The organism is Streptomyces dysideae (assembly GCF_001514305.1).
In the GTDB taxonomy this organism is placed as follows: domain Bacteria; phylum Actinomycetota; class Actinomycetes; order Streptomycetales; family Streptomycetaceae; genus Streptomyces; species Streptomyces dysideae.
The window spans coordinates 57,672-98,765 of record NZ_KQ949113.1; the positions used below are offsets into that span (position 1 = coordinate 57,672).

General features: G+C 71.0%; 32 protein-coding genes and 4 pseudogenes (1 of these 36 cut by a window edge). 21 read left to right on the forward strand and 15 right to left on the reverse strand.

What is annotated here, in order from left to right; all coding sequences use genetic code 11:
• From AQJ91_RS40140 to AQJ91_RS40160, 5 genes and pseudogenes are all read left to right on the forward strand, one after another.
• Positions 1-78, forward strand: the final stretch of a protein-coding gene (locus tag AQJ91_RS40140; RefSeq protein ID WP_067032401.1) for a LamG-like jellyroll fold domain-containing protein. It extends 1,764 nt beyond the left edge of the window; 78 of the gene's 1,842 nt are visible here — the last part of the coding sequence; its start codon lies beyond the left edge, outside the window; the stop codon is at positions 76-78.
• Between the two features lie 16 nt (positions 79-94).
• Positions 95-1,762 carry a PHP domain-containing protein gene (locus tag AQJ91_RS40145; RefSeq protein WP_067032404.1) on the forward strand — a complete coding sequence of 556 codons (1,668 nt, stop codon included), beginning with the start codon at positions 95-97 and terminating at the stop codon, positions 1,760-1,762.
• Positions 1,762-2,148: pseudogene (locus AQJ91_RS40150) on the forward strand (hypothetical protein); the annotation flags it as partial. The gene AQJ91_RS40145 and the pseudogene AQJ91_RS40150, both read left to right, overlap by 1 nt.
• Positions 2,149-2,346: 198 nt before the next feature.
• Entirely contained in the window at positions 2,347-3,231 is an 885-nt protein-coding gene (locus tag AQJ91_RS40155) for a PaaX family transcriptional regulator (RefSeq protein ID WP_234383334.1), read from the forward strand.
• Positions 3,232-3,364: 133 nt separating this feature from the next.
• Positions 3,365-4,261: an alpha/beta fold hydrolase gene (locus tag AQJ91_RS40160; RefSeq protein WP_067032407.1), complete on the forward strand. Its 897-nt coding sequence runs from the start codon at positions 3,365-3,367 to the stop codon at positions 4,259-4,261.
• A 19-nt stretch (positions 4,262-4,280) separates the two neighbouring features.
• On the opposite strand, the gene fxsT is transcribed toward AQJ91_RS40160, so the two are convergent.
• From fxsT to AQJ91_RS40200, 8 genes are all read right to left on the reverse strand, one after another.
• Positions 4,281-8,336, reverse strand: coding sequence for an FxSxx-COOH system tetratricopeptide repeat protein (gene fxsT, locus AQJ91_RS40165; RefSeq protein ID WP_199848149.1), 4,056 nt, complete (start codon positions 8,334-8,336; stop codon positions 4,281-4,283).
• Positions 8,323-9,621 (reverse strand): TIR-like protein FxsC, encoded by a 1,299-nt coding sequence (locus tag AQJ91_RS40170; RefSeq protein ID WP_067032411.1) that lies wholly within the window; start codon positions 9,619-9,621, stop codon positions 8,323-8,325. Before AQJ91_RS40170 ends, fxsT begins: the two co-directional genes overlap by 14 nt.
• 51 nt (positions 9,622-9,672) lie before the next feature.
• Positions 9,673-10,509: an AAC(3) family N-acetyltransferase gene (locus AQJ91_RS40175; RefSeq protein ID WP_067032414.1), complete on the reverse strand. Its 837-nt coding sequence runs from the start codon at positions 10,507-10,509 to the stop codon at positions 9,673-9,675.
• Positions 10,506-12,641 (reverse strand): FxsB family cyclophane-forming radical SAM/SPASM peptide maturase, encoded by a 2,136-nt coding sequence (locus AQJ91_RS40180; RefSeq protein ID WP_067032415.1) that lies wholly within the window; start codon positions 12,639-12,641, stop codon positions 10,506-10,508. Before AQJ91_RS40180 ends, AQJ91_RS40175 begins: the two co-directional genes overlap by 4 nt.
• 351 nt (positions 12,642-12,992) lie before the next feature.
• Positions 12,993-13,448 (reverse strand): MaoC family dehydratase, encoded by a 456-nt coding sequence (locus tag AQJ91_RS40185; RefSeq protein ID WP_067032418.1) that lies wholly within the window; start codon positions 13,446-13,448, stop codon positions 12,993-12,995.
• Positions 13,449-13,462: 14 nt separating this feature from the next.
• Positions 13,463-14,971, reverse strand: coding sequence for an acyl-CoA synthetase (locus AQJ91_RS40190; RefSeq protein WP_067032421.1), 1,509 nt, complete (start codon positions 14,969-14,971; stop codon positions 13,463-13,465).
• Positions 14,972-14,982: 11 nt separating this feature from the next.
• Positions 14,983-15,858, reverse strand: coding sequence for an amidohydrolase family protein (locus AQJ91_RS40195; RefSeq protein WP_067032424.1), 876 nt, complete (start codon positions 15,856-15,858; stop codon positions 14,983-14,985).
• Positions 15,858-16,775, reverse strand: coding sequence for an SDR family NAD(P)-dependent oxidoreductase (locus tag AQJ91_RS40200; protein ID WP_067032427.1), 918 nt, complete (start codon positions 16,773-16,775; stop codon positions 15,858-15,860). Before AQJ91_RS40200 ends, AQJ91_RS40195 begins: the two co-directional genes overlap by 1 nt.
• 237 nt (positions 16,776-17,012) lie before the next feature.
• Here AQJ91_RS40200 and AQJ91_RS40205 point away from each other — a divergent pair, with 237 nt between their 5' ends.
• The 4 genes and pseudogenes from AQJ91_RS40205 to AQJ91_RS40220 all read left to right on the forward strand — a co-directional run bounded on the left by AQJ91_RS40205 (position 17,013) and on the right by AQJ91_RS40220 (position 21,061).
• Positions 17,013-17,438, forward strand: coding sequence for a MarR family winged helix-turn-helix transcriptional regulator (locus tag AQJ91_RS40205; RefSeq protein WP_067032430.1), 426 nt, complete (start codon positions 17,013-17,015; stop codon positions 17,436-17,438).
• Between the two features lie 102 nt (positions 17,439-17,540).
• Positions 17,541-18,936, forward strand: a pseudogene (locus AQJ91_RS40210) (MFS transporter).
• Positions 18,933-20,309: an alpha/beta hydrolase family protein gene (locus AQJ91_RS40215; protein ID WP_067032432.1), complete on the forward strand. Its 1,377-nt coding sequence runs from the start codon at positions 18,933-18,935 to the stop codon at positions 20,307-20,309. The pseudogene AQJ91_RS40210 and the gene AQJ91_RS40215 overlap by 4 nt, the downstream one beginning before the upstream one ends.
• The gene (locus AQJ91_RS40220; RefSeq protein ID WP_067032435.1) at positions 20,306-21,061 is read left to right on the forward strand and encodes an IclR family transcriptional regulator; all 756 of its coding nucleotides are present in this window, start codon (positions 20,306-20,308) and stop codon (positions 21,059-21,061) included. Before AQJ91_RS40215 ends, AQJ91_RS40220 begins: the two co-directional genes overlap by 4 nt.
• A 137-nt stretch (positions 21,062-21,198) precedes the next feature.
• On the opposite strand, the gene AQJ91_RS40225 is transcribed toward AQJ91_RS40220, so the two are convergent.
• Positions 21,199-22,230, reverse strand: a complete 1,032-nt coding sequence (locus AQJ91_RS40225) for a saccharopine dehydrogenase family protein (RefSeq protein ID WP_067032437.1) — start codon at positions 22,228-22,230, stop codon at positions 21,199-21,201.
• A gap of 112 nt (positions 22,231-22,342) precedes the next feature.
• Here AQJ91_RS40225 and AQJ91_RS40230 point away from each other — a divergent pair, with 112 nt between their 5' ends.
• Both AQJ91_RS40230 and AQJ91_RS40235 read left to right on the forward strand, forming a co-directional pair.
• Entirely contained in the window at positions 22,343-23,314 is a 972-nt protein-coding gene (locus tag AQJ91_RS40230) for a helix-turn-helix domain-containing protein (protein ID WP_067032440.1), read from the forward strand.
• A gap of 180 nt (positions 23,315-23,494) precedes the next feature.
• A complete protein-coding gene (locus AQJ91_RS40235) occupies positions 23,495-24,901 on the forward strand; it encodes a glycoside hydrolase family 16 protein (protein ID WP_067032444.1) in 1,407 nt (468 codons plus the stop codon).
• A gap of 61 nt (positions 24,902-24,962) precedes the next feature.
• Here the strand turns inward: AQJ91_RS40235 and AQJ91_RS40240 are convergent, their stop codons facing one another.
• Both AQJ91_RS40240 and AQJ91_RS40245 read right to left on the reverse strand, forming a co-directional pair.
• Complete coding sequence (locus AQJ91_RS40240; protein ID WP_079085571.1) at positions 24,963-25,394, reverse strand: spore germination protein GerW family protein; 432 nt, start codon at positions 25,392-25,394, stop codon at positions 24,963-24,965.
• Positions 25,395-25,478: 84 nt separating this feature from the next.
• Positions 25,479-25,835, reverse strand: a pseudogene (locus AQJ91_RS40245) (helix-turn-helix transcriptional regulator); the annotation flags it as partial.
• Between AQJ91_RS40245 and AQJ91_RS40250 the strand changes: the two are divergent.
• From AQJ91_RS40250 to AQJ91_RS40285, 8 genes and pseudogenes are all read left to right on the forward strand, one after another.
• Positions 25,819-26,406: pseudogene (locus AQJ91_RS40250) on the forward strand (transketolase-like TK C-terminal-containing protein); the annotation flags it as partial. The pseudogenes AQJ91_RS40245 and AQJ91_RS40250 overlap by 17 nt on opposite strands.
• A gap of 19 nt (positions 26,407-26,425) precedes the next feature.
• Positions 26,426-27,592, forward strand: a complete 1,167-nt coding sequence (gene tal / locus AQJ91_RS40255; protein ID WP_067032451.1) for a transaldolase — start codon at positions 26,426-26,428, stop codon at positions 27,590-27,592.
• Positions 27,592-29,145, forward strand: coding sequence for a glucose-6-phosphate dehydrogenase (gene zwf, locus AQJ91_RS40260; RefSeq protein WP_067032454.1), 1,554 nt, complete (start codon positions 27,592-27,594; stop codon positions 29,143-29,145). Before tal ends, zwf begins: the two co-directional genes overlap by 1 nt.
• Positions 29,142-30,077 carry a glucose-6-phosphate dehydrogenase assembly protein OpcA gene (gene opcA / locus AQJ91_RS40265; RefSeq protein WP_067032457.1) on the forward strand — a complete coding sequence of 312 codons (936 nt, stop codon included), beginning with the start codon at positions 29,142-29,144 and terminating at the stop codon, positions 30,075-30,077. The genes zwf and opcA overlap by 4 nt, the downstream gene beginning before the upstream one ends.
• Positions 30,070-31,731 (forward strand): glucose-6-phosphate isomerase, encoded by a 1,662-nt coding sequence (pgi, locus tag AQJ91_RS40270; RefSeq protein WP_067032460.1) that lies wholly within the window; start codon positions 30,070-30,072, stop codon positions 31,729-31,731. Before opcA ends, pgi begins: the two co-directional genes overlap by 8 nt.
• 1 nt (position 31,732) lies before the next feature.
• Positions 31,733-32,611, forward strand: a complete 879-nt coding sequence (gnd, locus tag AQJ91_RS40275; RefSeq protein ID WP_067032462.1) for a phosphogluconate dehydrogenase (NAD(+)-dependent, decarboxylating) — start codon at positions 31,733-31,735, stop codon at positions 32,609-32,611.
• A gap of 6 nt (positions 32,612-32,617) precedes the next feature.
• Positions 32,618-33,211: a histidine phosphatase family protein gene (locus AQJ91_RS40280; protein ID WP_067032467.1), complete on the forward strand. Its 594-nt coding sequence runs from the start codon at positions 32,618-32,620 to the stop codon at positions 33,209-33,211.
• Between the two features lie 106 nt (positions 33,212-33,317).
• Positions 33,318-34,781: a membrane-associated oxidoreductase gene (locus AQJ91_RS40285; RefSeq protein WP_067032470.1), complete on the forward strand. Its 1,464-nt coding sequence runs from the start codon at positions 33,318-33,320 to the stop codon at positions 34,779-34,781.
• Here AQJ91_RS40285 and AQJ91_RS40290 read toward each other — a convergent pair.
• Both AQJ91_RS40290 and AQJ91_RS40295 read right to left on the reverse strand, forming a co-directional pair.
• Positions 34,768-36,570: a bifunctional sugar phosphate isomerase/epimerase/4-hydroxyphenylpyruvate dioxygenase family protein gene (locus AQJ91_RS40290; RefSeq protein ID WP_067032473.1), complete on the reverse strand. Its 1,803-nt coding sequence runs from the start codon at positions 36,568-36,570 to the stop codon at positions 34,768-34,770. The two genes, AQJ91_RS40285 and AQJ91_RS40290, sit on opposite strands and share 14 nt — an antisense overlap.
• A gap of 84 nt (positions 36,571-36,654) precedes the next feature.
• Positions 36,655-37,551, reverse strand: coding sequence for a shikimate dehydrogenase (locus AQJ91_RS40295; protein WP_407696997.1), 897 nt, complete (start codon positions 37,549-37,551; stop codon positions 36,655-36,657).
• 146 nt (positions 37,552-37,697) lie between these two features.
• Between AQJ91_RS40295 and AQJ91_RS40300 the strand changes: the two genes are divergently transcribed.
• Both AQJ91_RS40300 and AQJ91_RS40305 read left to right on the forward strand, forming a co-directional pair.
• Positions 37,698-38,363 (forward strand): TetR/AcrR family transcriptional regulator, encoded by a 666-nt coding sequence (locus AQJ91_RS40300; RefSeq protein WP_067032479.1) that lies wholly within the window; start codon positions 37,698-37,700, stop codon positions 38,361-38,363.
• Positions 38,364-38,575: 212 nt separating this feature from the next.
• On the forward strand, positions 38,576-39,934 hold the full coding sequence (locus tag AQJ91_RS40305; protein WP_067032483.1) for an MFS transporter: 1,359 nt from the start codon (positions 38,576-38,578) through the stop codon (positions 39,932-39,934).
• 63 nt (positions 39,935-39,997) lie between these two features.
• Here AQJ91_RS40305 and AQJ91_RS40310 read toward each other — a convergent pair whose 3' ends face one another.
• Both AQJ91_RS40310 and AQJ91_RS40315 read right to left on the reverse strand, forming a co-directional pair.
• On the reverse strand, positions 39,998-40,432 hold the full coding sequence (locus AQJ91_RS40310; RefSeq protein WP_067032485.1) for a VOC family protein: 435 nt from the start codon (positions 40,430-40,432) through the stop codon (positions 39,998-40,000).
• Positions 40,433-40,582: 150 nt separating this feature from the next.
• Positions 40,583-40,993, reverse strand: coding sequence for a VOC family protein (locus tag AQJ91_RS40315; protein ID WP_067032488.1), 411 nt, complete (start codon positions 40,991-40,993; stop codon positions 40,583-40,585).
• Positions 40,994-41,094 lie beyond the last annotated feature (101 nt).

Below are 41,094 nucleotides of genomic sequence, written 5' to 3' on the forward strand. Positions count from 1 at the left end.
CAGATCCTGCACGGACGGCTCGGCGACGTCCGAATCGTCGAACGGGCGCTGCCCGTCACCTCCTTCATGAACCACTGACCTCCGGAGGAACCTCATGACCGAGCAGCAGCTGCCCTCCTGGGCCGACCCGTCCGTCTCCCCCGCCGCCCTCGACCCGCAGGGCGTCTCTCGCCGCCAACTCCTGTGCAGCGCGGGCCTGTTCGGCGCGGCCTTCGCCCTCGGCCCGACAGCCGTCCCCGCCACGGCCGCCGACCGGCGCTACGGCGGCAACGACCCGCGCCTCGCCTACCTGGTCGGTGACCACCACATCCACACCGTCTACAGCCACGACGCCAAGTACACGTTCTCCCAACTGGCCGCGGCGGGCGCCGAGTACGGCCTCGACTGGATGGTGTTCACCGAGCACTCCAACTTCGGACACGCCCGGTACGGCGCCCCGCTGGAGCACGAGGAGATCCTCAGGGCGCGTGCCGAGAACCCGCGGCAGCTGATCTTCCAGGGCCTGGAGTGGTACATCCCGGCCGCCGAGCACTGCACGGTCTTCACGGCGCCCGGCCCGCGCGAGGTCGACCTCCTCACCCGGTTCGAGAGCGCCTACGACGGCAAGCTGCTCGGCTGCACCGACGGCTCCGGGGGCGGCACGGACACCGCCCGCAACGAGGCGCACGCCGTCAAGGCCATCCAGTGGCTCGCCGAACAGCGCCGTACCGGCTACGTCGACGACGTCCTGGTCCTCGCCAACCACCCGATGCGCCTCGGCATCGACTCCCCGCACGAGATGCGCAACTGGCGGGACGCGGCCCCCGAGATCATGATCGGCATGGAGGGCGCACCGGGCGCCCAGGGTGCCGCCGTCCCCGGCTGGCGGGGCTCCGCCTCCATCCGCGGCGAGTACGAGAACAAGCCGTCGGCCCAGTCCTGGTCGGGCTATCCGGCGGACGCGTATCTGACGTACGGCGGCTTCGACTGGGCGACCGCGACCGTCGGCGGGCTGTGGGACGCGATGCTCGCCGAGGGCAGGCCGTTCTCCATCACCACCAACTCCGACGCCCACCGGATCGTCTTCGACACCTGGAAGAACGGCGACTGGCTGCCGGGCCAGACCTTCGACAACACCGGCAGGCTCCCCGACCCGGTGAACACCAACACCCCGCAGCCCGGCAGCGACTTCTGGCCCGGCCAGTTCAGCCGCACCCATGTCGGCGTCACCCGCTACGGCTACCGCGCGGTGATGGCGGGCCTGCGCGCGGGCCGCGTCTGGCTGGACCACGGGCATCTGCTCGACGGCCTCGACGTCCGCCTCAAGCGGGACTGCGACTCCGGCCCCGGCGTCACGCTGGGCGGCCGGCTGCGGGTCCGCAAGGGCGAGAAGCTCACCCTCGACGTCACGGTGACGACCGCTTCCCGTCCCAACCCCCGTGGAATCGTCCCGGAGTTGGCGCACGTGGACGTGATCCGGGGTGCGGTGCGCGGCCCGGTTGCCGACCGGGACGCCTGGCAGGCGCCGGACACCAAGGTCGTACGCATGCTGGACGTGCAGGGACGGCAGGGGACGTACACCCTGCGCATCCCGCTGACCGCCGGGGACGAGTCCTTCTACGTCCGGCTGCGCGGCAGCGACGGCAACCGCCATGGTGCGGGCTACCTCGGCGCCTCGGTCGACCCGCAGGGGCCGATCCCGCACGAGCCCGGAAACGGTGACCCGTGGGCGGATACGTGGTTCTATTCCAACCCCGTGTTCGTCGACGCGGCAGGAGCCTGATGAAGCGTCATCTCGTCACCTTGGGTTGCTTGTTGGGTGCCTTCGCGCTCGGCGCGAGTACGGCGTCGGCCGCCGGTGATCCGCACTGGGCCGAGACCGGGACGGTGTACACCGACACGCTCGGCGGCGGGCAGGGGCTCGCCGGCCGGGCGGACGGTTCGCTGCTGTACCGGGGACTGGCGTCCATTCCGCTGGACCTGCGCATCAAGGGCTGGAACCACATCGGTGACCCGGACATCGCGAACGGACACACCTTCGACGCCTACCAGGGCCCGGACACGGCCACGTCGAAGATGTTCGCGGTCACCACACCGGCCGGGGAGCGCTACCAGTACGTCCATCAGGTGAACCCGGGCGAGAAACTGAACAACTCGTTCGCCCGGGTTGGAATCAGCCCGGTTTCCCCGAAGATCGGAGGTGTTGTGCTGGCTTGGTTCTCGCTCAGCACGCCCGAGACTTCATCACGGGCGTCGACTACGACGTGAACAGCGGCACCCTGCCCGCGGAGGTCATCCCGCCGGGGGTGCGCACTGGCGACGACGATCAAGTCACGAACTGGTCGGACACGTCGTACCGTGGGCCGCGTGACCGGTGAAGAGCCGCTGCGGCCCCAGTCCCTGATGCTGACGTTCCTGGGCGACCAGGTGCTCGGGCGGGACGTCTGTGTGTACTCGGGCAGTGTCATCGACGTCTTCGCGCGCGCGGGCGTCGGTGAACAGGCGACCCGCTCGACGCTGACCCGCATGGTGGGCCGCGGTCTGCTGCGCCGCCAGCGCGAGGGCCGCCGGATGTACTTCGGGCTGACCGAGCACTCGACGGCCGTCCTGCGCGACGGCGAGCGGCGCATGTGGCAGACCGGCGCCGTCAACCGGCAGTGGGACGGCAGCTGGACCCTGCTCGGCTTCTCCCTGCCCGAGTCCTGGCAGCGCCAGCGCCACGACCTGCGCTCCAAGCTCACCTGGAGCGGCTTCGGGCCGCTGTTCAGCGGCCTGTGGATCGCGCCGGGCGAGGTCGACGTGTCGGCGCTGGTGGCCGAGCTCGGTCTGTCCGCCCATGTGAAGGTGTTCCGCGCCCATGCCGATGCCGGGATGGACATCGGCGCGATGATCGAGGACACCTGGGAGCTGTCCGAACTGGCGGCGCGCTACGAGGCGTTCGTGGGGCGCTGGCAGCCGTGGGAGACCCGGCTGCCGGACGCCGAGGAAGCTCCCCCGGCCTCCGGCAGGGGGGACCTCGATCTCGCTTCGCTCGCGCTGCGTCTGCGTCTCCAGGCCGAGTGGCTGCGCATCATCCGCCGCGACCCCCGGCTGCCGGTCAAGCACCTGCCGGACGACTGGCCTGCCGAGCAGGCCGAGAAGGCGTTCCGGTCGGTGCACGCCCGGCTGACCCCGCTCGCCGACGAGGCCGCGGCCCGCCTCCTCGACCTGGTGCCCGTACGGGAACCCGACGGCGAGTCGACCGGAACATGACACCCCGTCCGGATTTGCCGCCCCGGCGACCGGAAACACCCGTACACACCGGGATGATCTGGGCCACCATGGGGAATGGCCGTGGCACAGCCACGCGGCGCACCATCGCGACGGGGCTCGAGGGGAGGCGACGGTGCGGAAAGAGGTGTACACGGGGGACGGCCGGCGATTAGCCGTCGAGGTCAGCGGCGATCCGGGCGGTTCACCGGTGTTCCTGCTGCACGGCACACCCGGCAGCAGAGTCGGCCCGGCCCCGCGGCCGATGCTGCTCTACCACCAGCGGGTCCTGCTGATCACCTACGACCGTCCCGGCTACGGCCCCTCCGACCGGCTCCCGGGACGCAAGGTCGCGCACGTCGCCGCCGACGTCGCCGCCATCGCCGACGCCCTCGGCATCGATCGCTTCGCGGTGGTCGGCCGCTCCGGCGGCGGACCGCACGCCCTGGCCTGCGCCGCCCTGCTGACCGACCGGGTGACCCGGGTCGCGGTGCTGGTGAGCCTGGCCCCGCGCGACGCCGACGGACTGGACTGGTTCGCAGGCATGGCGGCCTCCAACGTCCGTGAGTACTCCAGGGCGCAGTCCAGCCCGGACCGACTCGCGGCCAGTCTGCGCAAGCGTTCCGTCGCCATCCGCGCCGACCCGGTGCGGCTGCTGGCCCAGCTGCGCCGGGACCTGACCGAGTCCGATCTGCGGGTGGTCGCGGACGCCGGGATCCGGGCCATGCTGCTGCGCAACTACCGGGAGGCGCTGCGGGTGTCCGCCGACGGCTGGGTGGACGACGCCCTGTCGTTCTGCAGCCCGTGGGGGTTCTCCCTGACCGACATCTCCGTCCCGGTGCTGCTGTGGCACGGCGAGCAGGACGTGTTCTCGCCGGCCAGCCACACCCGCTGGCTGGCCGAACGCATCACCGGCGTGACCGCCATCCTGCAGCCGGCCGCCGCGCACTTCGCGTCGCTGCGGGTGTTGCCGGACATCGTGACGTGGCTGCTGGGCGGCCGGCCCGTGCTGCCCGCCGACCACCACCGCTGAGCTGCCGCCGGGCGGCGGGTCAGACCGGCAGCGGCTCCAGGTCCCGGTGGATGCGCTTGCCCTCGCGCACGGTCAGGGTGTGCGGATGGTCCTCGCCGAGGAGCCGGGCCAGATCGGTCCGGGCGCTCTCCTGGAGCTGGTCGGCCTCCGGGATCCGGCCCAGGGCGCGCAGCGTGACGGCCAGGTTCGCGCGCGAGACGACGGTGTCGGGATGGCCGTGGCCGAGGCCGCTCTGGAAGCCGGCGACGGCCATCCGCTCCAGGTCCTCGGCCTCGTGCAGCTCGCCCAGTTCCGCGAGCACGTTGGCGAGGTTGACGGCGCAGGCCAGGCTGTAGGGGTGGTGCGGTCCGAGGACGTCCCGCAGCGTGGCCAGGTTCTCCGCCAGCAGCTCCCGCGCCTTGCCGACCTCGCCCGAACCGCGCAGGAAGATACCGAGGTTGTTGACGGCGGCCAGCGTCGCCGGATGCCGCATGCCGGGCGCTGTCTGGTACTGCGGCACTATGTCCTGCGCCAGCGCGAGGGCCTCGTCGCGGGCGCCGGTGGCGTACAGGTCGGTGGCGTGGTTGAGGGTGCAGTCCAGGACGTCCGGTGTCGAGGTGGGGATCTCCCGGGTGCGGTAGTGCTCGCGGGTCTGCTGGGTGATGGCGCGGGCCTCGGTGACCTGCCCGGCCTTGCGCAGGGAGACGGCGAGGCTCTTCGCGGTGCGCAGGGTCTCCGGGTAGGTGTCGCCGAACAGCTCCTGATAGGCGTTGTAGCCGCGCCGCAGCAGCGAGATGGAGGTGCCGTACTCGCCGACCTCCCGCAGGTCGCGGCCCAGGTTGGTGGCGCTGAGCAGGGTCTCCGGGTTCTTCTCGCCGAGATCGTTGCGCCACCGGTCGTAGATCTCCTGGTCGACGTCGCGGGCCTCGGCGTAGCGGCCGAGCTGGCGCAGGCAGACGGCACGGTTGTTGTTGGCCTTGAGGGTGCGTGGGTGGTCCTCGCCGAAGCTCTCCTTGAAACCGGTGTAGGCCGCCGTGGCCATCTCCAGGGACTCGGCGAAGCGGCCGATGCTGCCGAGGTCGGTGGCCAGCCCGCTGGTCGTCATGAGGACGTGCGGATGGTCCGGGGACAGCAGTCGGCGCTGCTGGGCCAGGGTGTCCGAGCCGACACGCTCCGCCTCGACGTACTTGCCCAGGGAGCGCAGCACGTTCGCGATGTGGAAGCGGAGATAGAGGATCTGGATCCGCAGGTTCCTGGCATACCGTTCCTGCGCCGCCAGCGCCCGCAGGTCCTCGGCGTCCGCGCGGCCGGTCCGCTCCTTGTCCGCCGCGGTCCGCTTCTCCAGTGCGGCGATCTGGTCCCGGCGGTCGTTCAGCTGGGCCTCCCAGGACTCCCGCAGCTGCTCGCCGAGGGCCATGGCGGCGTTCAGGTCGCCACGCTTCCACAGGTAGCGCACCCGGTCGATGAGCAGTTGCCGGGTCTCCGGCTCGTCGCAGGCGCCGGCCTCGGAGGCCTCGAGGTGCGGCCAGATCGCGGCGAACACCGAACGGTTCTCCGGGGCGTCGATCGGCTCCTCGCCCGAGGGCCGGGCGCCGGCCAGGATACGGTGCACCACGTGCTGGGCGTCCAGCTGCTCCTGTGGGGTGAGCTGGGCCCGGATCACGGCCTGCACCAGTCGGTGCACCTGGATCGACTCGGTGGCCCGGTCCACCTTGGCGAGCGCGAACCGGCCGATCTCGCGGATCACCCGGCCGAGGACCATCTTCTCCTGCAGTGAGACGTCCTCGACGGCCAGGACGCGGATCATCTCGTCGCCGTAGAGCAGCTTCATGGAGATCGGCTCGGCGGCGAAGAACGCGCACAGCTGCAGCAGGCGTACGGCGGCCGGGGAGCGCTCCTTGAGGCGTTCGATGGAGACGTTCCAGGTGGCGGCCACCGGCTGCGGGTAGTTGGAGGGCTGGCTGAACGACAGGACCAGTTCGGCCTGTTGCTCCAGTTCCGCCAGATAGGTGTCGACGGGCGTGCCGGTCTCGGCGAGCCAGGCGCCGGCCTGGTCGAGCGCCAGGGGCAGGTCGCCGACGGCCGCGGCGACCCGGTCGGCGTCCTCGGCGCTGAGGTCGGCGGCCCGGCGCAGCAGGTGCTCGACGCTCTCCTCGCGCAGGAACGGGTCGACCTCCAGGGCCTCGCCGTACTGCAGCCAGGTCTGGTTGCGGGAGGTGACCAGGACGTGTCCGGTGCCGCCGGGGAAGTGCCGGCTGACCTCCTGCGGCTCGTCGGCGTTGTCGAACACCAGCAGCCAGCGCAGCGCGGCACTCGACTGCCGTAGATGGTCCCGCACCTCCTGCGCGGCCTGTGCCGCGTCGTCGCCGACCCTGAGGCCCAGCCGGCCGCCCAGTTCGGCGAGGGAGGAGATGACGAGCTCGTTCTGCTCCGAGGGGATCCACCACACCAGGTCGTAGTCGGCGGCGAAGCGGTGCACGTACTCCAGTGCGATCTGGGTCTTGCCGACGCCGCCGAGGCCGTACAGGGCGTACGGCGCCGGGGAGCCGCTGGTGGTGCTGGAGCCGAGGCTGTCGCGCAGCCGTTCCAGCAGGGCACTGCGGCCGGTGAAGGAGGCGTTGCGGGGCGAGACGTTCCAGAACTTGGGCGCGGTGCCCGGGAAGCGGGCCTCGGTGGGCGGGCCGTCGGCGGGGCGCTCGGCTGGCAGGGCCGGTTTGCCGAGGGCACGCAGCAGGACGGCGGCGGCCTGCGGCTCCTCCAACCGGACCAGGTCGGCCGACGACCACTCGCTGAACGACGGCACGGGCCGGAAGTCGCCGACCCGGACCGCGACCAGCTGGCGCCGGCCGGAGGGGTCGCCGCCGGTCGCGGCCTCCCACACCTGGCGGGCCCGCGCCGAGCGCTGGTAGGCGGCGGAGAGCACCACGACCGTGCGGTCGGCCGGTTTGTCCGCGCCGTCGCCCTCGCAGCCGACGTACGTGAGGACCGTCCGGAATCCGGCCCGGGACAGCAGGGCGGCGATCCAGTCGGCCCACATGCGGTCCTCGGAGACGTAACTGATGTGCAGATCGGCCGGGAGCGTCGAACGGCTGCGGGTGAACGCCTTCTTGTAGCGCAGCCGCACCTCCTCGTCCATGCGTGGCAGCGTGGTGACGGCCTGGTCGCTGATGACGCCGGTGAGCCGTTCGAAGGCGGCCAGCAGCGAGGAGGCGTTGCCGGCCTCGTCGCCGAAGGTGGCAAGGGTCTCCTCGTAGGCGTAGTAGGGGCGGTACGGGATCTCCACCGACCCCCAGTAGCTGGTGAGTTCGGCCTCGGACATGCCGGTCGGGAACCGGTCGAACTTGGCCCGGGCCAGCGAGCGCCCGGCGTCGGCCTTCTCCTTCTCGCCCTCGTCGATCCGCATGGGCACGGGCAGGATGCGGATCCGGCGGCTGCGGAAGCGTTCGTCGATGTGGCGGGCGACGGCGGCGGCGCCGTCGATGCTCTGGTCGCTGAGGGTGAAGCAGTCGACGAGGACGTCCGGCAGATGCGCGGTGCAGATGTCCGCGATGTCGGACAGGCCGGTGCGGCTGTCGATGAGGACGTAGTCGTAGTGCTGCCGCATGTCGTCGCGCAGCGCGTCGAAGAACAGGCCGCCGCCGAGGTGTTCGTAGAAGTTGTCCCAGTCGAAGGTGGAGACGATCGCCGAGTAGTCGCGGTTCTGCCGGCCGGCCGAGACCAGGTCGAGGGTGCCCTGGCCGGGGAACGTCCACTCCAGGGAGACCGCGTGCCGCTGGATACGGGCGTACTGGCGGTGCCAGTCGGGTGCGCGGCGCTCGGTCTCGGCGGGGTCGGCTGCGGCCGCCCACGCGTAGTCGGTGAGCAGTTCGATGACGCCGGTGGTGGCACCGGTGGTCGCCGGGTCGAGGAAGGGGTGGAAGAAGCGGTGCAGGCCGGGCGCTTCCAGGTCCCAGTCCACGGCGAGGACGTGTTTTCCGTTGGCGGCGAGGATCCAGGCGGTGTTGGCGAGGGCCATGGTCCGCCCGGTGCCACCCTTGTACGAGTAGAACGTCACGACGCGGCCGTCGCGGCCGTCACGTCCCTCAAGGCTGCTCATCGCGGTCTTCCTCCTCGGTGTACGGGCGGTGCACCGGTGGTTGGCTGTCCTGGTCCCCCGAGATGCTCAGCCGGAAGCGTGGGGTGCCCCGGCCGGGTGGTGGCTGGGCCGGGGTGTTCTTGAGGTGCTGGGCCGCGGCCCACTGCACGACGTGCGGCAGCAGCGCGCCGAAGGACTCGTGGTCGGGGATGCCGCCGACGGCGGGCCGGCAGGCCTGCCGGCCCTGGGTCATCTTGCGCGGCAGGGTGGCCTCCGCGTCGGCGGCGAGGGTGTGCTGGGCGTCGCCGCTGTCGGGGTCGTCGCCGTTCCACGGCACCATGAGGCCGGTCGCGGGCCGGTGGCTCACGTCGAACTTGCCGAGCCGGGTGCGCTGTTCGGGGTCGCGCAGCACCCAGCGGTCGAGCAGCATCACTTCCGGGCCGGCTGCGGTGGATCCGTCGGCCTCGTGGTGCCAGGTGTCGAAGGGCTGGAGGTCGGGGCGGTAGTCCAGGCGTTCGGCGATCTCGGCGGCGAGCGCGGCCAGCGGTCTGGGGCTTTCGGGGTGGAAGGGGTTCCAGTCGAGCGCCGAGTGGCCGTAGTAGTCGGGGCTGCGGCCTTCGGGCAGCCGGCGCAGGGAGTTGGCGGCCACGGTGATCCGCAGGGTCCGGCGGGCGCGTACGGGTGCGAAGGCGTCGGGCACCGTGTCCAGCGGCGTCCGCTGTCCCGGCTCCACGACGACGCGCTGCCCGACGGTGATGATGCGGCGGGCGAGTTCGAGCACGGCCCGCTCGTAGTGGCGGCGGTAGGCGCTGACCTTCATCAGGCCGTAGAGCCCGAAGTCGCGGTACCGGTCGCCGAGTTCGGGATGCGTGTATTGCACCTCTCTGACGGACTCGGGGAGTTGGCGGTCCTCGACCGGAGCCCACAGCGCCGGCACCACCGCGCTGGGCGTGCCCCCGCGCCCCTCGGTGACGTACCGGGCGGTCCGCCGGCCGAAGACGGTCCACTCCTTGCCGCACCAGGAACTGCGGAAGTAGCGCGGCGAGTACAACGGGACGAACACCCGGCAGCCGGCCAGCGAGTCGGCCAGCTCGGTCGTCCAGATCTGCCCCGTGCGCATCGACCGGTCCATGAACCCGGAACCGCCGGGCGGCACATCGGTCATATGCATGATGTGACCGCACAGATCACGGAAGAGTTTGCGGACCCACAGGTCCGGATCCGAGTCGTCGGCCTCGTCCGGCGGGACATGCGCGTAACTCAGGAAGAAGTACGGGCCCTTGCGACCCGCCCGTAACGGCTCCATCGACTCCACATGATCCCCCGATCCCGCCCCCGTCCCCCGAGGCGTGGACACTCAGTGTAAGAAGCCGCACGCGTTTTGCAGCCGCTTCGTATCACGGAGGCGGGGACGTTTTCCGGCCAGCCAGCCGGTGGCGAAGTCGACCGCGTCCGCCAGGGGCAGCGAACGGGTCTCGGCATCCCCGATCCGGCCGTGCCGGACGCCGGGCGACGGCAGCGCCGCGTCGTACGTCTCGTACGCCGCGCCCAGGTCGCCGAAGTCGCCGTCGTCCAGGTCGACGTCCTTGTACGAGATCCACTGGCGCCTCCCGTCCCGCAGGACCACGCAGCGGTATTCCCGCCGGGGTGCGTCGGCGATCCGGTACTCGGCGAGGTGGAAGGCGCTGCACACGTCGTAGCCGACCCCGACGAGCAGCACCCGGGCCCCGGCCGTGTACAGCCGGGCCAGCGGTGAGGACTCGCCCAGGTGGCAGTCCTCGTCGTGGCCCGCCATCAGCTCCTCGGCGCGGCCGCCGACGGCGGCGAACGACGTCTGCGGATGGGCGCTGCGCACCGCCCCGGCGCGGCGCCGCACCGCTTCGGCCAGCTGCCCCATGCCCTGCGACGGAGTGGTCAGCGGGTCGAAGGGCGGCATGGCGGCGTGCTGGGCGGCGCGCTGACGGTACGTCATACCCCGGGTGCGTGCCCGGTATTCGGGCGAGGAGTCGGAGTTTCCCGCGGTGAACGCCGGGACGACCAGGGTCCCGTCCGGGCCGAGGGCGTCGAGCAGCGTGCTCAGGACGGTGTCGGCGTCCGCGCCCACCCGGCGCAGGGAGGCGTGCGCCAGCACGGTCGCACCGGCCCTGACGCCCAGGGCGTCGAGGTCGGCGGCCGGTGTCCGGACCGCCGTCATCCCCAGCTCCGGCTCATCCCGTCGACGAACCGCCGGCCGAGCTCGGTCAGCGAGGGCGCCGCCGCCAGCTCCGCCAGCCGCACCCCGGTCCGCCGGGCCGACCCGTCTGCGCCGCCGAGGGCGTCGGTCGCCGTGCGCGCGTAGGTGTCGGCGAGCAGCACGCCGGTGCGAGCGTCGGCCTCGTCGTAGAGGTCGCACAGGTCGAGCAGGGCGTCCAGCACCCCGAGCCGGAATCCGCGCACCAGGTCGGCGGCGAGCCGTACGGGATCGTGGTCCAGGGCGACCCCCAGGGCCACGAACCCCCCTGCGGCCGAGGCGGGACGCGGATCCACCGGGCCGACGACCGGGGTCACCACCCGCACACCCGCCGCCATCCCGGACGCCACCTGTGGGAGTGTCTTGCGGATCAACGCCCAGGCCTGGGGCAGCACATGCCGCCACCGCTCGATCTCGTCGTCCGTCAGCCGGCCTTGCACGGGCCGCTCGAAGCAGTCGCGGTACGGATCCACGTCGTCCAGCACGACCTCGAACCCGTCGGCACGCAGCCACCGCAGCGGTTCCCATGCGGGACCGCCGATCTGATCCGACGTCAACTCGACGGTCGCGGCTCCGGTTTGGGTACGCAACCGCCCCAGCCCGGGGAGGTGAGCGAAGCCGTCGCGCACCGGCACCGTGGCCCGGTCGACGGCGCCGACAGGCAGCGCCGCGGCGGCCACGAGCGAGGCGAGGTGATCGGCCGGAGCGGCCCCGTCGAGGCATCGCACGGCCCAGGTACGCGTATAGGGATGGGACAGCAGCGGCATCACCAGGGCACTGTCCCGCCGCCCGAGCCCGAGCGCCAGCCCCCACGCGGAGGCCCACAACTCGCCTCCCGTCTCGCCCAGTTCACTGTCGGCCATGGTCAGCAGCTCACGGGTGACCGCCTGCCGCTCCCAGGCCAGCTCCGCCACGGCGGCGCCGTCGTCGCTGCCGTCGGCCAGCGCGTCGAAGCCCTCGACCGGCCGGCCGGCTCCGGCGCCGGTGCGGGCGTCGATGGAGCGGATCAGCGTCTCGAGGTCCGCGCAGTAAACTGATGGGTTGTCAAACTCTGTGCCATCACCGCGATATCGGTGCGCGTACAGCCCGCCTCCACAGGAACGCACCACGGGACAGGACCGGCACTTCGCACTCAGCCCGGCCAGCCCGCGCTGTCGTGCGGCGATGCCCGGATGGCGGGCCACGTCGTCAAAGGTGTTCCGGAAGACGTCCTCGCCGGTGACCGGGGCGCCGTCGAAGGCGGTCTTGAGGGAGTCCGCCTGCTCGAACGTTCCGTCCGTCTCGACCACCACGACATCGGCCGGCGCGAGTCCCAGGGACTCGGTCAGGCTGAGGCCGCCGCCGAGGGTGCTGATGACGGAGTCGAACATGCGCACGGGCATCGGGCGCCCCTGAGCGTCCCAGCGGTCGTAGACGGCCATGAGCCAGTCCGCGTACGCCGTGTCCACGCCCTCTGGACGCGGCGGCGGGTCGGCCCAAGTGGCGTGCGGGAGAAGGAAGTCGATGTGCGGTGGTTCCTGCGCGGCCAGTGCGTCGTAGGCGGCGACGGGATCGTTGCGTACGTCGACCGTCGCCAGCAGACCCGCGTACAGATGGCGGTAGCGGTCCTGCCGGAGGAGGGAAAGCGCCGCCAGCACCTTGTCATGACTGCTGCGGCCATTGGAAAATAGGCGGTGCAGGTCATTCGCCGCCTGATCGCCGTCCAGGGACACACCCACCCGGACGTCGAATTCCGCGAAAAGATCGAGAAAGCGTGGGCTGAGCCGAACGCCGTTGGTGTGAATGCGCAGATCGAGTCGCGACACCCCGTGCAGTGCACTGCGAAATTCCTCGCAGATACGGCGTAAGCGTGCCGGTCCGGCCAGCAATGGCTCGCCTCCGTGCAGGATGACCTGCACGGAGGGCAGCGCATGGCCCTTGGCGTGGTCCGCCAGACGCAGCGCCGTCCGTGAAATGACCTCGTCCGAGATCACTTTCGGTCGGGCGCTCCAACTCTGGTCGGCGTGCTCGTACACATAACAGTGGTCACATGCGAGGTCGCATCGACTGTGCACCTTGAGGACGAGTTGCCGAAGTGGAACCAGCGGGCCGGTCATTCTGGAATACTCGACATCATCCGATCGACGAAGAGAATGTGACGCCGTCGGCCCTGCGGTTCTGCGTGGCGGAAAGGGCGCGGCGCCTTCCTCGGGCGTACTTCGGTTCGCACGGAGCGTCGAGTCGCGTCGTGGCCGTGTGGGGGGCGTCGGCGACAGCAGTCGACGGTGACGCGGTTCTTGCTGAATTGATCACGGTGTCCCCTGGTCGGGAAGGTGGAGGTGCACAGCAGAGGTGCACTACAAGACGGACTCTGCACCGCGCGGGCGCGAGCCTGGCAGCATGTTAGTCACAAGGTGACGTCGGTCACGATACCCGCCGTACGCGGCGCGCGCCGGTCGAGGGGTGCATCAGGCGTAGAACCGCGAGAGGCTCTGCAGCACCGCCGCCGGCTTGCTGCCGCCCTCGATCTCGATCGTGCCGTCCACGGCGATCTGCACCCCGCCCGGCACCTCCTCGACCTCCGCCAGCCGGCCGACCAGCCGGATGCGGGAGCCGGCCTTCACCGGCGCCGGGAAACGCACCTTGTTCAGGCCGTAGTTGACCTTCGTGGTGACGCCCTGCACGTCCAACAGCTCGGTGAACAGGGGGATGAACAGGGAGAGGGTGAGGTATCCGTGCGCGATGGGGGCGCCGAAGGGGCCCGCCGCGGCCTTCTCCGGGTCCACGTGGATCCACTGGTGGTCACCCGTGGCGTCGGCGAACGTGTTGATGCGCTCCTGCGTGACCTCGATCCACTCGCTCGTGCCCAGGTCGCTGCCGGCGAGCTTCTTCAGTTCCTCGATGCCGTTGACGGTGATGCTCATGAGTAACCTGTTCCTTAAGAGAGTTGGTGGTTGCCGAAGCGCTTGCGCACCCGGGTCTTGAGGAGCTTTCCGGAGGCGGTGCGCGGGAGTTCCTCCGCCAGCACCACCGACTTGGGGATCTTGTACTTGGCGAGCTGCCCGGAAAGGGTGGCCAGCACCTCGTCGGGATCCAGCGAACAACCCGCGCGCGGCACGACGACCGCCCTCGGGACCTCGCCCCACTTCTCGTCCGGCACTCCGATGACCGCGCACTCGACGATGTCGGGGTGGGTGAGGAGCAGGTCCTCGATCTCGGCGGGATAGATGTTCTCGCCACCGGAGATGATCATGTCCTTGATGCGGTCGACGATGGTGACATAGCCGTCCTCGTCGACGCGGGCCGCGTCACCGGTGCGGAACCAGCCGTCGGCGAAGGCCGCCGCCGTCTCCTCCGGCAGCCCCCAGTACCCCGGCATGACGCTCGGCCCGCGCACCTGGACCTCGCCGGTCTCCCCCGGCTCGACGGGCCGGAGGTCGGGGGTGACGACCCGCACGTCGGCGAAGAAGTGCGGGACGCCGGCCGAGCCCGCCTTGCTGACGGAGTGCTCCCCGTCGAGGAAGAGCACGCCGAGCGCCTCGGTCATGCCGTAGCCCTGCAGGAAGGTCAGACCACGGTCCTGGTACGCCTCGATGAGCGGGGTCGGCACCGGGGCGCCGCCGCAGCTCAGCATGCGCAGCGAGGAGAGGTCCGCCTCGGGCCAGCGCGGATGGCGGGTGATCTGGTCGAACATCGCCGGGACGCCGAACATGTAGGTGATCCGGTGCCGTTCGACCAGGTCGAGCGTGTCGCCGGGGTCGAAGGCCTCGACCAGGACGCAGGTGCCGCCCTTGAGGATCACGGGCAGGGTGAGCACCGTCAGCCCGGCGATGTGGAACAACGGCGCCGAGACCAGGGCCCGTTCGTCGGCCGTGAGGTCCTTGTCGATGAGGAAGTTGACGGCGTTCCAGGTGGCGTTGGCGTGCGTGAGCATCGCCCCCTTGGGGCGGCCCGTCGTCCCCGACGTGTAGAGGATGAGGCAGGTGTCGTCGGCGCCGACCGGCTCGTCGATACGGTCGTTCGCGGCCTCCGCGACCGCCGCCTCGTACTCGGGGCCCACCTCGATGTACGCCCGCACGTCCGTGCTGCCCGGCAGTCCCGCCACCAGCCCTGCGTGCGAGGGGCCGTAGACGAGGACCTTGGCGCCGGAGTCGGACAGCTGGTAGCCGATCTCCGGTCCGGCCAGGCGGATGTTGAGCGGTACGAAGACCGCGCCGAGCGTGCCGGCCGCGAACAGCGTCTCCAGGAAGGAGGGGTGGTTCGGGCCGAGGTAGGCGATCCGGTCGCCGCGGCGGACGCCCCGGGCGCGCAGGGCGTGGGCCAGGCGGGTGGTGCGGTCGTGCAGTTCCGCGTAGGTGATCGTCGTGTCGCCGTGGATCAGGGCGGCGCGGTGGGGTGTCTTGCGGGCCCGGCGTGCGGGCCACGACCCCAGTCCCTCGTTGCGCATGGTCACACCCCTTACGGTTTGGCCAGCCCGAGCAGGCGGGCGGCGTTCTCCTTGAGGATCTTCGGTCTGACCTCGTCCTTGATCGGCAGCTTCGCGAAGTCGGCGAGCCAGCGGTCCGGGGTGAGGACGGGGAAGTCCGAGCCGAAGAGGACCTTGTCCTTGAGCAGCGTGTTGGCGTACTGCACCAGCTGCGGCGGGAAGTACTTCGGCGACCAGCCGGACAGGTCGATGTGCACGCCCGGCTTGTGCGTGGCGACGGCGAGGGCCTCGTCCTGCCAGGGGAAGGACGGATGCGCCAGGATGATCTTCAGGTGCGGGAAGTCGGCCGAGACGTCGTCGATGTGCAGTGGGTTCGAGTACTTGAGGCGGATGCCGCCCCCGCCGGGCACGCCGGCGCCGATGCCGGTCTGGCCCGTGTGGAAGAGGGCGATGGTGCCCGTCTCCTCGATCACCTCGTAGAGGTCGTACGCCACCGAGCGGTCGTTGGGGAAGAAGCCCTGGATGCTGGGGTGGAACTTGAAGCCCTTCACCCCGTACTCCTCGACCAGCCGGCGGGCCTGCTTGACGCCGGCCTTGCCGCGGAAGGGGTCGATGGACGCGAAGGGGATCAGCACGTCCGGGTTGGCGGCGGCCGCCTCGGCGACCTCCTCGTTCGGGACCGGCGCGGTGCCGGTCGCCGACTCGGCGTCCACCGTGAAGATCACCGCGGCCATCTTGCGCTCGCGGTAGTAGTCGGCCGTCTCCTGAAGGGTCGGCTTCCGCTTGCCCTCGACCTTGAAATAGGCGGAGGACGCGTCGTGCAGATCGTCGTCCAGGGAGGAGTTGCCCTTGGCGGACACCTCCGCATGGGTGTGGACGTCGATCGCGACGAGTTCTTCGAGGTCCATCACGCCTCCGGGAACCTGGGCGCGGGCACGCCCACCGTCTGCGGCTCGGCGCCGACCGAGGTGTGCCAGGCGGTGGCCAGGGTGTCGGGGGTCCAGCCGCCGTCGGCGTAGGCCGCGCTGATCTCCTGCGGATGCGACCAGAGTGCCACCTTGTCGCCGCCGATGCCGATGGCCTGGCCGGTGATGCCGCGGGCGGCCTCGGAGGCGAGGAAGGGGACGAGGGCGGCGCAGTCCTCGGGAGTGCCGAAGCCCTCGCCCTTGCGCAGGAAGTCCGGGAGCGGCTCGCCGTTCTTCATGGCCTCGATGTACGGGGCGAAGACGGGGATGGTCTCGGTCATCGCGGTCGCGGCGACCGGCACGATCGCGTTCACGTTGATGTTCGCCCGGCCCAGCTCCATCGACCAGGTGCGGGCCATGGCGGCGATACCGGCCTTGGCGGCGGAGTAGTTCGTCTGGCCGAAGTTGCCGCGCTGGCCGGCCGGGGAGCCGACCAGGATCAGCGAGCCGCCCTCGCCCTGCTCGCGCATCCGTACGGCGGCGGCGCGGGCGCAGGTGAAGGTGCCCTTGAGGTGGGTGGCGATCACCGCGTCGAAGTCCTCGTCGGTCATCTTCCACAGCACCTTGTCGCGCAGGATGCCCGCGTTGGTGACCAGGATGTCGAGCCGCCCGAACTCCTCGACCGCACGGCTGACGAGCCGGTCCGCAGCCTCGGACGTGCCGACCGGGACGACTTCGGCGACGGCGGTGCCGCCCGCCTCGGTGATCGACTTGACGGCCTGCTCGGCGACGGCCTCGTCGACGTCGTTGACCACCACGGAGGCGCCGTGGGCGGCCAGGGCGTGCGCGTAGGCGAGGCCGAGGCCCCGGCCACTGCCGGTGACGACGGCGGCCTTGCCGGTGAGATCGATGCTGGGCACGGGCGGGTCCCTTCACAAAGCGGTACGGGTGCACCCCGGTGACACGGGGGCGATGCGGCTACGTGATCGAAGCTAAGAGCAATAATTGTTGTCGTCAATAGTTGTTGCCATCCTCAACGTAGGTCATGCTGGAATCGGCACTGAACACCGCCCCGGTCCGGGGCCTCGACCAGGGAGCCCGCCATCACCCGCCAGCAGCACGCCGCCAATCCCCCGATCGACGCTCAGGAGCCATGGATGCGCGGGCTGCACGCGGACACCGGCTATCTCCTGTACCGGCTGGGCCTGCGCTCCGGTCAGCTGTTCAACGCCTTCCTCCAGAAGGAGGGCCTGCGGCTGCGCCACTACGCACTGCTGCGCTTCCTCGCCACCTCCGAGGGCGCCCTCCAGCGCGAGCTGAGCACCCGGCTCGGCTACGACCCGAGCGCGATCGTCGGCCTGGTCGACGACCTGGAGAAGCTGGGCTTCGCGGAGCGCCGGCCCGCCCCCGACGACCGGCGCAGCCGCATCGTCGTACTGACCGGCGACGGCCGCGCCTTCCTGCGCGACACCGACGAGGCCGGCCTGCGCGCGACGAACGAACTGCTGGACCCGCTGGACCCGGCCGAACGCGAGACCCTGCACGTGCTGCTCCGGCGGATCGCGGAGGACGGTCTCAGCTGATGTTGTGCAAGTTATTGACGGTCGCATGATAGGTGCCTAACTTCTCCGAGGCGTCGGCGCGTCCCCCGCCGGTGACACCCCCACGGCACCAGGGAGCTCATCGTGCAGCCATCCCCTACGTCCGCCCGCCAACCGTCCCCCGACACACGGCAGTTACGCCGTGTCGCCCTGTCCGGACTGCTCGGCACCGCCGTCGAGTTCTACGGCTTCCTCGTGTACGGCACGGTCGCCGCGCTCGTCTTCGGCGACCTGTTCTTCCCCAGGGCCGACCCCGCGGTCGGCACGATCGCCGCCTTCGGCACCTTCGCCGCCGGTTATCTCGCCCGCCCGCTCGGCGGCATCGTCTTCGGCCACTTCGGCGACCGGATCGGCCGTAAGTCGATGATGCTGCTGGCCATGGCGCTGATGGGCTGCGGCAGCTTCCTCATCGGCGTCCTGCCCACCTACGACGCGATCGGCGTGTGGGCGCCCGTCCTGCTCGTCACCCTGCGGGTCGTGCAGGGCCTCGCGATCGGCGGCGAGTCAGGCGGCGCGACCCTGATGGTCGTCGAGCACGCCGAGCGCACCCAGGGCGCCCGGCGCGGCCTGTGGTCCAGTTTCACCCAGCTCGGTGCCCCGCTCGGCTCGGTGATGTCCGCCGGGATGGTCACCCTGGTCGCCGCGCTGCCCGACGACGAGTTCCGCGCCTGGGGCGATGGGGGTCCCCCCGCTCGAGCGAAGCCGAGAGTGGGGGAGGGTGCCGTTCCTGCTGAGCATCGTGCTGCTGGGCGTCGGCCTGTTCGTGCGGCTGAAGGTCGCCGAGAGCCCGCTGTTCGCCCAGGTGAAGCGGGAGCGGCTGGACAGGCCGCCGGTCATGGAGGTGCTGCGCCGGCCGAAGCCCGTGCTGCACGCCGCCTGTGTCGGCATCGGCGCGTTCACCGCCCAGTCGCTGCTGACCGGATTCATGATTTCGTATGCGGTCGACCACGGGTACACCCGGCCGCAGGTGCTCACCGCCGTGACCGTCGCCTCCTGTGTGGCGCTCCTGGTCCTGCCCACCGCGTCCGCGCTGTCCGACCGGGTCGGCCGCCGCCCGGTGGTCCTGGCCGGCGCGCTCACCTCGGCCGCGCTCGCCTTCCCCGTGCTCGCCCTGGTCGACTCCGGCTCCCCCGGCCTGCTGATCCTCGCCCTGGTCCTCGGCCACGGCATCGCCCAGTCCACGATGTACGGCCCACTGGGCGCCCTGTTCAGCGAGATGTTCGGCAACCGGGTCCGCTACACCGGCGCCTCCCTCGGCCACCAGGCGGCCACCCTGCTCGGCGCCGGGTTCTCGCCGCTCATCGCCAGCAGCCTCCTCGCCTCCAACGGCGGCGGCAGCACCCCCGTCTCGCTGCTGCTGTGCGGCGGCGCGGCGATCACCGCGGTCACCGTGTGGCGACTACGCGAGACCCACACCGACACACTCGACTCCGCCACGTCCCGCACCACCACCCCCACACCGGAAGGCACACTCCGTTGAGAACCCACTTCCGCGTCGCCCTACTGACCGCCACCCTGTGCGCGGCGACCGCCCTGCCCGCGCAGGCACAGGCCGCCACCGACAGCCACCTGGAAGGCCAACTCCCCTCCGGTGCCACGTACTTGATGGACATACCCGCCGACTGGAACGGCACCGTCCTGCTCTACAGCCACGGCTACAGCCCGGCCGGCCTCCCCAACCCCGCCCAGAACGCGCCCGGTTCGGCCAACCGCGACAAGCTCCTCGCCGAGGGCTACGCGCTCATCGGCTCCTCGTACGCCACCAGCGGCTGGGCGGTGACGGAGGCGGTGCCCGACCAGCTCGCCACGCTGGACCTGTTCACCGAGAAGTTCGGCACGGCCCGGCGGACGCTCGCCTGGGGCACCTCGTACGGCGGCTTCGTCACGACCACGCTCGCCGAGCGGCACGCGGACCGGTTCGACGGGTCACTGTCGATGTGCGGGCTGGTACAGGGCGGCGTCGCCAACTGGAACAGCACACTGGATCCCGTGTACGCGCTGAAGACACTCCTCGCACCCGACGCGGACATCCCGCTCACCGGGTTCGCCGACCAGGCGGAAGCGGTCGGCGCGGCCGACGCGCTCGCCACGAAGGTGACCGCCGCCCAGCAGACTCCCGGAGGCCGCGCCCGCATCGCCCTGGCCGCCGCCCTGCACAACATCCCCGGCTACAACGACCCCGCGCAGACCGAGCCGGGCCCCACCGACTGGCAGGCCCAGCAGGCCAACCAGTACCCGGCCGTCATGGGGCTCCTGCGGCTGCCCGCCTTCAGCTGGCGGCAGGAGGCGGAAGCCCGGGCCGGCGGCAGCATGTCATGGAACACCGGCGTCGACTACACCGCGATGCTCGGCCGCTCCCCGCTGTACAAGGAGGTCGGCGAGCTCTACAAGGAGGCGGGACTGTCCCTGCGCGCCGACCTCACGGCCCTGAACCACGCACCCCGTGTATCCGCCGACGCCACGGCCGTACGCTGGATGCGCGACACCAGTGCCTTCACCGGCCGCCTCACCGACCCCCAGCTGAACATCCACACGACCGGCGACGCGCTGATCCCGGTACAGGCCGAGAGCGCCTACCGGCGGGCCGCCGGCGCGGCGGGCTCGGGAGCGCTGCTGAGCCAGGCCTACGTCGACGCCCCCGGCCACTGCACCTTCACCACCGGCGAGACGCTGGGCGCCCTGCGCACCCTGGAACACCGGCTCGACACGGGCCGCTGGGACACCTCGCCCGCCACCCTCAACTCCCGTGCCCAGCAGGAGGATCCGACGACCGAGGCCCGCTACGTCCGCTACCGCCCGACCGCCTACCCCCGCCCCTACGACCGCGCCCACCCGGGAGACGCCCGGCCATGACCACCCGCTCCGCGCCCGACCGGCTGCTGTCCGTGCTCGCCGCGTTCGACCACGAGCACCCGGCGCTGTCCCTGACGGACATCAGCCGGCGGGCCGGGCTGACCCTGACCACCGCGCACCGGCTGGTGGCCGCGCTCACCGGGTGGGGTGCCCTGGAGCGGGACGAGTCCGGCGTCTACCACGTCGGGCTGCGGCTGTGGGAGGTGGCCGCGCTCGCCCCGCGCGGGCTGGTGCTGCGGCAGATCGCGCTGCCGTATCTGGAGGACCTGTACGAGGCGACGCACGAGAACGTGCAGCTGGCGGTGCGGGACGGGTCGGAGGTCGTGTACATCGAGTGGATCTCCGGGCGCTCCGCGGTCGGCGTCCACATCCGCGTCGGCGCCCGCTGGCCGCTGCACGCCACCGGGGTCGGGCTCGCGCTGCTCGCGCACAGCGATTCCGGAGTCCAGGACGAGTACTGCAACGGCCCGCTGGCCTCCTTCACCCCGTACACGATCACCGAGCCGGTCCGGCTGCGCCGCGCACTGGCCGACGTACGGCGCACCGGGGTCGCGGTGAGCAGCCGCCAGATCACCGACGACGCCCTGTCCGTCGCCGCCCCCGTGCGCGGCCCGGACGGGACGGTGGCCGCCGCCGTGTCGGTCGTTGTGCCCCAGGCCGACGCCCAGGTACCGGCGCTGGTGCCGGCGGTACGGCTCGCGGCGCGGGGGATCTCGCGGGCGCTGGGGTGGCAGCCGGAGAAGGGAGCGTAGGCCGGGGCGGATATCCCTCGCACCGGTGAGGACGGGACGCACCGTCCCTCGGAATAACTGGGACATGAACGGTTCGGGCTGCGAGTCACCGACGGCACCGGAACCACGGGTGCCGACCAATGCCTGACCACCGCCGCTCATCGGCGCAGCTCGAGGGAAAGGTGCGCGGACAGCGCACGGAGGAAGTCGGCCGCGTCGAAGATCCCGCCGGCGGAGGCGACACCGACCGTCCGGGTCCGCCCGGTGAGGATGCGGTGCACCGCCTCCACCGCGAGCGGCGCGGTGACGGCGTAGATGTCCTGGCCCCTTGCCACGGCACGCCGTTCGGTACCGCCGGAGCGCACGACCACGTCGACGAGGAAGGTCTGCGCGGACCTGCCACGCCCGTCGACCACGGCGGGCGTCGGCGTGTCCGGCCCGGCCAGGTCCCGGGCCGCCTCGACCGTCATGCAGGTGCGCACTTCGGGGATGGACAGGTGGCTGGGGATGGTGACGACATCGGCCATCGTGAACTCCCCGATGACGGCCCGGGTGCCCAGCGGGTCGGGGAAGTGCCAGTCCAGGACGGGCGGGGCGTCGTCGCGGTACTCCAGCCCCCCGTTGGAGTAGCGGACGCGGCGGCCGCCCCGCCGCTGCCGGGAGACCCGGCCCGCGTCGCGGGTCCCGGCGGTGGGGTGCCAGCTGTTCAGCCCGTACGCGATGTCCGCCTCGTCGGCGGCCGTCCAGTCGCCCATCGCCGCGGTGACCAGCAGGTCTCCCAGGCCACCGTAGAAGGCCATCGCCGGGACGATGACCGCTCCGGCGGTGCGGGCATGGTCCGTGAAGTGCGCGAACGTGTCGGCGTTGGCCTCGATCTCGGCCGCCACGTCCACGTAGGGGATCCCGGCGCGCAGGGCCGCCTCGATCACCGGGACGGCGGTCGTGGCGAAGGGCCCGGCACAGTTGATCACCGCCGCGGCTCCGGCCAGTGCGCGGTCGAGGGAGGCCGGATCGTCCACCGACGCCGGCCGGGCGTCGAGTCCGGGATAGGACGCCGCCAGCGCCTTCAGTTTGTCGGTGTCGCGGCCGGAGAGCGCGGGGACGAACCCGCGGTCCCGCAGCTCTGCCACCACGAACCGCCCGGTGTGCCCGTACGCGCCGAACACCACGACCGTGTGTCCCGGTCCCATGACTTCTCCCCAAGCTCGAATGGCCCAGTGGTTGATCCACTGCCGCCATCCTGTCGAGGGCGAGCGTCCCGCCGCGAGTGTCCGGAACGACATGCCCCGTACAATTCCGGACATGGGCACTGTCGCGCTGGCCGTCACCGACGGCATGCTCCACTTCGAACTGTCCGTGGCGTACGAGGTGTTCGGCGCCGCCCCGGCCGGTGTGACCGTGCCCTGGTACGACGTCGCGGTCTGCGGGCCGGACGCCGTGCGGGTCGGCCGGTTCCGGCTGGAGCCCGACCACGGGCTCGACCGGCTCCGGCACGCCGACACCGTGATCGTCCCCGCCTGGGCGGACGTCGACGAGGCCCCGCCGGCCGACCTGGTCAGCGCGGTGCGCGCGGCCCACGAGGCGGGCGCGCGGGTGGCCTCCCTCTGCACGGGCGCGTTCGTGCTGGCCGCCGCCGGCCTGCTGGACGGGCGGCGCGCGACCACGCACTGGGCGCACACCGAGGTCCTGGCCGCCCGCCATCCACGGGTGGAGGTCGACCCGGACGTGCTCTACGTGGACGACGGCAGCGTGCTCACCTCCGCCGGCAAGGCCGCCGCGCTGGACCTGTGCCTGCACCTGATCCGCCTCGACCACGGCTCGTCGGTCGCCAACGCCGTCGCCCGCCGCCTGGTCGTGCCGCCGCACCGGGCCGGCGGCCAGGCCCAGTTCGTCGCCGCCCCGGTGCCCACCCGGGACGACCATCCGCTCGCCGCACTGCTCCCCTGGGTGACCGAACGCCTCGACCAGCCGCTGACCGTGGAGGACCTGGCCCGCCAGGCACGGATGAGCTCACGCCACCTGGGCCGCCACTTCAGGGCGGCGACCGGCACCACCCCGCTGCAGTGGCTGCTGACCCAACGGATCCGCCGCGCCCAGGAGTTGCTGGAGACCGGCGACGACAGTGTCGACGTCATCGCGACAGCCACCGGCATGGGCACCGCCACGACGCTGCGCCGGCACTTCAACCGCACGGTCGGCGTGCCCCCGGACACCTACCGCCGCACCTTCCGCTCGGGGAGTCCCGCGAAGTGGAAGGCGGGCAGCGCGCTTTGAGCCTTTCGTGCCATTCATGAGGTGAACTCACCTGCACCGCAAGGACTTTCCCTGTTTCACCTCTTGACGACCTGAGTGACCGAGAGCACATTGGGCCCACTTTGAGAGCGCTCTCAGCAGAGTCTCCCAGCGCTGTCGAAGGCACCCGCACTCATCATCCCGTACCCGAGAGGCACGCCCATGAGTGACACCTCCGGCATACCCCCCGCACACCGCAGACGCCGTCCGCTGCGGCGCACGCTCGTCGCCGTGCTCGGCGCGCTGGGCCTGGCCGCGGCCGCCGCCCTGGCCTCCGTCCCCGCCGCGAACGCCTCCGCGCCCACGCCCCCGGCGGGCTGGACGCAGGTCTTCCTGGACGACTTCAACGGCGCCGCGAACACCGGCGTCAACACCTCCAACTGGCAGTACGCGACCGGCACTTCGTATCCGGGCGGCCCCGCGAACTGGGGCACCGGCGAGGTCGAGAGGATGACGAACAGCACCAGCAACGTCTCCCTCGACGGCAACGGCAACCTCCGCATCACCCCGCTGCGCGACGCCGCCGGCAACTGGACGTCGGGCCGTATCGAGACCAACCGCACCGACTTCCAGCCCCCGGCGGGCGGCAAGCTGCGCGTCGAGGCCCGGATCCAGGTGCCGAACGTCACCGGGGCCGCCGCCAAGGGTTACTGGCCGGCGTTCTGGATGCTGGGCTCGCCCTACCGCGGCGACTACTGGAACTGGCCGAGCGTCGGCGAGCTCGACATCATGGAGAACACCCAGGGCCTGAACACCATCTGGGCCACGATGCACTGCGGCACCGCCCCGGGCGGCCCCTGCAACGAGAACAGCGGCATCGGCACGACCACCTCATGCGCGGGCACGACATGCCAGGCCGGCTTCCACACCTACCGCATGGAGTGGGACCGCTCGACGAGCCCCGAGGAGATCCGCTTCTACCTCGACGGCACCAACTTCCACACCGTGCGGGCCAACCAGGTCGACGCGACGACGTGGGCGAACGCCACGAACCACGGCTACTTCATCATTCTCAACGTGGCGATGGGCGGCGCCTTCCCCGACGCCTTCGGCGGCGGCCCCGACAGCGGGACGCAGCCCGGCCACCCGATGCTCGTCGACTACGTCCAGGTGCTGTCGGCCGGTGGGAGCGGTACCACGCCGCCGCCGACCGGCACCCGGGACGCCTACAGCGCCATCCAGGCCGAGTCGTACGACGGCCAGTCCGGCGTCAGCACCGAGTCGACGTCCGACGCGGGCGGCGGCCAGAACATCGGGTCCCTCGCCAACGGCGACTGGGCGCTGTTCCGGGGCGTCACCTTCGGCTCCACGGCGGCCACCCAGTTCAACGCCCGGGTGGCGAGCGGTGCGGCGGGCGGCGTCAGCGGCCTGGTCGAGGTGCGCCTGGACAGCCGTACCGCCACGCCCGTCGGCAGTTTCGCGGTGGGTAACACGGGCGGCTGGCAGGCGTGGCGGACGATCCCGGCGAACATCAGCTCGGTGACCGGGACGCACGACGTCTATCTCACCTTCACCAGCGGCCAGCCTGCGGACTTCGTGAACGTGAACTGGTTCAACTTCGGGCGCTGAAAGGCGTGTTGTTGACGATGCCCCGCAAGGCATGCGATGTCTCGCGGGGCATCGGCGGCGTTCAGTCCCGTCGGCGTAGCGCCTTGACGATCTTCGGGAGTGCGGTGGCGAGGACGAGGGCCGTGAGCGGGACGACGACGTCGACCCAGGGATCGCGGATCGGCTTGTACGTGGCGGTGCCGTCCTTGATCTCGATGTAGCCGAGGGGTCTGGCTCCGGCGCCTCCGCCGCCGCCTCCCCCGTCTCCGGTCCTGGTGGCGCCGACCTCCCGTCCGGCCCCGCCGCCGAAGCCGAAGCCGATCCTGGCGACCGGGATGACGGTGACGCCGTGGGCGGTGACGGGTTCGCCGTAGACGGCCGTGACCGAGGCGCGGCCGCCGAGTTTCTCGGCGAGGCGTTCCAGGAGGGTGGCGGAGGCGTGGGCGGCCGTGAGGTCACGGCCCTGGTCCGGCAGGGGAACGGGTGCTGCGGTGTCGTGCTCGGGGGTGGTCATGGCTGGTCACCGTCCTGCTCGACAACGGGAGTCGGGTACGCGCTCCACCCTATGCCGGAGGTCCTGCTTCCGCCGGGCAACCGCTCAGCGCAGCTCCGCCCGGAACGCCGCCGGCGTCAGGTCCGTGTGCTGGTGGAAGAACTTGGAGAAGTTCGCCGCGTCGCGGAAGCCGACCGCCACGCCGATCCGGCCGATCGGCATGTCCGTGTGTGCCAGCAGGCGTTTGGCCTCCAGGATCACGCGTTTGTCGATGAAGCCCTTGGGGGTCTCGCCGGTGGCGGCCCGGACCGCGCGGACGAGGGTGCGGCGTGAGTAGCCGAGCTGGTCGGCGTAGGCGCTGACGCTGTGGTTGGTGGCGAAGCCCTTCTCCACAGCGTCCCGGAAGAGGGTGAAGGTGGTGTCTCCCTGCCGGCGTTCCGCCTCCGCCGATCCGCGCGCCATCCCGGGCCTGAACATCGTCCGCCCGGCCGACGCCAACGAGACCGCGGCCGCCTGGGCGGAGATCCTCAGGCGGCACGCCACCGACCCGGCCCCGCACGGCCTCGCGCTCACCCGGCAGGGCGTGCCGACGTACGCGCCCAACCCGGATGCGGCGAAGGGGGGTTATGTCCTGAAGGAGTCCTCGAAGGAGACTCCGGACGTCGCACTCATCGCCACCGGCTCCGAGGTCCAGCTCGCCGTCGCCGCGCGCGAGCAGCTGGAGGCCGAGGGGATCGGTACGCGGGTGGTGTCGATGCCGTCCGTCGAGTGGTTCGAGCAGCAGTCCCGCGCGTACCGCGACAGCGTCCTTCCGCCGTCCGTGCGAGCGCGTGTCGCGGTCGAGGCCGGGATCGGTCTGACGTGGTACCGCTTCGTAGGTGACGCAGGACGCATCGTCTCCCTCGAACACTTCGGCGCCTCCGCCGACGCGAAGACCCTCTTCGCGGCCTACGGCTTCACCCCCGAGAACGTCGCCGCCGCAGCCCGGGCTGCACTTAATTCAACTACGGGCTTGGCCGCCACCCGCAGTTGATCCGATCGCCAGAAAGAAGATGATCACTGTGACCGAAGCAACCGCCACCGCGGGATCCCTCAAGCGCCTGTCCGACGAGAGCGTCTCGATCTGGCTGGACGACCTGTCGCGCAAGCGGATCGAGTCCGGCAACCTCGCCGAGCTCGTCGAGAACAAGAACGTCGTGGGCGTCACCACCAACCCGTCCATCTTCCAGGCCGCCATCGGCTCCGGCGCGGGCTACGAGGAGCAGCTCGCCGACCTGGCCGTGCGGGGCGTCACGGTCGACGAGGCCGTACGCATGATGACCACCGCCGACGTCCGCGCCGCCGCCGACATACTGCGGCCCGTCTACGACGCGACGGACGGCCGTGACGGACGGGTCTCCATCGAGGTCGACCCGCGACTCGCGCACAACACGGCGGCGACGATCGCCGAGGCCAGGCAGCTCGCCTGGCTGGTCGACCGCCGCAACGTGATGATCAAGATCCCGGCGACGAAGGCCGGCCTGCCGGCGATCACCGAGGTCATCGGCCTCGGCATCAGCGTCAACGTCACGCTGATCTTCTCGCTGGAGCGCTACCGGGAGGTCATGGACGCCTACCTGGCGGGTCTTGAGAAGGCCGCCGAAAAGGGCCTGGACCTCTCCACCATCCACTCCGTCGCGTCCTTCTTCGTCTCCCGCGTCGACTCCGAGATCGACAAGCGCCTGACGGTCCTCGGCACGGACGAGGCCCTCGCGCTCAAGGGCAGGGCGGCGCTCGCCAACGCGCGGCTCGCCTACGAGGCGTACGAGGACAGGTTCGGCTCCGCCGACAATTCGACACGCGCCGACGACCGCTGGAGCACGCTGGAGAACGCCGGCGCCAACAGGCAGCGCCCGCTGTGGGCCTCGACCGGCGTGAAGGACGCGGCGTACAAGGACACGCTGTACGTCGACGAGCTGGTCGCGCCCGGCACGGTCAACACCATGCCGGAGGACACCCTCGACGCCACCGCCGACCACGGCGAGATCACCGGCGACACGGTGACCGGCGGCTATGGGCAGGCCCGCGCCGACCTGGCCGCCGTGGAGGCGCTCGGGATCTCGTACGACGAGGTCGTGCAGCAGCTGGAGGACGAGGGCGTCGCCAAGTTCGAGGTGGCCTGGAACGACCTGCTGGCTGCCGTCACCAAGGCACTGGACAGCAAGGGGGCAGCGGCGTGATGAGCGAGGAAGACATGGCCGGGGCGGTGGCCGACTGGGCCAATCCGCTCCGCGACACGCGTGATCGCCGGCTGCCGCGTATCGCGGGCCCGTCCGGTCTCGTCATCTTCGGCGTCACCGGCGACCTGTCCCGCAAGAAGCTGATGCCGGCTGTCTACGACCTGGCCAACCGCGGTCTGCTGCCGCCGGGCTTCTCGCTCGTCGGGTTCGCCCGCCGGGACTGGGAGGACCAGGACTTCGCGCAGGTCGTGCACGACTCCGTACGGGAGCACGCGCGCACCGAGTTCCGCGAGGAGGTCTGGCAGCAGCTGGCGGAGGGCATGCGGTTCATCCCGGGTGACTTCGACGACGACACGGCGTTCAAGCAGCTGCGCCAGACCGTCGAGGACCTCGACGCCGCCCGCGGTACGAGTGGCAACTACGCCTTCTACCTGTCCGTACCGCCGAAGTTCTTCCCGAAGGTCGTCCAGCAGCTGAAGAAGCACGGCCTGGCGGACGCCCCCGAGGGATCCTGGCGGCGTGCGGTCATCGAGAAGCCGTTCGGGCACGACCTGACCAGCGCGCGTGAGCTGAACGCGATCGTGCACGACGTGTTCGAGCCGGACCAGGTGTTCCGGATCGACCACTACCTGGGCAAGGAGACCGTCCAGAACATCCTGGCGCTGCGGTTCGCCAACCAGATGTTCGAGCCGATCTGGAACCGGTCGTACGTCGACCATGTGCAGATCACGATGGCCGAGGACATCGGCATCGGCGGCCGCGCGGGCTACTACGACGGCATCGGTTCGGCGCGTGACGTCATCCAGAACCACCTGCTGCAGCTGATGGCACTGACCGCCATGGAGGAGCCGGCCGCGTTCGACGCCGGATCCCTGCTCACCGAGAAGCTGAAGGTCCTCAGGTCGGTCAAGCTGCCGGAGGATCTCGGCAGGCACACCGTGCGCGGGCAGTACGCGCCGGGCTGGCAGGGCGGCGAGAGGGTCGTCGGCTACCTCCAGGAGGACGGTATCGACCCCCGGTCGAAGACCGACACCTACGCCGCGATCAAGCTGAACGTCGACAACCGGCGCTGGGCGGGCGTGCCCTTCTACCTGCGCACCGGCAAGCGGCTCGGCCGCCGGGTCACCGAGATCGCCGTCGTCTTCCAGCAGGCGCCGCACTCCCCCTTCGACCACACGGCGACGGAGGAGCTCGGCAAGAACGCGATCGTCATCCGCGTCCAGCCGGACGAGGGCATCACGGTCCGGTTCGGCTCCAAGGTGCCGGGTACCTCGATGGAGATCCGGGACGTCACGATGGACTTCGCCTACGGCGAGTCGTTCACGGAGTCCAGCCCGGAGGCGTACGAGCGGCTCATCCTGGACGTCCTTCTCGGTGACGCCAACCTGTTCCCCCGTCACCAGGAAGTGGAAGAGTCCTGGAAGGCCCTCGACCCGATCGAGACGTACTGGGACGGACACGGCAGGCCGGCGCAGTACGCGTCCGGCAGCTGGGGACCCGAGGAAGCCGACGAGATGCTCGCACGAGACGGACGGAGCTGGCGCAGGCCATGAAGATCGACCTGACCGACACCACTGCAAGCAAGATCAACAAGGCGTTGGTGCAGGGCCGCCGCGCCATCGGCACCCCGGCCGTGGGCATGGTCCTGACGATGGTCATCGTCACGGACGAGGAGAACGCCTACGACTCGATCAGGGCGGCCGAGGATGCCTCGCACGAGCATCCCTCGCGCACCCTGGTCGTCATCAAGCGGCACGCCCGCACCCCGCGCGACCGTACGGCCTCCCGGCTGGACGCCGAGGTCCGGGTGGGCGCCGACGTCGGCACCGGCGAGACGGTCGTCCTGCGGATGTACGGCGAGGTGACCGACCACGCCGACTCGGTCGTCCTGCCGCTGCTGCTGCCGGACGCGCCGGTCGTCGTGTGGTGGCCGGTGGACGCGCCGGAGAACCCCGCGAAGGACCCGCTGGGCGCCCTCGCGCAGCGCAGGATCACCGACATGTACGCCGTCGAGCGCCCCCTGGACGCCCTGGAGGTACGGGTCCGCTCGTACGCGCCCGGCGACACCGACCTCGCGTGGACGCGGCTCACCCCGTGGCGTTCGATGCTGGCGGCGGCCCTGGACCAGGCCCGGGTGCCGATCACCTCGGCGGCCGTGGAGAGCGAGGCCGAGAACCCCAGCGCCGAACTGCTGGCCCGCTGGCTGGAGGCCCGCCTCGACGTCACCGCCGAGCGGATCGTCACCGCGGGACCGGTCGTCACGGCCGTACGGCTGGGCACCGCGAACGGCGAGATCGTCATCGACCGCCCCGAGGGCCCGCTGGCCACACTGCACCTGCCGGACCAGCCGTCCCGCACCCTCGCGCTGAAGGTCCGCACCACCTCCGAACTCATCGCCGAGGAGCTCAGGCGCCTCGACGCCGACGAGATGTACGCCGTCGCCCTGCGGGGCGAGGCCACCAAGGAGACCCCCGCACATGTCTGACTCCCTTTCCGACTCCCCCAGGCTCACCCGGCGCCCCGAGTGGGCCGCCCTGGAGGACCACCGTTCGGGCCCGCTGCTGAACCCGTCCCTGCGTGAGCTGTTCGCCGCCGATCCCGGGCGCGCGGAGCGGTACGTCGTGCGCGTGGGCGACCTGCGCATCGACTACTCGAAGAACCTCGTCACCGACGAGACGCTCGCCCTGCTGACCGAACTGGCCACCGCCACAGACGTGTTCGGGCTGCGCGACGCCATGTTCCGCGGCGAGAAGATCAACGTCACCGAGGACCGGGCCGTCCTGCACACGGCTCTGCGGGCCTCGCGGGACGCGGTGGTCCAGGTCGACGGCGAGAACGTCGTGCCGGGTGTGCACGCCGTGCTCGACAAGATGAGCGACTTCGCCCAGCGCGTCCGCTCCGGCGAGTGGACCGGCCACACCGGCCGGCGGATCCGCAACATCGTCAACATCGGCATCGGCGGCTCCGACCTCGGTCCGGCGATGGCGTACGAGGTGCTGCGGCCGTACACCGACCGAGACCTCACCGTCCGCTTCGTGTCGAACGTCGACGGCGCCGACCTCCATGAGGCGGTGCGCGACCTGGACCCGGAGCAGACGCTCTTCATCGTCGCGTCCAAGACGTTCACCACGATCGAGACGATCACCAACGCGACGTCCGCCCGGTCCTGGCTGCTGGCCGGGCTCGGCGACGACAAGGCCGTCGCCAAGCACTTCGTCGCCCTGTCGACGAACGCGGAGAAGGTCACGGGCTTCGGCATCGACCCGGACAACATGTTCGAGTTCTGGGACTGGGTCGGCGGCCGCTACTCCTTCGACTCGGCGATCGGCCTGTCCCTGATGATCGCCATCGGTCCGGAGCCGTTCCTGGAGATGCTCGACGGGTTCCGGATCGTCGACGAGCACTTCCGCACCGCACCCGCCGAGGCCAACGCCCCACTGCTCCTCGGCCTGTTGGGGATCTGGTACGGCAACTTCTTCGGCGCCCAGTCACACGCCGTGCTGCCGTACAGCCACTACCTGTCCAAGTTCACGGCGTACCTCCAGCAGCTGGACATGGAGTCCAACGGCAAGTCGGTCGACCGTGACGGGCACCGCGTGGACTGGCAGACCGGTCCCGTGGTGTGGGGCACGCCCGGCACCAACGGGCAGCACGCCTACTACCAGTTGATCCACCAGGGCACCAAGCTGATCCCGGCCGACCTGATCGGCTTCGCGCGTCCCGTCGACGAGCTGGCCGACGAGCTCAAGGCGCAGCACGACCTGTTGATGGCCAACCTGTTCGCGCAGGGGCAGGCGCTCGCGTTCGGCAAGACCGCCGACGAGGTGCGTGCCGAGGGCGTGTCCGAGGCGCAGGTGCCGCACCGCACGTTCCGTGGCAACCACCCGACGACCACGATCCTCGCCCGTGAGCTGACGCCTTCCGTGCTGGGCCAGTTGATCGCCCTCTACGAGCACAAGGTGTTCGTGCAGGGCGCCGTCTGGAACATCGACTCCTTCGACCAGTGGGGCGTCGAGCTGGGCAAGGTCCTCGCCAAGCGCGTCGAGCCCGCCCTCACCGACGGCGCGGACGTGCCCGGTCTCGATGCCTCCACCGCCGCCCTCGTGGCCGCCTACCGTGAACTGAAGGAAGTGCACTGACATGCAGTTGGGACTCATCGGCCTCGGCAAGATGGGCGGCAACATGCGCGAGCGGATCCGCCGCGCCGGCCACACCGTCGTCGGATACGACCGCAACCCCGAGCTCTCCGACGTCAGCAGCCTGACCGAGCTGGTCGACAAGCTCGAGGGCCCGCGCACGGTCTGGGTGATGGTCCCGGCCGGGGCCGCCACCCAGTCCGTCGTCGACGAGCTCGGCGAGCTGCTCTCCCCCGGCGACACCGTCGTCGACGGCGGCAACTCCCGCTGGACGGACGACGAGAAGCACGCCAAGGAGCTCGGCGAGAAGGGCATCGGCTTCGTCGACGCCGGTGTCTCGGGCGGCGTGTGGGGCCTGGAGAACGGCTACGCCCTGATGGTCGGCGGCGACGCCGAGCACATCGCCAGGGTGCGGCCGGTCTTCGACGCGCTCAAGCCGGAGGGCCCGTACGGCTACGTCCACGCGGGCAAGGTCGGCGCCGGGCACTTCTCCAAGATGGTCCACAACGGCATCGAGTACGCCATGATGCAGGCCTACGCCGAGGGCTGGGAGCTGCTGGAGAAGCTCGACTCGGTCACCGACGTGCGCGAGGTCTTCCGCTCCTGGCAGGAGGGCACCGTCATCCGCTCCTGGCTGCTGGACCTCGCGGTCAACGCCCTCGCCGAGGACGAGCACCTGGACAAGCTGCGCGGCTACGCCGAGGACTCCGGGGAGGGCCGGTGGACCGTCGAGGCGGCCATCGACAACGCCGTACCGCTGCCCGCGATCACGGCGTCGCTGTTCGCGCGGTTCGCGTCGCGGCAGGACGACTCGCCGCAGATGAAGATGATCGCGGCGCTGCGCAACCAGTTCGGCGGCCACGCCGTCGAGTCGAAGGAGTAGTGCGCCGTGGGGGATCTTCTGCTGGTCCGCCACGGTGAGACGGAGTGGAGCAGATCGGGACAGCACACCAGCTTCACCGATCTGCCCCTCACCGAGCACGGCGAGGAACAGGCCAAGTCGCTCGCTCCGCTGCTCTCCGGCCGGGCCTTCTCCCTGGAGCTGTCCAGCCCGCTGCAGCGGGCGCTGCGCACCGCCGAGCTCGCCGGTCTGACCAGAGTCGTAGCGGACTCCGACCTGCACGAATGGCACTACGGCGGCTACGAGGGCATCACCACCGTCGAGATTCACCGCACCCGCCCGAACTGGGACCTGTGGCTGCACGGGGTCCCGCCCGGGCCGGAGGGGTACCCGGGCGAGACCCCGGCCGAGGTGGGCCTGCGGGCCGACCGGGTGCTGGCCCGGGTGGACGCGGCCCTCGCGAACGGCACCGGTGACGCGATCGTCGTGGCGCACGGGCACTTCCTGCGGGTCCTGACGGCCCGTCGGCTGGGTCTCGAGCCTGCGCAGGGCCGACTGTTCCAGCTGGCGACGGGCACGGTGAGCCGGCTGTCCACGGAGCACGGCCGGCCCGTGATCGCCGAGTGGAACACCCGGCCGTAACGGCAACTCCCTTGGCCCGGGCATCCACCGCGCGCCTCTGTGCGGAACTCCGGGAGTGAAAACACCGGTTGACAGCTCGCCCCGGTCGGCGTCAGAGTCCCGGCTGATGGAGACAGATGATCTTACGCCGACAGAACTGCGGGTGTGGCGGGCCTTCCCCCGGGGCGAGGCCGTGGACTTCCGTGCCGCTGAGGACGAGGACGTGGCGGGTGGCGCCGACTGGGGGCCCGAACGCACCGTGCGAGCTGCCGTGTTGCGGGCGCTGCTGCTCAACGGCCCGCAGGAGAACGGAGAGATACCCGCTCTGAAACTGGCGGGGGCACGCATCACCGGCGTGTTCAGCCTCCAGCACGGCACGGTCGACCACGCCGTACGGCTGAGCCACTGCTTCTTCGACGCCGTACCCCAACTGTACGGCTCCCGGCTGCGCCAGCTGAACCTGAGCGGATCCGTGCTGCCCGGGCTGGCCGCCGCCACGCTTCAGGTGGAGGGCGTCCTGCGTATGACGGGCTGTCAGCTGAGCGGGCCGGTGCGGCTGGGCGGGGCCCAGATCGGCGGAGCGTTGTTCATGGACCGGGCCGAGATCACCGCGGTCGGCGCCGGGGAGCCCGCGCTGCAGCTCAACCACGTGTCCGTCGGCGACGACCTGTGGGCGCCCGGGCTGCGCGCACACGGCGAGGTGCGTCTCAACGGCGCCTCGGTCGCGGGATCTGCCAACCTCAACGACGCCCGCCTCAGCAACCCCGGCGACCTCGTGCTCGACGCGCAGACGATCAGCGTGGAGACCGACTTCCACATGCGGCGCCTGGTCACGTTCGGCTGGATCGGTCTGCGGGGCGCCCGGATCGCGGGTCGGCTCGACCTGTCGTACGCACGCGTGTCGAACCCGGGCGACGCGGCGCTGAGGGCGGGCAGTTGCAGCATCGGGGAGCTGTGGCTGCGCAGGAGCCCGGCCATGGAAGGCACGCTGAGTCTGCGGCGCGCCCAGATCGACGACCTCTTCCTGGAACCCGAAGTGGTGCCGGACGAGGTCCAGTTCAACGGGCTCGTCTACACCTCGCTCACCCCGCAGGAACCCGCCGAGCGCCGGCTGCCGATGCTGGAGCGGGACCGCGAGGGCTATGTCCCGCACGCCTACGAGCAGTTGACCGCCGCCTACCGCCGTATCGGCGACGACCACGCCGCCCGACTGGTCCAGCTCGCCAAACAGCGCCGCCATCGCCGGACGCTCTCCTGGTACGGGCGGCTGTGGGGCCACGTCCAGGACGCCACCGTCGGCTACGGCTTCCGGCCCCTGCGCGCCTGCGGCTGGCTGCTGTCGCTGCTCGCCGTCGGCTCGGTCGCCTACGCCCTGCACCACCCGCCACCACTGAAGGCGGACGAGGCCCCCGAGTTCAACCCGCTCTTCTACACGCTCGACCTGCTCCTGCCGGTGATCTCCTTCGGCCAGGAGAGCGCCTTCGCCCCGAAGGGCGGCTACCAGGCGCTCTCCTACGCCCTCGTCGTCGCCGGCTGGATCCTCGCCACGACCGTCTTCGCCGGTGTGACCAGGACCGTCAGCCGCCAGTGAGCCCCTTCACGCTGTGCTGCGCGGCCAGCCGCACCGGGGCGTTCTGGGCTCCGTAACCCCGATAACCGTCCCGCTGGACCAGCTCGAAGAAGACGCGTCCGACGGTGCGGGTGTAGCAGTGGCGGAACTCGCCGTGTGCGTCCCGGTCGTAGAGGATGCCGAGTTCGCGGTACGTCTCCAGCTCGCTGTCGGTGAGCTCGAAGCGGGCCGCCAGGTCGTCGTAGTAGTTGGCGGGGATCGGCAGGAGCAGGCCGCCGGCCGCGCGGAAGCGGCGGGCCGCGGCGACCACGTCACCGGTGGCCAGCGCGATGTGCTGGGCGTGGACGGTGTCGTCGGTGGGCGCCGCGCCGACGGTGAGGGCGATCCGGACGCTGCCGTCGGCGTTGGTGACGGCACGGCTGCGCATCAGCCCGTAGGGGTCGGCGACGTCGACGCTGTCCTGTGCGTCCAGGCCGAGGACGCTGCGGTGGAAGAGGGTCGCCTCGTCGAAGTGGTGCCAGGGCTGGGTGAGGGCGAGGTGGTCGATACGGGTGACGCCGGGTGCCTGCTCGGTGTGCTCGACGTCCTCGAAGTCGGTGCGCCAGTTGGGGAGTTCGGTCCGATCCGTGGCGCAGAAGAAGAGTTCCGTGCCGTCGGGGGCCGCCACCGCGTCGAGCGGCGCGTCCTCGGCGGCCCGGCGGCGGGGCAGGACCGGCGCCAGCAGGGCCTCCGCGCGGCGGGCCGCACCGGCGGGGTCCGGTGACTCCAGGCCGATCGCGGCGAGCTGGGTGCCGTCACGGCGTACGGCCGGGCCGGTGTTCACCAACAGGCGGGCCTCGCCCTGCTGCCACAGGTCCACCGGCTTGCTGCGGTGCCGTGCGCTGCGGGCGAAGCCCAGGGCGCCGAGCAGCGCCGCGACCGGATCGGCGTCGGGCGTGACCAGCTCCGCGAAGGCGACGCCCGTGGGGACGACGGGCGCGGGCGGGGTGGCCAGGCCGACGGTCTCCTGGAGGACCAGCAGGGAGCGGTGGGCGTCCACGGCCGTCGGGGCGGCCTCGGACTGCCGGAAGACGTCGTTGAAGACCTCCAGGGACAACGGTCCGCTGTATCCCGTATGCAGTACATGGCGTACAAGGCCGCTGACATCGAATCCCCCCTGTCCCGGGAAGCAGCGGTAGTGCCGGCTCCACTGCAGGACGTCCATCGCGAGCAGCGGGGCGTCGGCGAGCTGGAGGAAGAAGATCTTCTCGCCGGGGATGTCCGCAATGCCTTCGAGGTCCTTCGGTTCAGAGCCCCGGGACAGGATGTGGAAGCTGTCCAGGCAGGTACCGAGGGCGGGGTGACCGGCCGCCTCCACGATGCGCCAGGCGTGGTCGTACGTACTGACGTGCCGTCCCCAGGCCAGCGCCTCGTAGGCGACCCGGACGCCGAACTCCTCGGCCGCGTCGGCCAGTCGGCTCAGCTGTCCGGCGGCGAGCGCGTCGTCGTCCACCGCCTGCGGCGCGACGCTGGAGCAGACCAGGACGGTGTCCGCGCCGAGCCTGCGCATCAGGTCGAACTTGTGCCGGGCGCGGCGCAGATTGCGGTCGAAGACGTCGTCGGGCACGGCCTCGACGTCCCGCATCGGCTGGTACAGGTCGATGGTGAGGCCGAGGTCGGCGCAGCGGGCGCGGATCTCCTCGGGGGTGAGCGGGCTGGCCAGCAGGTCGTTCTCGAAGATCTCCACGCCGTCGAAGCCGGCCCGGGAGGCCGCCGTGAGCTTCTCGGTGAGGGATCCGCTGAGGGAGACGGTGGCGATGGATGTACGCATGTTCATGCTCCTTGAGGTGCGCTGTGTCGCGCCCCGTCAGGGGCGCGGGGAACTGCGCGACCAGCCACGGACGGCCCGCAGCTGTCATACCGCATGGCCCGCAGACGGCTCCGCGACACCAGCCAGGTCCGCGATGTCCGCCAGCATCCGGAGGCTGTCGGGCCCACGGCCCGTGAACAGGCGAAACGCGTCCGCAGCTTGGAAGGCGGCCATCCCACCCCCGTCCAAAGCGGCGCAGCCAATCGCCCGGGCGGTGCGCAGCAGCTCGGTCTCCAGCGGTCGGTAGACGACCTCGGCGATCCACAGGCCGGGGTGCAGGAGCTCGGCGGGCAGGGGCAGCCCGGGGTGGGCGGCCATGCCGGTGGGAGTGGCGTGGACGATGCCGTCGGCGCCGGCGAGCAGACCCGCCAGCCGGTCCGGTGTCGCGGGGGCCGCCCGGCCCTCGCCGAAGTGACGGTTCAGGGAGGCGGCGAGACCGGCGGCCCGGTCGGCCAGCGCGTCGACCACGGTGACCCGCTCGGCGCCCAGGGTGAGCATGGCGTGCGCGACGGCGGCGCCCGCACCGCCCGCGCCGAGCTGGACGACCCGCTCCAGCGGTACGTCGGGCAGTCCGCGCGCGAAGGACGCGGCGAAGCCGGTGACGTCGGTGTTGTGGCCGACGGCACGCCCGTCCTCGAAGACGACGGTGTTGACCGCTCCGAGCGCCTCGGCCTGCGGGGCGATCTCGTCCAGGTGTCCGATGACGAGCTGCTTGCACGGGTGCGTGATGTTGAGTCCGTCGAAGCCCAGGTCACGGGCGGCCCGCACGACGTCGCCGACCGCCTCGGGCGGTACACCGAGGGTGTCGATGTCGATGAGCCGGTAGAGGTAGCGCAGACCCTGCCGGTCGGCCTCCCGCTCGTGCAGGGCCGGGCTGAGCGAGGGACCGATGCCGGAACCGATCAGTCCGACGAGATACGAGTCCTTGGCGTCCTTGGTCACGCGGGACCTCCTGAGCGGCCTCACTAATGTACGAACTAGTACGTTAGTCATAGCAGCAGGGGCAGGGGCCTGGGAAGACCTCGCCGAAAACGGACGTGTCCGGGCTTCTACAATCCGGTCACTGGCCCCTCGCCCGAAGGAACGCGATGACGAGCGTCGACGAACCGGCACGACCCAACGGGCGCATCCGTGACGCCGCCCGCACCAAGGCCGAGATCCTCGACGTCGCGACCCGGGAGTTCGCCCGCGCCGGCTTCGCCGGGGCCCGCGTCGACGAGATCGCGGCCCGCACCCGTACCACGAAGCGGATGATCTACTACTACTTCGGCGGCAAGGAACAGCTGTTCACGGCCGTGCTGGAGCGGGCGTACGGTGTGATCCGGGAGGCCGAGCAGGAGCTCGACGTCGAGCATCTGGACCCGGTGGCGGCCATCCGGCGCCTCGCGGAGCTGACCTTCGACCACCATGAGCAGCACCCCGACTTCATCCGCCTGGTCAGCATCGAGAACATCCACGAGGCCGAGCACATCGCCGCCTCCGAGGAGCTGGGCAGGATCGGCTCGCCGGCCCTGGACGTGATCCGTCGGATCCTGGAGTCGGGGCAGAAGTCCGGCCTGTTCACGGCCGACGTGGACGCCGTCGACCTGCACGCGATGATCAGCGCCTTCTGCTTCTTCCGGGTCGCCAACCGGCACACCTTCGGCGCGCTGTTCGGCCGCGACCTGGTGGACCCGGCGCAGCGCGAGCACTACCGGAACATGCTGGGTGACATGGTGATCGCCTACCTCACGGCGGACCGCAGCGAGGACTGAGCACGGCCCGCGGCGAGGCGAGATCCTTCGGCACCACCCCTTGACACCCGGGAAACGTGAGCGCAACATCCGTAGCCAACCGCTACTAACTATCCAGTGCGTTAATTAGCCGGGTAGCGCCCGGCACGGCCGACCCATCACCCCAGGGATCCGGCACTTCTCCCCCGCCGCTCACTCCACTTACGTTGGAGTTCCCTCGAAGGAGCAACGCCGTGGCAGCATCAGGCGCACCCCGCGACCCTGCCGAACCCGTCGGGCAGCCGAAAAAAGCAGCCACAGCTGCTTGGATCGGCAGCGCCCTGGAGTACTACGACTTCTTCATCTACGGCAGCGCGGCCGCGCTGATCTTCCCGCAGATCTTCTTCGACCAGTCCGACCCCGCCACCGCGACCCTGCTGTCACTGGCCACGTTCGGCGTGGCGTACGCCGCCCGCCCGGTCGGCGCGCTGTTCCTCGGCCACTTCGGTGACAAGCTCGGCCGCAAGAAGATCATGGTCTTCACACTGATCCTGATGGGTCTGTCGACGTTCCTGATCGGCTGCCTGCCCACCCGCGACCAGGTCGGGACGCTGGCCCCGGTCCTGCTGGTGCTGTGCCGCGTCCTGCAGGGCATCTCGGCGGCCGGCGAGCAGGCCAGCGCCAACTCCATGACCCTGGAACACGCGCCACCGCACCGGCGCGGCTTCTTCACCAGCTTCACCCTCAGCGGTACGCAGGGTGGCCAGCTGCTGGCCACGCTCGCCTTCATCCCCATCGCCGCGCTGCCCGAGGACCAGCTGCTGTCGTGGGGCTGGCGGATCCCGTTCTGGCTGAGCGTCGCCGTCGCCGTCGTCGGCTTCGTCATCCGCCGCAAGCTGGAGGAGACACCGGCCTTCGCCCAGCAGGCCGCCACCGAGGGCGTCGTCAAGCTGCCGCTGGTCGTGCTCATGCGCGAGCACTGGGCGGACGTCCTGCGGGTGATCGCGGGCGCGCTCATCGCCTCGGTCAGCACGATCTTCACGGTGTGGGCCCTGGCGTACGCCACCAGCGACGCGGTCGGCATGTCCCGCTCGTCCATGCTGTGGGTGGGCGCGCTGGCGAACCTGGTCGCGCTCGCCGCCATCCCCCTGTGGGCCACGCTGTCCGACCGCATCGGCCGCCGCCCGGTGTTCCTGATCGGCGCGATCGGCAGCGCGGTGACGATGTTCCTGTACCTGTGGGCGATCTCCACGGGCTCGTATCCGCTGGTCCTGCTGCTCGGCATCGTGACCTTCGGTGTCGTGTACAGCGCCGCGAACGGGGTGTGGCCCTCCTTCTACGGCGAGATGTTCTCGACCCGGGTCCGGCTGTCCGGCATGGCGATCGGCACGCAGATCGGCTTCGCCGTGGCCGGGTTCGCGGTCACCTTCGCCGCGCAGATCGCGGGTCCGGACGGCGACGACTGGCTGTCGGTGGCCCTGTTCACGGCGGCGCTGTGCGTGCCGCCGATCGTGGCGGCGTTCTCGGCCCGCGAGACGGCGAAGGTACCGACGGAGCTGCTCGGGGAGCGGGTGTCCCCGGAGACGGCACAGCGGGAGACGGTCACGGCCTGACTCCGTTCCCGCTCAGGGCGCGTGTCCCCGGATCCCGTGGTGGCTCCGGGGACACGCGCCCCGTCACGCGGAGGTCGCGGCCACGCAGAACTCGTTGCCCTCCGGGTCGGCCATCACGATGTGGTGTCCGGTGAACTCCTCCTGGACGCTCCCGCCCGCCTTCACCAGGCGCTCGGACTCCGCTCGGATACGGGCCCACCGCTCCTCGGGGCTGCCGTGTCCGGGCACGCGGACATCGATGTGCAGCCGGTTCTTCGCCGTCTTGGGTTCGGGGACCCTGAGGATGGACAGGCGGGGGCCGACGCCGTCGGGGTCGCAGAGCCAGGCGACGTCGTCCACGGAGTCGTCCTCCGGCAGGTCGAACTGGGCGAGCCACTCCTCGCGTGTGGCGAAGGGAGGGGGCGGTGGCTCGTCGACGTAGCCCAGGGCCGTCTTCCAGAACACGCCGAGCAGTGGCGCGTTCGTGCAGTCAAGCGTGAGATCGATTCTGGCTGCCATGTCAGGACCGTACTGCGCGGCACTGACATTGATGCTGATACTCAGGTTCCGGTGGTCGTGACTCGGGCACTGACTGACGCTCTGCTGGGCTGTCCTGCGGCTGTTCTGTCCGGCTGCTGGGACCTGTTCAGTCCAGCCGCGTCGCGGACGCTACGCGTTCGTCCAGCCCCGCCGGCACAGCACCAGCCGGTATCCGTCCGGGTCCTCGATCGTCACGCCCCACTCGTTCCAGTACGGGTTGGGCGACAGGACCCGCTTGCCACCGTGCCGCTCCAGCCTCGCGATCAGGTCGTCCGGCACCGGCCCGTCGACGTAGACCACCAGCAGGTCCTCCTCGGTGGGCCGGGGTTCGACGGGACGGGACGCCTCGTGGACGAGTTCCAGATGCCAGTCGGCGTCCGGCCAGCCGAGCATCAGCAGGTCGTGCTCACCGGGGTCGGCGCCGCCCACCGCCCGCCATACGACGCCGAGTCCGAGCCCCTCCGCCCAGAACCGCTCGGCCGCGGCCAGGTCCCGGGACGGGCGGGCGATCCGGATGTGACTACGGCCGTTGACGGGCATGGTGCCCCTCCTCATGACGTCCTCATCGACGGTGATCCACTCGGCAGCCTAGGCAGCCGACCGGCGCCCGGACCATCGGCCATCCGCCCTGCGCCCCGGGT

What these genes read in the sequence shown, in the direction of transcription:
- gnd (WP_067032462.1), top strand. Translation starts at nt 31,733, where the DNA reads ATGCAGTTGGGACTCATCGGCCTCGGCAAGATGGGCGGCAACATGCGC.
- AQJ91_RS40180 (WP_067032415.1), bottom strand. Translation starts at nt 12,641, where the DNA reads ATGACCGGCCCGCTGGTTCCACTTCGGCAACTCGTCCTCAAGGTGCAC.
- zwf (WP_067032454.1), top strand. Translation starts at nt 27,592, where the DNA reads ATGAGCGAGGAAGACATGGCCGGGGCGGTGGCCGACTGGGCCAATCCG.
- AQJ91_RS40175 (WP_067032414.1), bottom strand. Translation starts at nt 10,509, where the DNA reads ATGACGGCGGTCCGGACACCGGCCGCCGACCTCGACGCCCTGGGCGTC.
- AQJ91_RS40300 (WP_067032479.1), top strand. Translation starts at nt 37,698, where the DNA reads ATGACGAGCGTCGACGAACCGGCACGACCCAACGGGCGCATCCGTGAC.
- AQJ91_RS40190 (WP_067032421.1), bottom strand. Translation starts at nt 14,971, where the DNA reads ATGCGCAACGAGGGACTGGGGTCGTGGCCCGCACGCCGGGCCCGCAAG.
- AQJ91_RS40290 (WP_067032473.1), bottom strand. Translation starts at nt 36,570, where the DNA reads ATGCGTACATCCATCGCCACCGTCTCCCTCAGCGGATCCCTCACCGAG.
- pgi (WP_067032460.1), top strand. Translation starts at nt 30,070, where the DNA reads ATGTCTGACTCCCTTTCCGACTCCCCCAGGCTCACCCGGCGCCCCGAG.
- opcA (WP_067032457.1), top strand. Translation starts at nt 29,142, where the DNA reads ATGAAGATCGACCTGACCGACACCACTGCAAGCAAGATCAACAAGGCG.
- AQJ91_RS40145 (WP_067032404.1), top strand. Translation starts at nt 95, where the DNA reads ATGACCGAGCAGCAGCTGCCCTCCTGGGCCGACCCGTCCGTCTCCCCC.
- AQJ91_RS40285 (WP_067032470.1), top strand. Translation starts at nt 33,318, where the DNA reads ATGGAGACAGATGATCTTACGCCGACAGAACTGCGGGTGTGGCGGGCC.
- AQJ91_RS40225 (WP_067032437.1), bottom strand. Translation starts at nt 22,230, where the DNA reads ATGGGACCGGGACACACGGTCGTGGTGTTCGGCGCGTACGGGCACACC.
- AQJ91_RS40315 (WP_067032488.1), bottom strand. Translation starts at nt 40,993, where the DNA reads ATGCCCGTCAACGGCCGTAGTCACATCCGGATCGCCCGCCCGTCCCGG.
- AQJ91_RS40240 (WP_079085571.1), bottom strand. Translation starts at nt 25,394, where the DNA reads ATGACCACCCCCGAGCACGACACCGCAGCACCCGTTCCCCTGCCGGAC.
- AQJ91_RS40195 (WP_067032424.1), bottom strand. Translation starts at nt 15,858, where the DNA reads ATGGACCTCGAAGAACTCGTCGCGATCGACGTCCACACCCATGCGGAG.
- tal (WP_067032451.1), top strand. Translation starts at nt 26,426, where the DNA reads ATGATCACTGTGACCGAAGCAACCGCCACCGCGGGATCCCTCAAGCGC.
- fxsT (WP_199848149.1), bottom strand. Translation starts at nt 8,336, where the DNA reads ATGAGCAGCCTTGAGGGACGTGACGGCCGCGACGGCCGCGTCGTGACG.
- AQJ91_RS40230 (WP_067032440.1), top strand. Translation starts at nt 22,343, where the DNA reads ATGGGCACTGTCGCGCTGGCCGTCACCGACGGCATGCTCCACTTCGAA.
- AQJ91_RS40235 (WP_067032444.1), top strand. Translation starts at nt 23,495, where the DNA reads ATGAGTGACACCTCCGGCATACCCCCCGCACACCGCAGACGCCGTCCG.
- AQJ91_RS40185 (WP_067032418.1), bottom strand. Translation starts at nt 13,448, where the DNA reads ATGAGCATCACCGTCAACGGCATCGAGGAACTGAAGAAGCTCGCCGGC.
- AQJ91_RS40310 (WP_067032485.1), bottom strand. Translation starts at nt 40,432, where the DNA reads ATGGCAGCCAGAATCGATCTCACGCTTGACTGCACGAACGCGCCACTG.
- AQJ91_RS40170 (WP_067032411.1), bottom strand. Translation starts at nt 9,621, where the DNA reads ATGGAGCCGTTACGGGCGGGTCGCAAGGGCCCGTACTTCTTCCTGAGT.
- AQJ91_RS40205 (WP_067032430.1), top strand. Translation starts at nt 17,013, where the DNA reads ATGCGCGGGCTGCACGCGGACACCGGCTATCTCCTGTACCGGCTGGGC.
- AQJ91_RS40220 (WP_067032435.1), top strand. Translation starts at nt 20,306, where the DNA reads ATGACCACCCGCTCCGCGCCCGACCGGCTGCTGTCCGTGCTCGCCGCG.